Raw genomic sequence first — 51,296 nt, forward strand, 5'->3', positions numbered from 1 at the left:
GAAAGAATCTGAAATCATTGAAGGAGTCACCAGGGAGGTGGCTGAAGCTTTACAAATTCCTCAGGAAAATGTGAAGCTAGAATCTAAGCTTGGATTGGAATTAGGTGCAGAATCTATAGATTACCTTGATCTAACTTTTCGATTGGAAAAAGTCTTTGGTCTTGAAATCCCCGATGGTGAGTTATTTCAGAGTAGCTCGAGACATCCATCAACTATGTCAGTAAGAGAAGTGGTAGACTTTGTGGTAAGTCGCAAATCATGATTTCAAATTCCGCTGAGAAAAGAATTGTCATTACTGGTCTTGGAGCCGTCACCGGCTTTGGTCAGGGAGTGCAGGCGCTTCGAAAGGGTCTCGTGGAGGGCAAGTCTTGTATTCGCAAAATTGAGGATGAGGCTTTGTCTGACTTTAAATCTCAAGTGGCTGCTATGGTTCCTGCTGAGGAAACAGAAGGAGTGGCTACCGAGGATAAAGTTAATAGGATGGCGCATTTAGCTGCTTCTGAGGCCATAGCCAATGCTGAGATAGAAAAAGAAGAGATAAAGAGCTGTGCTTTGATCGGGGCTATTGGTTGGCGTTGGCCCAGTCAGCAAAGTGTTGAGTCGGGGCAAGTAGGGTCTATTTCTTACGGCGAAGGATTAAAAACATTAAAAGAGACACTTGGCCTAGGTGGCCGAGCTTCTAGCTGTCTGTCAGCTTGCGCGGCATCTACACAAGCTATCGGTCAAGCGTGTGATAGAATATTGAATGGTGAGTTAAATATGATCTTGGTGGGTGGAGCAGATGCTCGGGCTAATCCCTTGGGGATGGCAGGCTATGAAAAATTAGGAGCACTTGCTGCAGCCTGGAATGAGGAACCTTCTAAGGCCAGCCGGCCCTTTGATAAAAAGCGCAACGGCTTTGTCGTAGGTGAGGGAGCAGGATTTATTGTTTTAGAAAGTCTTAGTCAGGCGATAGCTAGGAATGTGAAGGTCTTGGGAGAAGTAGTAGGTTGGTCTTCAAATACAGACGCTTTTCGTCTTACGGATCCTCGACCGAATGGTGAACAGGCCAAGCATTGTATCAAGAAATGTTTGGAGATGAGTCAGCTACATCCACAAGAATTAAGTTGGATCAATGCTCACGGGACTTCTACTAAAGCGAATGATCGTATGGAGCTTAGAGCCTTGCATGGTGCTTTGGGGGTCGCGTTAGTAGATACTCCCATAGTGGCAATGAAATCTTTGTTTGGGCATTTGTCTATGGCTGCAGGCGTGGTCGAGACGATAGGAACAGTTCTTATGTTTGAGGAGAATGTAATCCCTAAGACTTTAAACTTTCATGAGGGTGACTCAGATCTAGACTTTTCCTTTCGTGTCAATTCTGTAACTGAGAGATTACAGGAAGTGCCTCAGGTTGTTCTAAAGAATTCCTTTGGATTTGGAGGACAGAATGCATGTTTGTTAATTAGAAGTGGTCTAGAAAATTGGAATGAGTGATATTAAACCTTCGAGTCAGAAAACAGAATTTCTTGAGGTTCTGAAGCAAAGGGATTTTTTTAGTTTGTGGGTAGGCCAGATCGTTGCCTCGATTGGTGATCGTTTCTACCAGTTTGCCATTCTCAATGTTGTGATCTTAATGAGCACGACAGTTGCCGCCGATTCCGTAACTACTGGAGTCGGCAAGGAGAGTTCTAGGATATTGTTTTTTGGAATGCTGCCTACCGTGCTTTTGTTCCCATGGCTTGGGCAAATAGTGGATCGTTTTTGTAGAAAGAGAGTCATGCTTATTACAGATTTAGTGCGGGCGGTCTGCGCTTTAACTATGCTGGTGCTTTGGGTGGGGTTAGACTTTAAGTCTCCACCATTGATGTTTTTTCTTATAGCGGTGGCGGGACTCATGAATGGGCTGTTTATACCTGCAAGACAAGCAGCGGTTCCCTTGTTGGTGGAGAGTAATCAGTTAGTTAGGGCGAATGCACTAGTGACCGTAGTAGGAATTGTGGCGAGTCTCTTTGGGGCTGCAGCAGGCTTCTTTGTGGCAGTTTTTGGAGAGCGCTCGAGTTTTATGATTACTACGGCTGGCTTTCTTTTCTCAGCATGGATGATCAGCCGGATAAAGACGTCTATGAAATTAAGGGAGAAGGTTTCCTTAAAAGCTCAATGGAGTCAGATTGGGGATATGATTAAAGCTGTGTTAGGGGATCCTATTGTCAGATTTTTATTTTTCTTTAGCGGCGGAACGCAATTCATTATTGGGTTGTTCTTTATTTTTGTTTTGGAGTATACGGTTGGGCAAATGGAGTTGCGTATACTAGAGCAATTTGCTGCTTGGTATGCAAATGTGGTGTTACAAATGGGGTTTAAGAAGCCCGAAATCAATCTGGATTTGTTAGCATTAGTCTTGCTGCTTTGTAGCACAGGCGTGGGGCTTATTTCCGGAGTAGTGATAGCAGGAAAATTTTATCATTTTTCCCATTTGGAAGGTTTGCCTATTTTGATGTTTGCGATCCTAGGGCTGGGTTTTGTAGGTTTTAGTTATGTCGAAACGCTGTCTTGGGCAATTTTTGCTAGCATGCTTATTGGTTGTACTTCTGCACTTTTGAATATTCCTATTGATTCGCGTTTGCAAGCACACGTCCAGGACCGTACACACGGCAGGGTGTTTGCCATGAAAACGGCATGGATGCATGTTTGTTTTTTGTTAGCTATGGTGCTTAATTTGAATGGCCAAATTCTAGAGTGGTTTGGTGCACAAAGAATGTTGCTGACTCTTGGATTGGTTTGCGTCGTTCTAGGCGGGATGATGGCAGTAATCTATCGTAAGCAGTTTAGTAGATTTTGGGATGCCTAAGGCAGTCATGCCCTCTGGGTACTTAAAATTTGGCGAAATCTCTTTCCATCACTATGAAAGCATGTAAATTTCGCCAGATATGGAAAAGACATTGATTTTATTGAAGCCGGACTGTGTGAGTAACAAGCATTGCGGCAAAGTGATTAGCCGCTTTGAGAAGGCTGGATTTAAAATTTTGGGTTGTAAGATGATGCAGCTAGATTCTGCCATTTTGAAGGATCATTATGCTCATGTAGCAGATAAGCCGTTTTTCCCGGAGATTGAAGCCTTTATGTCTTCATGTCCTGTGATAGCAGTAGCCTTAGAGGGTGAGAATGTGATCTCTAAGGTCAGAGAAATGGTAGGACCTACCGATTCCACCCAGGCCGAAGAAGGAACTATTCGAGGTGACCTTGGACAAGATAAAATGAAAAATATCGTTCATGCCTCTGATGGCCCGGATTCAGCCGCAGTAGAAATAAAACGTTTCTTTAAAGAGGGTGAGATATTTGCTTAGACCTAGTAGGGGCTATAAATACTAAAAGTAAGCCTTCTTACAGTAATAGAGTCAGCGTGTCCTTGATCTTCGTGAAGCTCTCGGATCATGTCCTCAGGAAAAGGTGGGAGTTGACCTCCCACTTCACGGATGGATTGAACGGCGTACTGAGCATTCATATAATGTTCATCTCCACTAATGACTTGTATGTTTGTGATTACCCCATCTGCTGTCACGTCGAAGCTTATGGCAACTGCACCTACTGAGTGTAAGCTGATATAGGGGTCTATTAGGGTTTTCCACCTGTATTCTATGGCTCGGAACATTTTGGTAATGTAAGCCCCTTTACTAGTGGCACTTATGGCGAATGAAGGCTTGCCGAAATCTTCCGCGGCACCTCTGAGTTTGCTAGCACGAATTTCTATAGATGCATCGGTAGCAGGTCTACTTGGCTGTTGACTTCTCTGGGGATTCACTGAGGTGACTTGACTTGGTGAGGCTTCTGAATTTTCGGTTGCATCTTTTAAGTCTGTCTTGTTAGGGGGACGGAATAATCCCTCATCTCTGAGAGGAAGGATCTCGGTCGTTTTAGGCCTGGGGCGTTGGAATCGTTTTTCTTTCTCAAGTTGCTGGTTTAGAGCAGTTGTTTCTTGCCTTTGTGCTTCAATCAGTTGTCTTTCTGCAGATTCAATTTTTCTAGATTTTTCTCGGTTAACAATGTGTTGTCCTGGGAGTTCTAAGCCCTCTGTAGAAGGCATGAATTTATTGCCGTCTTCTTTTTTTAAGCTAGCGGCCTTCGTATTCTCTGCTCCTTCGAAAAGGGTCTCTGGATCGGGGTCATCCGTTTTGGTTGATTCGTTGGAGTCAGCATAAAGTCTTTGCTGTTCTTCAAATAATTTTTTTAATTCAGGTGAAGGTTCAAGTAGCTTGAGGTTAATTTTTTCAGGCTCTGGTTCGGGCACCGCCTTAAGAAATTCCTGTACAAGATTTGAAAAAACAAATAGCATGATGATGAGGTGTATAAGCAAAGAAATGCCTAGGAATATGCTGACCTTTTTCATGCTTAATAAATAACTTTACACAATTTGCCTAAGATTTCTAGAGGCTGTTTAAAAAGTTTTAAGGCGGAGTGCTAGAACTAGCATTTTAGAATTGTGGGCAATTCTGGAAGCTATCAACCCTTGCCTAAAAGATGCAGTTAGTAATCATTATAGATGTTTATGCTAATGGAGATTGATAAGAATATTGACTAGACAGGTGACTAATGGACTATTATTTGGTACTTATAATAAATGAGTGAGTTGCAGATTGATCCACCCATGCTTATAAAGCGTCTTCGACCTAAGACATATTCTATAGCTATTTATATAGTAGCTTTATTTATTCTCTTAGAAGTTTTGGCTTTAGGTTTTGTTTTTTATTTTCGCAAGCAGGCGGTAGAAATCGAAAATGTCGAGGCCGCTTTGGCTGAAGAAATAGCAATTCCTTCGAGTTCTCCAGTAGAGCTTGTAGCCTCCGGCGATTCTGTCGTGGCACCTAGTGACGCAAAGTCTCGTTTGTCCATAGCTGAAGCCGAGCCCACGGAAGAAAAAATCATGAAGCTTAATGAGGAAGCTAGGCTCTTTCGTAATGATGGAGATTTTACCTTAGCAGAAGCCGCACTAAAGAATGCTCTAGCCTTGGATCCGGAGTATCCTGCTACATTGGCGAATTTAGCTATGTTGGAAGAAGCTAGAAAGGACAATGAAAAGGCCCGAAGTTACTGGATGAAAATTATCGATATGAAGGACAATGAAAAAGCAGTGGGTGTATTAGCTTTAGCCAAAGAGCGAGCCGCTTTAATTGAGGAGAGAAATCGCCTAGAAAGTGAGACGCTTGCGCGAGAAAAACAGTTATTTGAAACAACGAATGTCTTAGCCATTAAGGCTGTCAGAACTATACCAGATCCTTTGCCCGAGGAGCCTTCGTATATTGCGCGAGAGTTTGATCTAGCTTTTGTAGGAAAAGAATTGGATCCAGCTAAGGTAAAAGTTCAAGTGCTCTACTATGAAAAGGACCAAGCAGGTGAATTAGTAACTGGCCAAATTAGTGCTTCTTTTGTCAGTAAGTATCCTGATTGGAAAGGCAAAGGTGTTGAAACTTTAACCACCAAATGGTCCTCATCGAGTGGGAAAAGCTATTATGGCTACGTGATGCGTCTTTATTACGACGGTAAAGTGCAGGATGAAAGAGCTGAACCCCGATCATTACTAGAGAAAGCAAAATAAGATTGCTAGATGGTAGTGGGTAATTACCCTCAGGCTTTAAGCTAGTTTTGAAAGACGGGTTGAAATGCTCTTGCTAAACGACATTAGTCTCAAAGTCTCTCCCCAGGAAGACGCTCCCTACCTTTTAAGAGAAGTTACTCTTAACTATCCGAGAGGGCATTTTGGGGCAATTGTAGGACCTTCTGGTTGTGGCAAGAGCACGTTGCTTAAAACGATTGTGGGTCTCTTTGAACCTCAAGAGGGCAAAGTGTTTTGGGAGGGGGTTGATTTGGAGGAGCAGGATTTACATCCCACAGAACTAGGCTATGTCCCGCAATTTAGTATCTTCTATGAAAATCTAACGGTAGAGGAGTGTGTTTCCAATGCCCTTAAACTGCGCCTACATCTTCATGACAGGATAGGCTCTACTAAAGAGGCTGTAGCCAAGGTGTTGTCTGATGTCGGTCTTGAGCAGATAGCTGACCGGCGAGCTAAGGTGTTGTCTGGTGGCCAGCGTAGGCGTTTGGGATTGGCACTAGAATTAGTAAGTCGTCCGGATTTGCTTCTCTGTGACGAGGTAACCAGTGGACTAGATCCCAAATCAGAGGATGAAATTGTTCGCTTGATGAGGTATTTGGCTGATCAGGAGCGACGAATCGTTTTGAGTGTGACACACAGCATACGCCACCTTGATTTATATGATAGTATAACTGTTTTGTATGCGGGTTTTGTTGCGTATCAAGGACATCCAAATTCATTGCTGAGTTATTTTGATGTGCCAAGCGCTGAAGATATTTACCCTGCTCTATACAAGGCGGAGCCGGACTTGTGGAAACAGCATTGGCTGGAAAATGGTGACAGTTTTCGAATGGAGACATCAGGATTTTCAGAAAGAGAGTCCTCGAAAGAAAAGGATTCTCAAGAGTCTATAGCTAAGCCTGTTCGTTCCAAAAGACGCCTGCCTGGATTATTGAGTCAATGCTTGGTGCTTTTTATTCGTCGCTGGAAGTTGTTCTTCAGGGACATGAGTCAAGTGACTTTACAGGCTGCCTTGGTGATTATTTTTCCAGTGCTTGTCGTGATTTTCGCTCTTGATGGATTGCCGGATATTAAGAACATGAGCATGGATATTGGGACGGATATGTTGTCACGTCTCAAGGAGCAGATAGCCTTTACACTACAATCATTTAAAGTTGGGTCACTCGTTTCGAACTTAGCATTTTTGCAAGTGGTCCTGTTGACCCTGATGGGTTCAAATAACTCAGCACGTGAGATTGCGAGTGAACGGGCTATTTGGGAGAAGGAAAAATTAGCTGGTGTAAGAGCGATAAGTTATCTCACTTCAAAGACGATTTACCTTCTCTTTTTAGTCCTTATACAAGCAGGCTGGATGGCTTTATTTGTTAAACACGTTTGTGATTTACCGGGTGACTTTGCTCATCAAGCATTCTTACTTTTTTTAGCGACAACTGCTATGACAACCACTTGTTTGGCTATCTCAGCTTGGGCTAAAACAGCCGAACAAGGCTCTCTGATTGCGATTTATTTGGTGGGGTTCCAGGTGCCACTGTCAGGTGCTATTCTAGATATGCCTGATTACCTTGAACTAATTTCTAGGCCTTTTATTACAGCCTACTGGGCGTGGTCTGGTTATATACAGACTATGCAAGAGACCCGCTTTTATGACCTGGTTATTCAAATTGCGCCAACGAATGTTCTTAGTCTTGAAGCAGCGCAATGGGTCTTGATTAGCCAAATTTTGTTAAGCTTGTTGATTGCGTTCATAGGTTGTGCCCGCGGGCAGTGGAGTGATTAAGATCTTCTCCTTAAGCCAATCTTGGGACAAGCGATTTAAATCTATCACAACCCAGAACGATGTTATATTTGGCGTAGTTAGAGGGAACTCAATTATCTTTCACAAATGACTCTACAAAAAGTGGGTCCTTCATAAATAAATCCTGTGTAAGCTTGTAATAGAGAGGCCCCTGCGTCGAGCTTTTCTCTAGCATCGCTTTGATTGAAGATGCCTCCTACACCAATGATTGGTAGCTTTCCCTGAGTTTCTCTTGATATGAAGCGAATGACTTGAGTGCTTTTTACTCGAGCGGGCGATCCACTAAGACCTCCTTTTTCATTGATGGACTCTCTTACTTTTGAGTGGTCGATCGTTGTGTTTGTCGCGATGATGCCATCACAGTCAGCATCTTGAATACAATCAAGAACTTCCATAATCTGTTGCTTTTCAAGGTCTGGGGCAATTTTGACAAGTATGGGAACTTCTTTGGTGTCTTGCAGGGAATCCTTCTTATTCTCTTTTTGTAATATTTTAAGGATTTTAAGCAGCTGATCTTTTTCTTGAAGGCTTCGCAATCCCGGTGTGTTAGGAGAGCTTACGTTAATGGCAATATAGTCAGCATAAGGTCTTAGCTTTTGGAAGGATTCTAGATAATCCTCAGCAGCTTCTTCGATTTCCGTAACTTTAGATTTACCGATATTGATTCCGACTGGAATAGAGGGCCAAGTTTTATTTTGTTTATAGCGTTGAAGTTTAGTGGCGATAGCGTTTGCGCCATTATTAGGGAAGCCCATCCGGTTGATGAGTCCTTGGTGTGAAGCAATCCGAAAAATGCGAGGTTTGGGATTCCCCGGTTGTGCCTGGCAGGTAACTGTCCCAAGTTCGACGTGGCCAAATCCTAACTTGGGCCAAGCAGGTAGCGCTTCAGCATTCTTATCAAATCCAGCGGCTAGGCCTATGCGATTTGGGAAAGTGATACCCCAAAGCTTTATAGGATCTGATTCTAATAAGCTTGTCCAAGGCGAAATAAAGCGAGCGATAGGTGTTTTGGAAAGAGCGGCGAGTGAGATATGGTGGACCCGTTCGGGGTCTAATAGGAAGAAAAGAGGTCTCAATAGATTTTGATATAGATTTATCATAGTGGTAACCCACGATAATGGCCGCTAGTGAATCAAATGAGAAGTAGAATAGAATGTTAATGAGGCTTTATTTGCCTATACAGAAGGAAGCAAAGAGTTTATCTAAGATATCTTCATTGGTGCGCTTGCCTATGATTTCTCCCCAAGCATCCATCGCGAGCCTTAGGTCCGAGCTGACAAGCTCTGGTGGAGCATTTTGCTGACTTGCTTCTAAAGCGCGTTCTAACGATTCTTTAGCAGCAAGAAGTTGTGTTTCGTGGCGGTTATTGATTGCCACCATATCTGAGTCACTTCTCTCTTCATGCAGTCCTAATTTTTTGGTGACCTCCTTTTTTAGTAATTCAAGACTAGCGAGGTCATGTGTTGATATTTCTAGACCTTGGTGGTTGCTTCTGCGGGGCAGGTCGGTCTTAGTTAGGCAAATGATTATCGGTGTGGATTTTTCAAATGATTGGACTTCTAGTGGATTCTGGGCTTCAGGGTCGGATGAATCAATGAGACTGAGAATTAAATCAGCTTGTTCCAAAGCCTTGAGGCTTCGAGATATCCCAAGTTGCTCAATTTCGTCTGCTTGTTCATTAGAGCGGATTCCTGCGGTATCAATAAGGCGGATGTATATGCCATGCAGTATGAGTCCTTCCTCAATAGTATCGCGAGTAGTTCCTGGTGTGCTTGACACAATCGCGCGGTCTTTTTGAATCAGTGCATTGAGGAGGCTTGACTTGCCTGCATTTGGCGCTCCTGCAATGGTCACCTTGACACCTTCACGTAGCCTTCTGCCTTCTTTTGCGTAGGAGAGAAGCCGCTTGTCAGCGTCGATTAGTTCACGGATTTTTTCGATGAAGCCTTCTCCAATTTCTGGTTCTATGTCTTCCTCAGGAAAGTCAATGTAAGCTTCAAGGTGAGCAAGAAGGTGTAGGAGCTTTTCTTGAAGCTCGGTAATTTGTTGGCCAAGCTGTCCTGCTTGTAGCTGCTGGGCTGCTTTTAATGAGCGCTCACTTTTGGAATGGACTAGATCCATGACTGCTTCAGCTTGAGTGAGATCTATTTTTCCGTTGAGGAATGCGCGTTCCGTGAATTCACCAGGCCTTGCAGCCCGGAGATTGGGATAGCCCTGTTGAATAAGAGTTTTTATAATTGAGTCAGCAATCAACATATTTCCATGGCAGGAAATTTCGATGAGATCTTCTCCAGTGTAGGACTGTGGATTATTCCATGTCGTGATAACAACATCATCTAGGCGTTCCCGTTTAGAATCATATATGACTCGGTAACAAATCGAAGCCTCATTAATAGACTTCGATAGAAGACTATTAATAGTTTCAATAGCCTTAGGTCCGCTAAGACGAATAATTGCCAGGGCGGATGGGCCAGGAGGTGTGGCTAGGGCGATGATTGTGTCCTGGTTGTGCATGGTTGATGATGGTAAGGATTGTTTTAAGCCGAATGATGCTATGGAAACTTAAAGATCTGCGCAAGCTCTTGGCCCGAAGCAGCATAGGGTCTTCTAGAGGTATCAGCTTGGGATACATCTTTATCGACTCTCTTTTCCCTTTGACTCAAGCTTTTGCGCATCTCGTTCAACTTCTATTGCATCATCCAAGTTTAATTTTTAGACATAGAAATAGGGCGCAGGGGGGGCTGCGCCCTATTATGGGGTGGGTGAGGGTCTTTGCGACCCTCATGAGGAAATTCTATGGGGAAGGGGAATCAGTTTCTGGCAGCAGCAGTTAACTTAGCTTGCACGTGCACTTTGCGGTTTTTTTTGTCAAATGACACCTCGCCGTCTGCTAGCGCAAATAGGGTGTGATCTCTTCCGAGACCAACATTTTCTCCTGGGTGGTATTTGGTGCCGCGTTGGCGCATGATAATGTTACCTGCGATGACTTGCTCGCCACCAAATTTCTTAACTCCAAGACGCTTGCTTTTGCTATCGCGTCCGTTGTTTGTGCTTCCTTTACCTTTTTTATGTGCCATAGCGGGTGACTCCTAGTAAAATTAACTTAGCCTTTAATTTTGTCGACCTTAACACGCACATAGCGCTGGCGGTGGCCTACGGTGCGGTGGTAGCCTTCTCTGCGGCGATATTTGAAAGCAACTACTTTGTCTCCTTTGACTTCACCAATGACTTCAGCACTAACCGAAGCCCCTGAGATGGTAGGCTTCCCAACGGTAACCTGGTCGCCATTGGACACCAGAAGAACTTCTGAAAATTCAGCTTTTTTGCCATTTTCTAAGTCATCTAGCAGCTCGACGTCTAAAACATCGCCTTCTTTGATTCTGTATTGTTTTCCGCCTGTTTTGATTACTGCAAACATAGTTTCTATCCTGGTTAAGGGATTTGAGATAGTGCCTGTTTTTTGAGGTGTTGCAAGTATTTTTTACGAGAGCGCGTGGTTAACTTAAACTCGAACGAAAGATAAATCTTTGTTGGCTCTATTTTCTCTGAAGATCAAGTTTTTACTTATCTTGATGATGTCCTAGTGCCCATGACACAGAGTAAGCTCTGCGCGAGAAATTTGATTTTGTGTTGGTGTTTCTGATGAGTTTCGGCACAAAGAACTTATGTTGATTCTGGCAGAGACCTATTGGCACTTTGAGCCGAAGCCGATCTTGTTTGAACTCTGGGGTGGTTTTTCTATCCGCTACTACAGCTTGGCCTATTTGCTCGGTTTTTTCGCTCTCTATTGGGGATTGATTAAGTTTCACGCCTGGAAATGGTCCTCTTTAAATAAGGACCAAGTGGCTGATTTTGTTGCGTGGATGGTAGCTGGAGTCCTCATTGGTGGACGCCTTGGGTATTGTTTGCTGTACGATCTAGAAACTACGCTAGCTAACCCTATCTCTGTAATAGATTTCTGGAGCCACGGAGGCATTCAGGGAATGGCCAGTCATGGAGGCTTCTTGGGCGTGGTAGGAGCTATTTTTTTATATGCCAAGAGGCATGGGCATTCCTTTTGGCAGTTGCTAGATAATTTAGTGGTCATTGCACCGATTGGGTTGTTTTTGGGCAGAATAGCTAATTTTATCAATGGGGAGCTATGGGGACGTCCAACAGACCTTCCTTGGGCAGTTGTTTTTCTAAATGACCCTCTAAGGGAGCCTAGGCATGCTTCTCAGTTGTACCAGGCCTTAGGTGAAGGCTTCCTCCTTTTCTTCGTTATTTTCTGGCTTCGTAGGAAGAGCCTTAAACCGGGTGTGACCTCCCTTAGCTTTTTGGCTATTTATTCTAGTGTTCGCTTTTTTGTAGAATTTTTCAGAGAAAAAGATTCTCAGTTCAATGCACCTAATGCGCCCGCTTTCTACGAATACATAAGCCAGGGTCAAATACTATCGGTTATTGGATTCATATCAGCTTTGGTTTTGGGGTTCCTTGTAATTCATAAAAACAAGTGATAAGCAGTAGATAGACGATAAAGCAGTTCTAAAGCCCCCTTAGATAAGGCCGATATGTCTTAGGAAGGTCTATCTATTTATGAGTTTACCTGATATTGTTGAAGTAGAGCAACAAGAGAATCTACCAGAGCCATTGGCAAAAGATTCGGTAGAAAGAGCCACACAACTTCTAAGTGAAGTGGAGGATATCCCATCGGCACCACCGGTTGCCTTTAAGCTTCTATCCATGCTTAAAAAGCGCAATCAGAATAATGATGAAGTGGTAGAAATCATTAAATACGATGCCAATCTTACCGCTTCGGTTTTGAAGGCATGTAACGCGGGCGTATATAAAGGAATTAGTGAAGTCAGCTCTATTGAGGATGCTGTTCTTAGAATTGGCTACCAGCGACTCAATGAGGTAGTTGTCGCGTTGAGTGTCGGTAAGGTTATTAATAAGACAAAGAGAGAGACCTATATAAGTCCATATGATTTATGGAGAGAAACCTTAAGAAGTAGCTTTGCGGCGAAGGAGTTAGTTGGGGAGTGTAAAGCTCTAACAATTGACCCCAATTTAGCATTTACTGTAGGTCTTTTAAGCCATATGGGGCGCTTTGCACTTATGAACTGGCCCTCGGAGGAAACGCTCAAGATACCTGAATTAATGCAGAAAGATAGGGTGCCGTATCATGAAGCAGAGTATAGCGTATTGGGGACGACATCATCAGTTATTGGTTATATTTTGTTAGAGCAATGGAACTTGCCTAAAGAAATGGCTGAGGCCACCTATTTTAAAGACTTTCCTGAGTATAGCAGCGATGCTGAGAAATTATCCTATCTCTCGTACATGGCAGGGGTTTGCGCCGATCTTGTTGATGAAGAAGATCCCGTTGCTGTTTTTGATGAGAGAGTTCCTGAGGATGTCATGAAGACCATTGGGCTCACTCGTGAGGGTATGGGTCAGGTTATGGACCAGATGGAAGCAAAAGCTACCGAGATCCAGGGCTACATGATGGTAGCGGGATAGTGTGCTTTCGAAAGGGTATGAGATATCTATAATCCCTAAGAAGTTTGTATCATTGGTATGCATAAAATATTAGGCTGCTGTGGAAGAAAAAATACGAGAGGGGTTACCTGGTTGCTTGTCTGAAGAATCCGTAGCGGAAGCTAAGGCAATTTTGTCACAGATAATTAATATTCCATCAGCTCCCCCGGTTGCCTTTAAACTCCTTTCCAAGCTTAAAAACGCAAGTCAAAATAATGACGAGGTCGTAGAGATCATTAAATATGATGCCAATTTAACTGCATCTGTCTTGAAAGTTTGCAATTCGGGTATTTTCCAAGCAAAGACAGAAGTCCGGTCTATAGAAGATGCTATTATACGGATAGGCTATCATAAACTTAATGATATGGTCGTTACCATCAGCTTAGGGAAAGTCTACACGAAGCCCAAAAAAGGCAATTACATTAGTCCTGAATATCTATGGCAGGAGACTCTAAGGGGCAGCTTTGCTGCCAAAATTTTAGCAACGGAGTGTCCAGTGCTAGCGATAGACCCGGATTTAGCCTTTACAGTAGGCCTATTGAGCAATATGGGGCGTTTTGCTCTTATGAATCTGCCTTCAGCGATACCATTAAAAATTCCCGACGTCATCAGGCAAAATAATTTGAGGGAGTATGAAGCGGAATATCAAGTCTTAGGCACGACTACGGCGGTAATCGGCTCGATTTTACTTCAGTCCTGGAAATTACCAACTGCGATTGTTGAAGCCACGTATTTTCGTGACCTGCCTCAGTATTGTCCGGGGGCGACCCAATTAGCTTATATCTGTAACATGGCTGGCGTTTTTGCTCTTGTCGTGGGTAACGAAGCGCCGTCAGAGTATTTTAAAAGTGTTGTCCCACAAGAAATTCGTCGTGTGATGGGCCTGGAGGACGGGATGATAGAGAGAGTTTTAGAGCAGGTAGAAGCAAAGGCCTCGGAAATCCAAAGCTATATGGGGGCAGTATCCTGATAGTGTCCTATGATTGTTCCCAAAGGCTAATCGTACCGCTTGGCTTGGAGGAGATATCGCTCCGACCGTTGTAAGTGATGACCTCTCCTTGAGGAGAAATAATCACAAGCTTGGGAATTCTTTGTACTTCGAATTGCTTTTGAAGTCAAAGGATAGCCATTACATTTTTGCCTTATTTATGTAGGCCCTTTGATCTTTCTCGGATCTATTACTTCTGACAAATACGATTTCGAAATCAGTTTGATTTTTATTCCTAAAATGAACCAGTTTGGGGTAAATTCACCGCAGGGTCTATACCAGGATGCTGAGAAATAAACGCCTACATACTTTCCATTTAAAATTCCACTAGCAATTTCTTTGTCCGTAGAATCAACTAGGTCTGAATGGAATAGTTCCTTCCAGTGAGGCTTAGGTTAGAGCTTGTTTTGAAGTCTATATACTGCTGATATTTTTTCGCCAAATCCGCTAGCAAGACAGTAATTCTCTTCTTGTCGTATTATCGCTGTAATATGACTTTGTCGCCATGAACAAATACAAGTGATGCCTTGATGGTTGCCATCCTTTTTAGTTCATGTGTGGGCGGGTGATATGTTACATGCCATCAGGAAAATTGAAATTGTCAGGATCTAACGACTTACAATACCCACAATATCATAGTTTATCTTAGCGATGGAGATCCACAAACCTATCGAAGGCCTGTGCTAATGCCCATGATTGTATGATACAGGTTCACGTGAATTGAGCTAGAAATTTCAATTCCTGTTGCGATAAAGTGGCTTTTTTTGCGAGCTTTAGTTGAGGCTTTTTCTTTGTGGATATCTCAAAGAAAATATTTTTTATGAGCTCTTTATCACCAATTTTAATGACAGCTTTTGAGGATAGAATTTGTTTGTCTAAGCATTTGAGTTTTTTTTGAAGTTTTTCGGTATATTCACAAGTGGGCGAAACTGACGATCTGTTTGTTGCAGTGTTAGTTGCTATTGGTTTGGAGATAATCTGTGGGGACTTTGGATCTTGGCTAGCGGCATTCTTTAGCTCTAGAAGGTATTTGTCGTGGTTTGCATAAGAACGCTGGATTTGGCTTATTTCGTTCCAAGTCTCTTTATCGGGTAGAGGCTTTGGAAATATGAGAGTGTATTCACTCTTATCGGGGTGATAACCCGGTTTGCCAAAATAGCTGTTTGAAGTTTTTCTAGTGCGAGTGTTACTGGCTGAGGTACAAACTCTAGCAAAAATGGTTAGGACTCTTTTTTCTCTGATGGCATCCCGCAAGTCATTCCCAATGACTTGAAGAGATGGGGTGCCGCAGAGTTTGATGACGGTTTTAATTGATGTAGGCATAAGGTATTATTGATTCTACAGATCCGTGGGGCGCTTCCAGATGTCTAAAATATGTTCTGAAAGTATTTTAGTTCTGTCGCGTATGTGGTTGATTTTCCATTTTTTACAAGAGGAGAAATACTTATTGAGGTAAAGGCCACTTTCCTTGAGTAATATTTTTTTCTCAGGGAATTTTCTATTTGATAGTGTAGCTCTGTATGGGACAAGAGTGATATTTCCAATATGGTTTAGATATGGTTGATGTAATGTAGAATATTTTTCGCCGATTTCCTTTTTCCACCAATTGGTAAGTGAGTAAGGCATGATGTGTTCTAGGCTTTGAGCTTTTTGGGGAGGCTGAGCGTTGTTGGAGAGCATGGCCTCTATTCGTTGAAATATGTATCGGAGCTTTTGAGCTTGTATTCCTGTGCTGTTGAAATCTCTTGTCTCAAGAGCTTCTTTAACTGTTTGGTTGTCTGGGATATAATCTTGTGTGAACGACTTTATCAGAGACTCAAAGAAGGGAGCGTGTTCCGAAAGCTTTATAGCATCTTGAATGATTTTGTGAAGTGTAAGAGCCAATTTGGAGGTACTTAATTGGCAGATAAATCTCCTGACTAGTAAGCTTTCTAGTAGTTGCAGGATCTTGTTGAATTCTGTTTCCTTCAGCTTTTGTTGCTTAGGTAAGGGAGACTTGGTTCGAAAGTGAAAGAAAAGGGTAAGAAGAGTAGGGGTCAATGCAGGGCAATCAAATTTTTTGAGCCAAAGTAATTGCTTGCTTATGTTTTCAGAGAGCTCATTACTAGGGTCGTATATTGTCTGGTAATGGATAGAAAATTCTGAGAGTTGAATAAGAAAGGACTCTATCTGGAAATCGGTTTCGCCCACTTTCTCTTCAAGCTCATGATAGATATTTCTTTCTCTTAGAACTGGGTTTTCAATAGAGAGAACGTCTTTTAAGAAGGTATCTATCTTACTTTCCTGCGAGTCTTGCTCTACAGACAAAAGTCTCTCTTCAATTGGGCTCCAGTAGTATCCATGCATTCTTTTTTGAAGTGCTGGGCTAGAGAGTTTCATAAAAATATAACTTCGACAGAGGTCCGACTGGGCAAGGTCAAGACCCTTGCTGTTGAGGCTCTGAAAGATGAGAGCTGGATTATCAGCTTTCTCAAGTTGGATTTCTACTGCTATCAAATTGTTTGAAACCAGCTTGAGGAGTGTCTCAAGAGCATTTGCCTGCTGATCAATTTGAGTCGTATAGATATAACGTTGTATATAGGATTGAAAGGCTATCAGGCTATTGTGAATAGGGTGTGTAGTGATACTCGCAGGCAGCGGATTGCCATTGATAATGGTAGAAAGCGTTTCGTGATCTCTGTTTGTTTGAGAGGCAACCAGCCGGAGCTTTCTTTGTCCTGCCTCGTTTGGGTTTAAAAGAAAATGTTGGTTGAGATGGTCAACTAGTTGAGAGTGTTCTAGATGCCTGGCATAGTCTCTGATAACACTCAGCAAAGTAAGTAATGTGATAATACGTTGTTGGCCGTCAATAATAATGAATCGTGGTATCGTTTCGCTGCCTTTGCTAATAATTTTTTGCGTGACGATGGATCCGAGGAAGTGATTCTTGCCCTTTAAGCATCTTTCACAGATATCTGTCCAAAGTTCTAAAACTTGCCCTCCAGCATCCTTCTCTAGTGAGAGCCACTGGTAGTGCCTCTGAAAAACAGGTATTTGAAAGACCTTTGGCCCTTTAAGAAGCTGCTCAATAGTAATACTCCTAGCTAACATAGACTTTGAACCTGAATGATGTAACAGAGACTGAAAGACTTGTGCTAGACCTTGGCTTCAAGAAACATAGAGTTTCCCAGAAGAATGCCCTTTTACGCTCCTCGTCCGACTTTTAATCTATCATTCTGGTCAAAGCCTATATTTAGCTATGGTAAAAAGCAATAAAGGTCCTGGATAGTTATGTTTTTAAAATTTAGTGCGGATAGTTAAGCACTGGTTGACTAGTTTTGAACAGGAATTGTCGCTTCCGAAATAGGCTGAAGTTGGGCTACTTTCTGTGGTGCTGCCTTTTGAAGTGGAACATCTAAGCCTGATAGATTGTGGCGTTCCATGATCATTTTGATACGAGAGAGATAGTTGTCATCTGGGCAATAACCTCCGTCTAGAACTGCCCTGACAAAATTTACTCCATCACTGTGGTCGAAGGCAGCTTTGTATCGATCGCTTGCTGCTAAAAAGGAGCCATACCCCTCTACCCCGGATCTGAAGTCATCATAAATTCGGAAAGGTTGCATTCTTCTAACTCCTGAATCAGTTGTCGGCATTTGAGCCACTCCCCCTGTCCATGCCTTATCAAAAGCTTTAATGCCAAAATAGTTGTGATGTTCGAGAGCTAAGTCACTCTCTCCATATCTGCTTTCATAGATAGCCATGGAAATGGTGGCTGAGGCAGGAATGGAATGCGTAATTTGCAGCCTGAGAGCTTCAGGTATGATGTTGCTCATGAATTCACGTCTTTTGCCAGTCAGCGGGCTTACTATTTTTTGAATGTGGCTGGCGATGTCTAAAGTTTGTTGTGTTGAGTAATAATTGACACTGTGAAGTCGAGCGATGTCTGATTGCAAGGCTTGGACGAGTTGAACATATTGCTGATGTTCAAGGCGTTGTTCGATGATGCGATTAATGGCCACGCCGATGATGAATGCGCTTAAAAGAATAACCCCTACGAGTGATGCAGTAATCCATCCAATGGTTTGCTTCAGTTGTCTGCTTCCCCAGCGTCTGTTGGGTAACTTACTGATTTTACCGTACGGTGCTAGTGCAAGTGAGGGGCCTATATCTTTCGGTGCGTTCATTTTATGAAACCTTCCTTTGTTGACATAAATCCACTGAGCATAGACTATGCCATCTAGTAGAAATTTTACTTACCATATTCACTATAATTGCTTAATCATTAAAATCAAGCTATTAGTTTCTATTTACCGCATTTAATTTTATTTGATCTCTAAGTCATTCACCTTGAAGCCCTTGTATTAATCTCGACCGTTTTATCGGATTCTTTGGCAAATTGTTCAAAATGAGGCACAATTTTTGCGGGCACTGATGCTACTACGGTAGTGATAGCGTCTCTGTATTCAATATGCAGTACATTAGCCTCCCGGTATAATCTGGCAATGAGGTCTGCTCTTGCGTGGGGTATCTCAAGATGCAAGTTTAAAGATTCTTCTTCGACGAGCTGACAGAGTAAGTGCTCTAACTCAAAGAGTCCTTGCCCACTTTTTAGAGATATGAATATGGCGTCTGGAAAGTGAAGTTTTAGAGAGGCAATAATACTTGGGTCACTCAACTTATCTACTTTGTTGAAGACTGTGATGGTCTTTTTTCCCCGCGCACCTAATTCTTCGAGAACATCAAGGGTTGTGCGGTGAAATTGGTAGACCTGGGGTTGACTTGCATCCAGTAGATGAATGAGAAAATTAGCGATAGTGGCCTCTTCTAGTGTGGACTTAAAAGCTTCGATAAGTTGATGCGGTAGACGGCGTACAAAACCTACTGTATCAGTAAGTAGAAGCGGCTGTTGATTAGGCAGGGCTATTTTCCGAGTAGTGGTGTCTAGTGTGGCAAAAAGTTTGTTCTCAACTAAGATATCTGCCTTGGTTAACGCTGTGAGCAGGGAGGATTTACCTGCGTTAGTGTATCCTACAATGGCAGCATTTGGAACAGGGACGCGTTGTCGTTCCTTTCTTTGTGTGGCACGTCTCAGTCTAACCGCGGCGAGTTCCTTCTGAACTTGGGTAATGCGGCTGCGAATCATTCGCTTATCTAGCTCTAGCTGTGTTTCACCTTCCCCTTTAGTCCCAATACCTCCACCTTGTTGCCCCAAGTGGCTCCATGCCCTAGTAAGTCTCGGTAAATTATACTGTAATCGTGCTAGCTCTACTTGAAGGCGAGCTTCTTTTGTTTGGGCCCGGTTTGAGAAAATATCTAGAATCACCTCCTGTCTATCGATGACACAAACAGAATGCAGAGCTTCCCAATTTCTTTGTTGCGCAGGTGTTAGAACATTGTCGAAAATAATGACATCAAGGTTGAGATCTCTCACAATATCGATCATTTCCTCTGCCTTGCCTTTACCCATTAAGTACCGCGCTTGAGGCTGACGAATCTGAACGAGTTCTTTGGCAAAAACGGGGACGCCCATAGTATCGACCAGTTCTTCGAGCTCAGATAAAAGGTCTTGAGCCAAGTCAGGGTCCTCGCCTTTCTGATAAATCCCTATGAGTAGGGCGCGCTCTACCATTTTGGGTTTTTCGTGAATATCAAACATAGAATTATTCTTATCTTATTATAGCAGGCTAGCTAGTGCTTGTCTCGGATAGATCTTAAAATCAATTCGACATCCCGGATATCCTAGTGATTTAGGTAGTCTCCATTTTCAATGATTTTAAGGGATGTGGTAGGACGATTGTAGAGATAAACCCAAGCATCTAAAGATGTGTTGTTATTCATATGGATGGTAGCAAGCGTGCGCACAAATATAGAGGAATCCTTATCCAGCTCGGGGTAATAAGCTTCATATTCATCGAGTTTGGGTAGGATAAGTTCGGGCTGCTTCAGCTTAAATACTTCGCCGATTACTAAATCATCTTTAGAATAGGAGGGAATCACTCCGGGGTAGTCTTCTACATGAAAGAGCTTGCCCTGATAAGATCCTGAACCCACAAGAATGCTGTGGTTTTGAAGGAATTCAGACATGGGATGATCGAAGGAAGGTCGCAAGGTTCCATATACAAATAAGCAATCCATAAGGGACTGTCATACACACTTTTCCTGGAAGAAAAAGCTCTAGTGTCTTTATGTCTTATGGTATGCGGCGAACAATTCTGCTAAAGATAGGCTGTGTCGGGCGGTTGTTAGGTGGAATAATTGCGCGGAATTTTTCTATTTGTGAAACGGAAGCCTCTATCGGTTCGCTAATCAGATACCATTGAACGCCTTCAGTGCATGGTGGTGTGGTAATAGACCCCTCATATGAATAGTAATTCAAGTCTTTAGGTAGCAGTTTGGCGATATCGAACTCTAGGCTTTGAACGGTCTCTTGAGTATCTGGATCGATTGGAACATGCTTCCACAAAGCCTTAATCATATCATTGGGACGGCCTTCTTTTACAAAAACACCAACGATTGCTAAACTTCCATTACCATCCCTGTGAACAAACTGAATCTCCATGGCATAATGTTTAGAGTTAACAGTGTGCTCGCTTGGTGAATGGAAACGAAATTTTTCTAGCTTGTAATCTGTTTGGTTTGCGTGAAGTTGGCAGTCTGATTTCACATGGAACTGGATAGTATGGCCATTATTGGATAGGTGCGTCATAGAAGGTGAGTAAGAAAAGGCTAATGGTTTTAGAGTCACACTAAAGAGGGAGTCTGTTATGTCTATGGGTGATTGGCTTTTGCCAGTTTTAGCCAAGATGAAGTCGGGCGATAAGTTTGCCCAGAATTCAGGGCCAGTCTCGCCATCATAAGACCAGTTATCACCTTCTTCAGAATTGCCTTCGTAACCCTCGCTATGTGGCGTATAAGATGGACTTGCCGTTTCCAAAACAGGAGCACGGAGGTCCTCTTCTTGGTCAGGAGTGTTTTTCGTATGTTCTAGTTCTAAGTGGTGGTGTTTTAGATCTTGATGCTCAGCTTTTTCTTTGTGAGTAGATGTTAGTTCGTTCTCTTTAGTAGGTAGTAGAGGGTCTACTTCTTGTTTTTGATCAGAAGTTTGGCTTCTAGGATCGGTATGTTGTTCTTCTTCTAGTTCATGTTTATATTCCGATGCGTGATCTTTGTCTGGATGCTCTCGATTGTTTGAAGCTTCTTGTTTCTGAGTTTCTGCATGCTTCTCTGGATCGGAAACCTTCTTGGTAGGTACTTCTTCAGTCTCAACAGGTTCAGCAGCTTCGGTAGGAGGCTTCGGAGCGGTTTTTTGAGATATCTTTTGAATATTAGAAGCTTGTTTCTTGATAGGCTTGGTCGATGGTGTTTGATGCTCATCTGGATCTGGATCGTGTATCCTCATAGGAGCAGTCGGTCGTTTGGCTGTTTGAGAGTTCTCGGTAGCTTGCTCTTGATTAGGTGCTTTTTTTTGACGTTCGTCGCTAGATAGAAGTGTAGAAATGTTAAAGAAGAGCGTTAAACCTAGAGCGGCTGCAATAAGGGCGTGTTTCATGGTGAAAAATTAAGTGGTTCCTATTTCATCTATGATCGACCCTTGGGCACCAGGATTTTAGATTAAAATAACTTGCAGGACCCTAAAAAGTGCTTGGCCAGATAAACATCCTGAAGATCTAAAACATTTTGGGATTCATATTAAACATCCATTTTAGGCATACCCAGCTTCAACCAGGGTATGCAGGAGATTGAAATATTCATAGGTTTTACCGTAGGATAGATCTCCTGATATCAAGACGGATCCAAGTACTAAGGGGCGAAACAGATCTCTAGAGCCTTTTATCCGTGAAACCATAGAATGTCATACTAGATGAGATACTGTTGCCATTCATTAGAAAATGCATGAGCTCTCAGAGTTCTTGGTATCCAAGCTCTTGCTATTCTTGGCATAGATGAGCTTCTCCTTCTATTAGGATGGGTCCTCTACCTTTCTTTTATGCGAAGCTCTTGAGATATGCTCATGCGACGAGTTTGTTGGTTTCTGTATCGAAGGGAATTTACTTGATATGCAGAAACTTTGGGATTTCGGTGAGATTCTTGATGCCATTGCTTTTTACGACTACTAGATCTTCAATTCTGACGCCCCCTAGATGAGGGTAGTAAAGGCCAGGTTCCACAGTTAATACCTGGTTTGTTTTGAATTTTCCATGAGCGAAACGAGGTGGTTCATGAACTTCTAGGCCTAGGCTATGACCCGTTCCATGAAAGAACCCGACCCACCGTCCATTTCGTTGTTCTGTAGGATAACCTTTGTTTTTAAAGTATGAGAGAATCTCTTGATGTAGCTCAGCTCCGTTAATTCCAGCTTTCATCTTATCGAGTGCGAGTTTTTGTCCTTTTAGAACCGTATGATATAATTCGCTGATTTTAGGCTCTAATTTGCCTTTAACAAAAGTCCTGGTTAGGTCTCCAAAATAGCCAGTTTTCTGATCGCGTGGGAAGATATCTATGATAATGGTCTTATTGGCCTTTAGAGGGCCGGAGCCCTTCTCGTGTGGGTCGCATGCTTGTCTGCCACAAGCAACTATAGTGTGTGCGGGAAGGCCTCCTCTCTTGATAATTGTCGCGTCGATTTCACCCCGTAGAATTTCTGAAGTAAGCCGTTGATTTTGCCAATTTAGGTATTTGTGTGGATCTATTTGAGACGCCTTGAGTATCTCGATAGCTTTATTCATACCTGCTTCTGCATGACGTTGTGCCTGGGTAATCCACCTAATTTCCGAAGCGCTTTTAATTTCTCGTTCGGGGAAAAAAGAGTCCGACTCTATTTTGATTTTGATTCCAGAATCTGTAAAGGCTTGGGCATACCCTATGGGAAAATAACTGGGAACGGTGACAGAGCGTATTTTTTGTTTTTTGAGGGCAAAAATAATACAAGCTAGGTAGGAAGGTTTTTGTTTTGAATGGGAAAGACTGGCTGTCTCTTCTTCAAGTTCAGATAAACTAAGGATATGATCAATCTTAGCGGTGCGCTTGGCTCGGTCTATTTCAAGTGGGCTTAATATGGCAAAGGTTTTATCGCCCTTCGTAAACCACGCCATTTCATCTGGCACAAAAAAACGTGTGGCATACAGGAGGTCAGCAGTGGTTTCGCTAGGTCCAATAATGAGCCTGCTGGAAGAAGGTCTTTTTTGCATTTGAGTCTATTAATGAGTAAGATAATGTCATATGTCAATTGTTACAAAGACAGGAGATGATGGGACAACTTCTTTACTATTTGGAAGAAGAGTTAAAAAAACACATCCAAGAGTGATGGCCTGTGGAAGTGTGGATGAACTCAATGCCGTTCTTGGTTTGTCTCGTGCAAATGTGAAAGCAAACTGGATAAAAGAGGAATTATTAGGTATTCAAAAAAACTTAGTAGCTATCATGGGAGAGTTGGCCGTTGCAGAAGAGGATCTAGATAAATACCAGGACTCAAAGGTCATTAAATTTCAAGACAGCATGCAAAAACACCTCGAATCACTGGTTGTAAAATTAGAGGCCATGAATATTTCTTTTGAAGGCTGGGTCATGCCTGGAAATAATCAGGGATCAGCCGCTTTAGATCTTGCTAGAACCAGCACGAGAAGAGCAGAGCGGGATTTATTGTTGCTTAAAGAAGCCGGCTTCCCGGTAGAAGACAAATTCCTCTCCTACTTCAATCGTCTATCAGACGTTCTTTGGCTTATGGCTAGAGTTGAGGATAACTGATTCAGGCTGTATTTTATGAATGAATTAACAAGGGTTGCCTGCATAAGGGATCTTATGTTATATTATCAAATGGTTTTAACTAGGATGTTGCAAATAGAAGTGAAACAAGACCTATCACAGATCACTAAGTCTCTATGGCATCATTTGGGTTTAAATCAGAAGGCCTAATCACTGGTAATGGGAAACAGCTCAATATTTTCATTTAAAGAAATGCTACAGCACTACTCGCAAAGTGGTAAAACTGGCTGCTTTGAGATCCTTTCAAAAGCCGAGCAAGGTAGGATATTCATTGTAACAGGATCAGTGATTCATGCTCAATTGGGTAACTTAGATCCAGAAGATGCAGCAATTCAAATGCTAACCTGGGAAGATGCTACTTATAAGTGGCATGAAGGAATGGCTCCAAATGACACCACTATGGCAGTGCCCGTTCAGGATTTATTATTAAGAGCCATTATAGTGCAAGGTGAGAAGACCTCTAAGGAAAGTACAAATGATCGGCTAATCGTTTCTCAAGAGCGCCCCATAGATTTAGATAAGCAGAAAACCCGTAATATACTAGATCCAGGTTCCGTGCGAGTAATGGCACTGGAAATTTCTAGTAATGAATTAAAGCCTTTCCGTTTTGTCTTAAAAAAGAAACAGACCACGGTTGGTCGTGGAGAGGAAAATGATTTATGTCTTTCGGATACCTCATGCTCCCGGAAGCATGCACTGATTATCCATTCAAATGATAATCTCATTGTAAGGGATTTAGGTTCCATGAATGGGACTTATATAGATGACCAGATCATTACGGAGGGCATTGCTAAGAAGGACCAAGTGATTGTTTTTGGTGAGGTGAGTTGTCGTTTAAGTCCCAGCGTCGTTCGAAAAGTGCCTGCAATGAGTGCTATCCCTCATCAGTAGATCTTTCAGCTAGTACTTTCGTGAAAAATCTTTGCATAGCCGCAAGCCTATAGATGTGGTATCTATAAATTTAGATGTCTATTGATGAGAAAAGAAATAAATTAGTAAATAGTTTGAAGTTAATTGCCGATCCAATGGAGCGGTTGGCCTATGTCATAGGGAAAGGTAAAAAAGCGGAAGCGCTGGAAGAGCAATTAAAAATAGATCAGTTTAAAATTGAAGGCTGTGTTTCAAACTTATGGATTGTTCCTGAATTCAAAGATACGAAGTGCTTTTACAAATGTGATGCAGATGCTGCTATTACAAAAGGTGTAGCTACCTTGCTATGTGATTTTTATAGTGGTTTCAGCCCAGAAGATATTCTAACAGTTGAGCCTTCATTTTTAGCAGAGGCCGGAGTTTCCCAGCATTTGAGTCCAAACCGTAGTAATGGTTTAGCGAATGCCGGAAATTTTATGATGCAATTTGCTGAATCTTGTCAGGCTGCGAAAGAATGAATCTGTGAGGTGGCTGGCGATAGCATCAATTCGCCTATATCAATCGATCGTGTCTTCCGTTTTATTTTTATATTGAGACAGGTATGTCGATATCAAACCTACTCGCAGTCAATATACTAGAGATTCTCTCTGGACAGAGAAGAATCTAACTAATTGAAGAAATTTGTATAATTCGATGTTGAATCACATGAGATCGCCGGCAATCTCAAGAAATATGGCAAGATTGCTAGTATCCTTGTCTTTGTGGCTAATGGTTGAAGCTGCCGTGCATGCTTATTGGCTTACACCAACAAGAGCTGAAATTATTAAGAGCCGTGCAGAGTTCTATATTGAAGAGGATTCAGTTCGCCTTAACCTTTTCGCAGCAAAGGAGGATCTTGATAAGTTTGCTAAGCTCTTGTCTGGTAAAGATAGTCAAGTAGAAGAGTTTTTTCAAAACAGTCTTCACCTCAGCACAGATTTTCAAGATAAGATAATGGGAAGAGTTGTAAAAACAGGTGATTGGAAAACGCTATTTCCCGAGTTAGCTGCTAGCCAAGCACAAACTAGCAGACGTCGTATCGAGTACGCTAAATACATAGAAGTGCGCTTCTCATTTAATAAAACACCTACCCGTGTAGATATTTCACCTCTTACTTATAACAAGGAGGTGCATAAGCTAGGGATGATTTGCTTTCATTTATCTTTACCCGTCATTGAAGTGCAACCCTTGGTGCAAAAAGAACGGGTGATTTTGGATTGGCGAGATCCTTGGAAATCACGTTTTACAAATAAGAAGTGGGTCAAATATCCTGAGACCCCTGCTATTTCTTTTTTGTATATTGAGAATAAGGAAGTAAGGCATGAAATTATAGTCCGTCCAATCGATTTAAAGCCTTGGTTAGAAGTTGATTGGATAGATAAGCCTCTTTGGGGCCTTAATCTGAGGCAGCAAATTAAGGACGATGTCAGTCGTTTTTTAATGAAGCACAGCGAAATTGCTATCGATGGAGTAAAGACTCCATTTGACATAAGCCAAGTCGACTTTATGCAGCTTACTAGTAGAGGCGCTAACCCAGTTGATGAACTAGAATTGCTGCGCCCTAAAGGAGTGCTCCTCGGTGTTATTCTAACATCTCAAAGAAGGAACTGGCCTCAGGAAGTAAAGCTCGATTGGAAACTCTTTGGAGAAACCATTCACGAGGTTGCCGCAAAAGTAGCTGATGACGTACAAGAGGTTTCCAGAACTCTCAAAAAGGGCAATAATCAGTTGCAGTGGGTGGCAGCAACAAACAAGAAAATGGACAACTTCAGTGGGGGAGTTTCATCGAAATCATCTTTAGCTGAGTCACTTATTAGGTTTTCTGGCTTTGGCGGAATGAGAGAGGATAAGCTAAAGGGTGTTTTACAGGCGTTATTGAGACGGATCTATGGTGCATTTGACTACAGAAATGAAAATGATATTTATGACTCCTTAGCAGAATGTGTTGAAGGCGACTTGTTACAAAGGATCTATCTTGAAATTAAAGAGGCTCTCACAGTGCAAAACAAAGAAGGCCTGCGAGTGAGGGTAAATGCCGTAGAGATATTAGCTGCGCAGACCGTTGATTCATTTAGCGGTGGCTATATAGTAGAAACTAAATGGAATGTATCCGGTAGCGTGGGGCACTGGGGCCATGTTCACCGAAGAACAAATCAATATCGAGCTAAGTTAAAAATTCAGGCAGCAGATTCTGTATGGAAGCTGTTAGAACTAGAGTTAATCGATGAGGAGCGACTGTAAGATATAAATAGTCATACTGTCTTTATCATTATGCTTTATGATAAAATTGACTGAAGTCGAATTTTCTTACAAGAGCGGAGATTTTCTTCTCGAAATACCAAATCTAGAAATAAAGGATGGCCAGCGATTGGCTGTTATTGGTGCGAGCGGCTCTGGCAAGACGTCTTTATTGAATCTAATAGCGGGCATTGAAGTGCCACAACTAGGCCAGGTAACAGTTGCCAATGAGTCAATATCCTCCATGAATTCGAATCAGAGGAGAGTTTTTAGGCTCAATGAGTTAGGTCTTATTTTCCAAGAATTCGAATTACTTGATTACCTCTCATGCCGTGAAAATATTCTTTTGCCTTATCGAATTGGCACAGAAATGGATATCAATAAGGAGGTGTTGGAATGGGTCGATTTTTTGTCGAATAAGGCCGGGCTAACTCACTTGCAGCAAAAACATCCTAAACACATTTCACATGGTGAAAAACAACGGGTAGCGATTTGCCGCGCGTTAGTAGGGCATCCGAAAATTGTCCTAGCGGATGAGCCTACAGGGAACTTAGACCCTGAAACTAAGGGGCAAATTATGGAGCTAATTTTTGATTGTGTAGATGAAGTAGAAGCGACTTTTGTGATGGTTACCCATGATCACACTTTGCTAACTAGATTTGATCAACAAATTGATTTTTCTAAACTCACAGGCGACAAGGAATGATCGGTGCGCTTTATCTGGCTTGGTCCTACATAAGATATTATCGATTCAGAAGCGCTCTTCTATTGAGTGCTATCTTTGTTATTTTTTTAGTGCCTTTAGGGTTGCGCACTTTTGTAACTCAGGGAGCTGAGCTCCTTTTAGAGCGAAGTCAACAAACACCTCTAATCATTGGTTCGAAGGCAAGTGGACTGGAGCTTGTGCTGGATAGCCTTTACTTCCGGAGGGATGTCGTAGAGGCAATTCCCTATAGAGAATTGGATGAAGCCACAAGACAGAATTTAGGGAATGTGGTTCCATTACATACCAGATTCTTTGCCAGCAAGAACCCGATTGTGGGAACCAACTTGGACTATTTTGCAATTAGGGAACTTGAGCTCAAAAAAGGGAGAGATTTCGCCCTGCTTGGTGAGTGTGTGATTGGCGCAAAAGTTGCTGAGGTTAGAGGTGTTGGCGTTGGTGATGAAGTTATTTCTAGTCCAGAAGAAGTTTTTGATTTAGCTGGGGTTTATCCCTTAAAAATGAAGGTGGTAGGAGTTCTAGAAGAGACCGATTCTGCAGACGACCAAGCCGTTTTTGTAGATCTCAAAACAACCTGGATTATAGAAGGGCTGGCTCATGGTCACGATGATATTAGTGACAACGTTGATAACGCCAGTGTGTTAAGCAGCACCGATAGCCATACCATAGCTAATGCTTCAGTGAAAGAATATCGCGAGATAGATTCTGGCAATATAGCTTCTTTCCACTTTCATGGAGATGCCGATGAATTTCCTATTCACGCGCTCCTCGTCTTCCCTGAAAATCAAAAAAATAAGGTGCTCTTCCTTGGGCGTTATTTAGATAGAAAAAAGTTTTTAAGTATCTATCAGCCGGAGCAAGTGATTGAAGGTCTTCTGCAAACAGTTTTTGCTTTAGAAAAAGTGATATTGTCGGGTTTACTCATTTTGTCGGTATCCATGTTTATCATTGTCATACTGGTGTTTTTTCTCTCCTTCAAATTAAGATCTAGAGAATTCGAGACCATTAAGCGAATAGGTGGGTCAGATCAATTTGTTCTGAAGATGCTTCTCTTTGAAGGAAGCACTATCATCCTGTTAGCTCTGCTACTGGCCGTCTCTTTAGTATATTTGGTCGAAGCATATGTGGATGATGTCTTGTATTGGGCGTTACTTTTCTTTTAGCCCGGCTTAATTTCGCAACTTGTTCTCAGAAAAAGAGTTTTATAATATATGTTTACATCGGGTAGCAGAGCCATGCTTTTTTTGCTGCTATTGGGTCTGACAAGCTTTGCTGCAAATCAGCCTAAGGTAGAGATTAGCGTGCAGCCTCCTTACCGTATGGTTAGGTCCAATGGCATAGCAGACCATCAAACAGGGCAATTCCCCAATCGAAGAAATCCACATCAGATCAGTGCGCAAGCATATCATTTTCGTATGCCACTAACTCCCCAGGAAACTAATCATAAGACACCGACGAAAGGTAAAAGGAAAAAGTATATTTTCGGTGTGGCACTTAACGGTGTGGTTTTTGACCCTTCCACCGCAGAATACTGGAAAAGGAATCCACGTAGTGGATGGAATTATGAGGCACTAACTGGCAGGATGGACCTTGGCTTGGATAGCAGTCAAGCCCATGTCCAACCTAATGGAGCATATCATTATCACGGAATTCCAAGGTCACTCGTAGAGAAACTCAAAAAAAGTGAAAGCATGGTGCTGATTGGCTACGCTGCTGATGGTTTTCCCATCTATTCAGAATATGGTCATCGTGATCCAAGGGACCCAAGCAGTCCATTGATTAAGATGCGCTCGAGTTACCAAGTGAAGAAAGGCAGTAGACCCTCTGGCCCTAATGATCCGGGTGGAAGCTATGATGGGTCATTCACAAAGGATTGGGAATATGTTGGGAACCTTGGGGATCTGGATGAATGTAATGGTAGGTTTGGCATGACGCCTGAATATCCTCAGGGAACTTACCATTACTATATAACAGATACTTTTCCTTATGTTCCCCGCTATTTTAAGGGTGCTCCAGACAATAGCTTTCTTAAACAACGGGGTAATCATGGAGGCAGGTCCGGTCCAGGAGGTATACCTTCTTTCCCACCACCTCACCACCATCAAAGATAACGGACCCGCACTCTCTTATGTTGGGAATCACATGAGCTAGAAAATTCCAAAACATCATGCTTTGCAAATGGAGGAAGAATAATTGAGGCGGATATCAATATTTGTGTTACTATCATTTCATTGTGTGCCTTGTTCAACTTTCGTTACATGATGTGCGTTAGATTCATTCAATAATTAGAAAGAAATTGAGCAACCATAAAGGAGACTATGCCCATTTACACTTACGAGACTATTCCCAAGAAAGCATCTGAAAAACCGATCCGTTATGAAATCAAACAAAGTATGACGGAAGATGCTCTTTCTAAGCATCCGGAGACGGGTCAACGCATTCGTAGGGTTATTACTGGAGGCTTTTTTACTTCATCCAGTAAAAGTGGCTCGAGTAGTCATGGTAAATGTTGTTCCAATAATTCATGTTGCGGTTAGGCTCTTAGGTTCTATACGTTGGGGGATAGAGGAGTTTGTTGTGTTGATGCTAGTATTTATGAGCCAATTCCGACAGACTCGTTTTTTTAGCAATCAGTCCTATGAGCTCAATCCCAATTATTGCTCTCTGTGGTTTCCTCGGCTCGGGTAAGACAACACTGCTCCGACGTTGGCGACGCGACCAAGCCTTGCGTGACGCAGCAGTGATCGTTCATGATCTCAGCGAGCTTGGCGTTGATGCCGAGCTGCTTTCTGAAGAAGGCTCGACACCTGCCCTTGGTTGCCTTGCAGGTCGCGTGGCGGCGCTGCATGGTAGTCATGCGCGCGATCAGCTTTATGCTTCTGTGGGGACAGCTCTCAATGAGATTTCTGCTCTTGATCCTGTTGCACCTCTCGTCCTATGTGAAAGTACAGGAGCTGCTCGCCCGTGGCCATTAATCAAATCACTCACGCAGGACGAGCGATTCTCCTTAAGACACTTCATTGTTACTGTCGACGCTTTGAATCTGCATCGCGATTTCGCAGACGGTCGCATGTTAATTGACGAATCCTTTGGTACGCAAGATGTTGCGCTTCGCCGGGCTGCAGAAGTTCTCGCTGAGCAGATAGCCTTTGCTAATGTGATTATCCTCACCAAGATCGACACCTTACCTAGGCATGTAATTGATGCCCAGATCCCAATCCTTCAGAAGCTCCAGCCACGGGCAGCTATCGGGCTCTCGGCCCAAGCCGGACTGCTGCTTCCCCAGCTTGAAGAGACCCCTGCTCCGAAGGTCTCTGTATTAAAAGGGCTTGCTAAGGACCTGGACCTCTCCCAGCAGTCCTCCACCGCCGACAACATAGAATCTCTGGTCTTCCGTGATCAGCGGCCGTTCCATCCGGAGCGCTTGCACGAAGCCTGCTGCAACCAACTGAGCACTGGACTTTACCGAACGAAGGGTTTCTTATGGCTTGCCTCGCGCCCTGCTCATGTGCTCCTCTGGCAGCAATCCGGGAGTCAGATTGCTCTTGAAATCACTGGTTTCTGGCGCGCTGAAGTCGTCCACAATCGGGATGGGAAGCTGTTGCCCGAAGAAGTCGAGCAATTGAAGGAGGATCTCGAAACTCAGCACCCTATTTTTGGCGACCGTCACAACGAGCTCACTCTCATTGGTCTCAAAACGGCCTCAGAATCATTTGCCTCCGTGCTTGAGAACGCTTTATGCACTGATGAGGAAATCAGTGCATGGCAAAACGGAGAGAGCTTTGTCGACCCTTGGCCCAAATCCATTCGTCGCATTGATTGATCTTAAATCCACTGAACTTAAAAATTTTGCTCAGCATAAAGAATGGTAAGATCAGTCCCACTCTGGAAAAGGGTCGATGAAATGGTTTCTCCATTCTCGTCTTTCCATGGCCATTTCCTCTTCTGTTAGAAGGGCGCTATCCAACATGGCGGTCAGAGCTTCGCGGTCCATGTTCATCCCAATGAGCACGATTTCTTGGCGACAATCTCCATAAGGGCCTTGGCTGATACGTTCGATTTGAGCAAGTTGATCAGGATCTTTGGGCCAATGCTCGCGAGGAATGGCTGCCCAGAAAAATCCTAAGCATTCATGTTTACTCATGGCACCTGCTTGTGACCAAACGCCTACATTTCGTGATCGAGTCGCGAGCCAAAAGAGTCCCTTCGAACGAATTACGCCAGGCCATTCGGTATGGAAAATTTTGAAAAGTCGCTCGGGGTGAAACGGGATTCGACGCTCGTAGAGGAAATTCGAGATGCCGTATTCTTCGGTTTCAGGCGTTTGTTCCACTAGCGAATGGAGCCATCCGCTAGTTTCCTCAGCTTCAGCGAGATCGAAGAGCCCAGTTCCCATGACGCGATCAAGAGCAATTTCAGAATGGGTTGTTTCATAAACCTTTGCCTTGGGATTGAGCGCCACTATCATGCCACATATACGCTTGCGGTCTTCTGGCGAGATTAAGTCGATCTTATTAATCAAAATAACGTTAGCGAACTCGACCTGGTCAACGAGCAAGTCGACTATAGTTCGTTCATCTTCCTCCGCTACGGCGGTGCCACGAGCCTGGAGGTTGTCGACGCTTTCGTAGTCTCGCATAAAATTCAAGGCATCAACTACTGTGACCATCGTGTCTATTCCGGCAATGTCTCCAAGTGAGTGGCCATGTTCATCCCTGAAGGTGAAAGTCTCTGCTACTGGCATAGGCTCACTAACGCCAGTTGATTCGATAACAAGGTGGTCGAAGCGACCTTCTCGAGCTAGTTTCCCAATCTCAACAAGCAAATCTTCGCGAAGTGTGCAGCAGATACACCCGTTCGACATTTCGACCATTTTTTCTTCTGCATGGGAGAGTGAGGCATCGTTGGAACGAACGAGAGCGGCATCGATATTGACCTCACTCATGTCGTTGACAATCACCGCAACCTTCTTGCCTTCACGATTGCGAAGAATATGATTGAGTAACGTCGTTTTTCCAGCACCAAGAAACCCGGAGAGGACAGTAACAGGGAGTTTTTGGTTACTATTTTGCATATCAATGGAGTGGGTTTAGGGGTGATAAAATCAGTAGAGCGCCAAACCAGGCAATGCATAGAGAAAAGAGTGCGGCATAACATACTTGTCGTCCGACCATCTTGAGAGCGAAGCTGGGGCGCATTTCTTTTGCCACCGCTAGCAAGGTGACAAGGCAAGGTAACAAGACACCTGCAAGGTAGACAGCTGTTAGTACTTGAATAGGGGTATCTAAAGGAACTTTAAGTAAATTCCGCTCGGCATTTAAAAGGCCAATGGCTATGCCATCTTTGCGCACGGAGCCGAGCACAATAGCAAGTGCGGCTTCCGGCGGCAGGTTGAAGACAGCCATCACTGGCGCCAATAAATGCGTGAATCCATGGAGTACCCCCGACCATTGTAATAAACCGGCAATGATACAAATTCCAACGAATATCGGTAATGCCATGAGTGCAAAGTCTCGAAGACTTTGTATAGCCTCTCGAAAGACTGCTCTCCAGTCAGGCGAGCGCAGGTGACTCAAAGTCGGTAGTAATATCTTGCTTTGGGCCTGGAGCAGCGCCGATGGCTTTGTCAGGCGTAAATAAAGCAGAGTTGTTAAAGCTAAAATCGCAAGATAGACCGGACCTAACCACATAAAACCCGCCGCTGCAAAAACAGCCAAAGTAGATGGGAGTTGGTAGGAACAAGCGGAGCCAAAAGAGATAGCAGATACGCAGGTTCCTCGCGAGCAAGTGGGGCAAGATCGGGTTGCGGCGACAGCAGGAACATTACAGCCAAAGCCCATTACCACTCGCACGAGGTCTCGCCCTCCTAAGCCGAAAGGCTTAAGCCATTTGTGAAGACTGTAGGAGAGGTGGTCAATCAATCCCGTGCTTTTGTAAATTCCAATCAACACGGTGAAGATGAGGATTGTCGGTAGAGCATACAAGACAAGGAAGGGGAACATGGCAACGATCCCATAGTCGCCTCCAAGTATGGCGGCTAGGGGCGCAGGAAGTTCATTGAGCCAGCTAAGTAAAGGAGCTAGCAATTTCCCAACCGAATCATAGAATCGGTCGGCAAGCGCATTTGCTTGAATGACAGCGAAGCATGCTGGTCCGAAAAGCATGATTAAACTTAATGGCACAAATCTCATTGCTCGTTCTAATCCTACCTTCCACGACTTTCTCTGAGCTTTGGGAAAGGTGGGTAATTTATCAGGGCGAATCGGTTGCAAGCGACTCGACTGTTTTACTGCTATGCGCAGGTGGGATAGTTCCGTGGCATCCGGTGAACGGCTATCTAATAGCATAACGGGCACTCCCAGTTTTTCCTTCCAGCTCGCCAATAAGTGTTGTTCTTTCTCTTGATCTAGCGAGGCAAGTGAATCGCGGAAAGTAAGGATGACTGCTACCTTGCGTGATCCAAGTGTGGGTAGTATAGCGGCCAGTTCTTCACGTGCTCGGTAAGCTCGTAAAACAACTAAAACGGATTCGGCAGACTCTAAAGCATCAAGTGCGTCTCGCACGGTCGCCGCATCCGAGCCGGTTACTAGACCGGGTGTGTCGACCCAATCCCAAGACTCATCGGGATAATGTTGGCAGTGCAAGGTCGAACCGATCAAGGCAGATGAATCAGCAAAGCGACCGGACAAAGCGGATAAGAGACTACTCTTGCCGACACTTTCCAAACCGAGTACTGCCACGGATGGGCGCTTCGTCTCTGATCTGCGAGGAAATTTCTTTGCAGTAAACTCCGAGTTCATGAACGACTCTCGACAGCCTCAGCTTCCGGTTCGATAGCACATTCACAGTTTGTGCAACACTCTAGATCGTCAATCAAAAACCCTCGGCGGCGGTCGTCTTCCAGATCGGGCTCTGGATAGTTCAAATGCCGAGCAATGGATCGGGCAATCACGCCAAAGCGCGCTCGGAATTTGTAGATAAAGCAAAATTTAGAATTCTTTTGAACTAGCGATGGTCCTGAGTAATAGAGGCCGGGAAGCAGAGTGGACTCGTCGTCTTCTGTGAATTGGGGTATGGAGCCTTTCCACTCGAAGAGTTCTTTAATTGGTGTGAGTGCTGATTGAAAGCCAGTTGCAGCGATAGGGCGGTGCTTTGTGTCGAAGACTCCTCCCTCCTTCGTTTCTACAACATAGCGGTCAGAGAGGCGGTTTACCTGCACCACCGTCGAGTTTCCAAACAGAGAGAGGCGATCTGGATGATTTTTCATCATGCTAAGCAAGCGCTCTCGAGTGTAGGGGCTGAGCACTTCGCTAGGGTCTGGGTGGTCAATGTTCCATGGCTCTCCACTGGATACTACCACGACTCGCTTGCCGAGTGCCGTCAGATGAGAGGCCGCATCTATACCACTTTCGTAGCCTCCAATGACCAAGGCTTCTTCTCCCCGGAAGTCGCTCCAAGTGCGAAAGATGCTGGAATGTGCACAATATTCACTTCCCGGAAAAGAACCAGATTTGGGAAGGGAGAATTCGCCCCCTGCCCATATAACAGCCTTTGCATGATACGTTGAGTTCTCCGCATGCACTGTGTAACCATTGGGTTCCGGTATAATCTCTGAAACTCTCTCGTTTTCTCGAAAATCCAATTTGAATTGAATAGCAATTGCTTGAAGATAATCCGCATATCTCTTGCCGCTGAGGTGTTCTTTCTGAAGAAAATCCGCTGGGCTCGTGTCCGGTGTGACCGCATTCAAGTCTGTTTGAAAGAAGGGGTTGGCATGAAAAGAAGGTGTGATCAAGCGCATCTCTTCCGGCCAGCGTCGGAACGAAGCGCCAACCTTATCTGTGTCCAGTAAAATTACTTTTTCGATCCCCGCCCGCCGCAACGCTAGAGCACAGCCGATTCCGGCTGGTCCTGCACCGACGATAACGACATCGAAATCCATATCCAATTAATAAAAGTGACTTTCACTAAGTCAATACAAAAAAGGTTCCCTTCTAACTTCGGGAGCTTCATATAATTGTATTAGAAGGAAATCCTAATCTGTTTTCTTATTGACATTAAAAATGCAAGTCACTTTCATTTACTATGAGCTTTTTGATGTGGAATCCAGATGTTGCGGACAAGTCCACGACTCAAACCCCGGTGACAGTGATTAGTGGTTTTCTCGGTGCTGGCAAAACAACACTACTCAACAGGATTCTTGCGTCTACATCTCAGAAAATTGCGGTCATTGTAAACGACCTCGGAGAGATTAACATTGATGCCTCCTTAATCAAAAATGCCGTCAATGAGCAGGATGGAGTGATTACCAAAATGCTTGAGCTACAGGGTGGCTGCATCTGTTGCAGCATTGAGACGGATTTGTTGGATGCTCTTCTCGAGTTGAGGCAGCGCTTTCAACCTGGACATATCATCATTGAGGCCACGGGAGTGGCAGACCCCGGCGGGATCTTGCAAACCATGAACACAAAAAACGCTTACGGTCGAAGCGTTACGGATTTTCTAAAAATTGCCAACATGGTAACAGTGGTTGACGGAGGTAATCTGAGTCATTATCTGGAATCTCCTGAAAACACAGGGGGAGACAAAAGAAAGCACCTTCACTCAGATGGTACATGTCAGGTCTTACCTTTACAAGAGCTGCTTATGGAGCAGATCGAATGTGCGGATATTTTGCTAATCAACAAGGTGCATGTTTTAGAAGAAAAGGACCGCCATAGGTTTCGTGACTACCTCAAAAGTCTGAACCGATCTGCGGAAATATGGGAGAGCAGTTATGGAGAAGTCGATATCGAAAAACTCATGAACCAGCATCGTTTCAGCGAAGAAACGCTAAGGGGAGCTGCCTGGCGACATGCTATCCTTGATAATCAGAAGGGGCGTAGGACTGCTTGGCAAGCCGTTGAAAAAACCGATAAGCAGAAAAAACGCACGGTCAGCGATTTTCTTTCATCTGGAAATCATTCCTCTGATGGCTTCTCAATGAATTCTACTAGTGATCTCTTCTCCGTTAACCATAATCCCGAGCCAGTGGCACACCGTCACCATAGAGATTACGGACTCGAGACATTTGTTTTTAACGCAAGAATCCAGTTTCAAGAGGCTAGGTTTCTCAAAGCGATGCGAACTGGACTACCAGGTGTTCTTCGGGCCAAGGGCTTTTATTGGACCGACCGTGTGCCCACTCGAGTCGGGCTCCTTTCCATAGCCGGGAAGATGCTTCGAGCTGATTATTTGGCCGAATGGTGGCATACAATGATTGAGCATGGGAAGGTGGATCTTGATGAAGCACCGGAAATTGTCATGAAGTCGTGGCTACCGGTTTTTGGTGACCGAAGACAAGAGCTTGTGTTCATAGGAATTGGTTTGGATCAGCAGCTTATTGAAAATACGTTGAAAGAATGTTTTGTGAGTGAAAAAATTAAGGACATCGGGGTAGGACTTAAAGCCTAGGATATTCTGTTCATTACTTAATTATTCTTTATTATTAACTATCATGCTTAAGCCACAAGAAGTTATCGACAAGTACTATCTTGAAACCCGCTGTATGCTATTGGAGAGTGCAGCCATGCTGGATCGTTATCAGGCTTCAGTGAAGCGCGAAGGGTCCACTGCCTCTGATGAAAGTAAGTTGGAGGTGCTTCGAGAAGCATTTTCCATATTAGCTAGAGACGATCGATCGGATGATCGTACCAAGCAGCTCTTAGAGCTTTTTGCCCGAGTCTAATACCATGCAGATTATTCAACCTCATTATCATGCAATAGCGAGAACTGCTCAAGACTATGAGCGTATGGCAATGTCAGGAGTTGTCTGTGTTGTTGAGCCCGCATTTTGGGCGGGCTTTGATCGGGACTATCCCGAAACTTTCCTGGACTATTTTAAGCAAATCAGTGAGTTTGAACCTACTCGTGCTGCTGAATATGGGATACGGCATTTCTGCTGGGTAGCCGTTAATCCCAAAGAAGCTGAAAATCCTGAACTCACCCAGTCCGTGCTTGAGAAAATTCCTGAGTTCTTGCAAATGCCCACATGCTTAGGTGTTGGTGAAACGGGTCTTCATAAATCTACCCGGAATGAGATTGATTCGCTCCAAGCGCATGTTGAAATGGCCATGAAACAGGATCAGCTTGTTCTTATTCATACCCCGCATCTTTCAGACAAGGCGCACGGTACCAAAACGGTTTTAGAAGTGCTTTCAGGTATGGATGTAAATCCAGAACGTATATGGATTGATCACGCAGAAGAACAAACTGTGGAATCAATACTCGACGCGGGTTACTGGGCAGGTATGACTATTTATCCCATTACCAAGTGCTCTCCCAAACGCGCTGTTGATATTTTAGAGAAGTATGGAAAGGAACGCTTGCTAGTGAACTCATCTGCCGATTGGGGTCCAAGTGATCCGTTCACCCTCCAAGAGAGCATTGTTGAATTTCGTAAGAGAGGTCATTCGCTTCAGGAAGCAATTGATATTTTTCATAACAACCCTTGCGAATTCCTGGGGCAAAATGCGAAGTTTGATCTTAAGCCCATAAAGGTGTTAGAACAATAGTGTTTGAGTTACTGCTCCATGGGATTCAATTCTTGATTGGCGTAAAAGTATCACAATGGGGTTTGATTAATTTGCTAAGACCTCGCCATACATAGGCTAGGAGTAAAAAAAGGACGCTACTCAGGACGATGGTAGGTCCAGTGGGGAGGTCGTGCTGCACTGAAGTCCAAACACCACTCCATGGTGCGACAATCCCACAGACTAGGGCCACAAGAAGAAGGCCACGAAAACTTTTAGCGACGACCTTACCTGCCGCAGCCGGCACAACAATCATGGCGCTAAGCAGCAGGGCTCCCAGCATTTTCATGGAAATAACAACTGTGGCAGCCAAAAGTAGTGTGAACGTGTAGTGCAACCAGGCGTTCGGAATGCCTTGCACATGGGCTAACTCTGGATTCAGGGTCATGATTGTGAGACGTCGCATGTTGACTGTAAGGAAACACACAACTGTCAAAGCTAATAGAGATTGGTAGATGATACTAGTTACGTCATTAGCATAGATGCTACCGAAAAGAATTCCGTTAAGCATTCTGTATTTGCCCAATCCAGCGATAATGAGGACTCCGAGTGCAACACTTCCGGAAAAGGAAAAGGCGATAATGGTATCCGGCCGCAATACGCCGCTACGGCTGAGCCTGGCCATTAATAAACCGAGTAAGGTGGCAAATAGAAAGACCACGACCATTGGGTTCAGATTCCAGCCAAGCTGCTCTTCGAGAAGGAAGCCAAGGGCAACTCCTGTCACTGCGGAATGAGCCAGTGCATCACTGAAAAAGGCCATTCCTCGTAAGGTAACAAACACGCCAAGGAGTGCACAGGTCGGTCCTAAAATCGAGGCTGAAATTAAGGCGTGACGCATGAACTCGTAAGACCATATTTCAGGCCAGCTCATGCTTTCATCCTGGTATTATCTTCGAATGGATGAAAGAAACGAATGCCCTCACCATAAGCCTTGCCAAGTACATGAGAACTGAGAATTTCCTGTGGTTCCCCCAGTCCACAGATAGAACTGTTAAGGCAAGCGACTTGTTTTGCTAGACCAGCTACGAAGTGTAAGTCATGCGAGACAAATACCAGCGTCAGATTGTCAGATTCATGGAGTTGGGAGAGCATGGTCCTCAATTCATCAGAGCCCCGGTTATCGATGCTTGCTGATGGTTCATCCATAACAAGGATCTGAGGACGTTGAAGCAGGGCAGCGGCAATGAGCACTCGTTGTAGTTGGCCGCCGGAAAGTGTTCCTAACAGCTGGTTTTTCACGTCTTGAGTCCCTGTTATTAGAAGGGCTTCGGATATGCTTTTACTAACGCGAGGGGGAACGCCTCCAAGCCAAATGCCAGTCTTAGGATGATTTACAGCGAGAAACTCCAAAACGGTCAGAGGAAAGTGTTTGTCAAATCCTAGTCGTTGCGGGACATAGCCAATCCGTGGACGCTGCCCTGGCCAAAAGATGCGACCTTCACTAGGCAATTCGAGACCAATCAAAAGACGCAGAAGGGTTGTTTTACCTGCTCCGTTTGGCCCGATCACAGCAAGGCGATCGCCATGGCAAATGCTTAAGTCTATCTTATGTAACGCTTGATGCTCTCCATAGCATACACTCGCTCCCTCAATACGCAGAAGTGGCGTAGGGGGAGCACCCTGAATAGCTGCTATATCTTCTCCTTTGCAGACCATTAAGACTCCACGGTGAAGGCCGCTCTCAATGCGACCAGATTAGCGCGCATTAGGCTAATGTAGGCAGTGGCATTACCTTGGCCAACCTCCAGAGTGTTGAGAGTTGAAACCTTAGCTCCAGTTTGTCCTGCGATTTTCTTCAAGAGCTCGGGAGCGTAGGCTTCCTCGCAGAATAGAACACCAATTCGAAGTTCCTTGATCTTGTCGACTAGGGCAGCCAATTGCTTCGGAGAAGGGTCCTTTTCAGGAAATTTCGAGATCGCTCCCACATAATTAAGCTCGTAACGCTCTGCCAGATAGGGGAAAGCTTCATGAAAGGTAACGAGATTCTTATTGGGCAGCGGAGCGAGTGCAGAGGCAAAATCGGCATCAAGCTTCTTAAGCTCGGCAATGTAGGCCTTCGTGTTCGCTTGGTAAATGCTAGCATTAGAGGAATCTGCCTTTTGCAAAGCCTTGGAGATGATTTCGGCTTGTTTGAGAGCAATCACAGGGTCCAGCCACGTGTGTGGATTTTTTCCATCAGCGTGCGAATGGTCATGCCCGTGGTCATGATGTTTGTGATCATGGGCACGGTGGTCACCTGCATCTGTCAGGATTTCTTCTGGGTTATCGAGCAATCGAATACCTTTTGAAGTGTCAACTATGACTAGGTTCTTATTACCCGCTTTCTTTATCAGTTCATCAAGCCAATCTTCTATTCCGGCTCCGTTGATAATAAAGAGGTCTGCTTCCGCTAATTTACGAACAGAACTCGGTGTCAGTTGAAAATCATGTGGACCGGCTTCTTTGTCTAGAAGCTGTTCAACTTGGGCCATGTCGCCGGCGATAGCAGTTGTGTGGGACTGTATGGGTAAAAAGCTTGTGACAACTCGTAGCTTTTTTGACTGAGGCTCCTCAGCGTTAAGCATAGAGCTGGGGAGAGCTGGTAAGATGCAGAGCATAACAGTCAGCAAGGTTGGTAAAATGGCTAGGATTTTTATAGGTTTAGTCTTATTCATAATGCTTGATCATAGTATTCATTGATGTGTCTCATTTGTCGTTTCTTACGATGGTGCGGATGGAGACAATTCCCTCAGTAGTTCCGATGCTCAGGTAGGTGGAATCCGGCGAAAATTTAATATCAGTTATTGATGATTGCAAGAGTATTAACTGAGCAGGAGAGGTTTGATTTTTTGGAAGCCAGAGAAGTAGAACTCCTTCATCGTCGCCGGATGCCAAAATAGTTTGGCCGGGTGCAAAGTGCAATGCGCATACCTTTCCCTCATGCCCCAATAATTCGATAGGGGTGGCCCCATCGGGACCTTTGTTTCCTGTGCAAGGCCAGACAGTAACCGAGTTTCCACCTGCAGTTGCAAGCCATTCGCTTCTATCTTCCCATGTTAGGGCGCGGACCTTACCTTGATACCCCTGAATGTGGAGCGGTATTTGCTTGGGAACGTCGTAGATGTGCACGCTCGGAAGTTGGTCACCTGTCACAACCCAACGGCCGTCGGGACTCCAAAGCACTTTCAAGCTAGCTCCACCCCATTCAAATTTTCCAAACGGTTTTTTTTCTCCAATCCGCCACATATTGGCCCCGCCATCGCACACAGTGGCAATTTCATCGCGACGAATGGGGTTCCAGGCTAGGTCGCAAATGGTGCTTCTGTGCGAATTGAAGCTCTGAGTAATCTCTCCTGATTGTGGGTCAAAAATCAGTAGTGTCCGGTCCACTCCCACAGCTAGCAAGCTGCCATCGCAGTTCCATGCGAGAGTTTCAATCCAGCCTTTTCCGGCTAGAAATTCTATGATTGGCTTCGTGAATGGTAATGTTTCCCCGTAAATTCGAATCATACCATCCTGTCCGCAGGTGGCGAGTAAGTTACGCTTGGGATGCCACGCGAGAGAGGCGTTGTCAGAGCCGTGACCCTTCAGACTACATTTTGAGCCTTCTGCGACATCCAGCACAATAATCGATCCTTCAGAGGGCATAGCGGCAAGCAGGTTTCCGGTTGGACTCCAGCGAATGGCCAATGTGTGTTCTTCGAGTTCGATTCTTGCAAACTCAATAAGTCGATTAGCTGACTTATCGGAAGAATGGCTCTGCGTCATTTCAGGCATTTGGAGAATTCACTGTTGAGTTCTTCTCGATCTAGGTTGCGCCCTATAAAAACAAGGATGTTCTGGCGCTTGCGATCACCCCAGGGCCCGCCATCTTGAGCGTCCAGAATCATGTGCACCCCTTGGAAAATAACGCGATGGGGGTCGCCGCTAACGGCAAAGACACCTTTCATGCGAAAGATATCGGTTCCCCGTTCACTTAGGAGACGACTTAGCCATTTTTGAAGCAGGGCTTCGTCACATTCCCCCTCAATTTCGATACCAACACTGCTAACCGTTTCATCATGTTCGTGATCAGGCTTGTAGGCCTTGGCAGTTTCGGGAGAAACTGGCGTCCCTTCTACCATGATATGCATGTCAAGCTCCTCTGGGTAATGTTCAGTAAAAAAGGCATAGTAGCCCGCACCTTGTAGATCCAGAGGCCAGTGCATCTCTCCATCGTTCAGGACCAATTCATGCAGGGTAGAAGAGGAAAGCTTTACTCCAGATTTACAATCTATGACGTCCTGACTAGAAAAAAGCCTAACGGCGGTTTCCCTGGCTTGAGCCATTTCTTCTTCTGATGCCGTTTCAACTGGAACAATGGCTAGCTTCATGGATGGATCAGGATTCTGTTTTGCCACTATTTCCAACGGCTTCTTAGGAAGGGATAGAATTCCACCCCATTCAAAAGGGTACTCAGGCTCCAGAAAGCGGGGGTCAACACCAATGGCATGATCCAAATTAAAGCCTCCTACGTTAAGGATTTTATCCATTTCAACCTTTGAGTTTGTGGTCCGGTAAATCTTCGCCATGCCATTCATGGCCTTGATACGCGCTTCTAATCGATCCAGGTCCGCTGGCATTACAAGGTCCGATTTATTTAGGATGATAACATCAGCAAAAGCGATTTGCTCTTTTGCTTCGTCGGAGGAATCGAGATGTAGATCGATGTGATGGGCATCTACTAGCGTGATAACAGCATTGATTTCTAGTTGCTCGTTTATCTCGTCATCTACAAAAAAAGTTTGCACCACTGGACCAGGGTCAGCCAAGCCCGTGGTCTCAATCAGAATATGATCGAATTTGTCCTGACGCTTCATCAACCTTGCCAGAATTCTTATAAGATCGCCTCTTACGGTGCAACAAATACATCCATTATTCATTTCGAAGATTTCCTCTTCGGAGTTGATGACTAGTTCATGGTCGATTCCCACCTCGCCAAATTCATTTTCTATCACTGCGATTCTCATACCATGTTGTTCGGTCAGTACCCGGTTTAAGAGTGTCGTCTTGCCTGCCCCGAGGAAGCCGGTGAGTACTGTGACAGGGAGTTTTCTTAATGTGTTTTTCATAGCTTATTACTCAGGAATTTTACTCGAGACCTATAGTCTAGCATAGCGCAGGGGTTGGAATGGATTGCTTAATCGGTGTTACGATAATCGCGGTAGCTTTTACTCTGCAGGTCATGTGAGATGCGGTTCTATATTGATAATTAGTTATCGATGGTGAAGATAAAGTCAATTTAAATGAAAGTCGTTCTCACTAATCAACGGCACTGGTTTTCTTGCATACGATAGGTTTTATGGACTTTGCGCGGACCAAACTTATAGCCGAATGCTTCATTTGGGAACGTGGCATGATGTGACAACAGCGATAGCGTCATGCGTGTGGATGCTCTCTTCATTACGCACCTCAATCCGGAATTCAGAAATCCGAGAATCTTCCCGTAACAAGAGGACTGTGCGACGCGCTACATCCTCCACAAAGGCGGGCTGCTCATAGGCTTCCATAGTGACATGGCGTTCATCAGGTCGTTTGAGTAGGGGATAAATGGCTGCGCTGCCAGCATGCTGGAGCTTTTCAAAGATCTCTTCGGGTGGAACAATGTGGTTGTTGTGTTGCCATTTGATCATCACTGTGATCCATCCGCGTTGGCTGTGAGCCCCGTAGTCACTGATTTCACGGCTGCATGGGCAGAGTGTGGTGACAGGAACACATAGGGTATAGCCGCTGTTACTGCTATGCTCATTTTGAGATGCATGCCAAGTGGTTTGGATTCCCAGCCATGCTGGATGCTGGGTCTTAGGTGCAGGGCGGTTGACAAACCAAGTGAAGGCACAGCTCATGGAGGCGCTGGTAGCTTTCTGTTGGTAACGCATATCCTCTAGAAAGCTCTGTAAGGAGGCTGGGCTTAGGGGTTCTTCCCATTGATGTAGAGATTGAATGAGGCGACTCATGTGGACACCTCGATTCTGAGCAGCAAGAGAAACAGTGAGGTCAAAGAGACCCTCTACCTCCCGCTGCCTGCCGGTGTTGGTCTCCCATCCATCAATCATAATAGGGTAGCGCACCCGGCTAATTCCCACTTCTTGCAGTGGGATGCCGCGGCTGTCTTCGCCTGACTGTGGATCTGTCTGAGCGCTTGTCTCATTGAACGGGGTTGACAATGTCACTTCGGTCATGTCTTCAACTTTCTCGATTAACTTAGCGCATGGCGCTAGGCAAAGATAAATTTTGGTATTTCAAGTTCACTATTTTAATCCTGCAGTTCTTTTGGTTAAGGGCAAGACTAATGAAAGTAACTTTCAATAAAATAATGAAGCCATGAGTAGTGATCTCTTGGCAGTAACTAAAGCGACGAGACAGGCTTATCCGAAAGTGATCTGGTATACTTTTGGGGATTGGATGTGCCAGCACGCAAGGCTTTTGCCGTTTCAACCATATTGATGAGTGATGGCTTTACCTCTGTCCATTGTCGAGTCTTCAGCCCACAATCTGGATTTACCCAGAGGTTCTGACGCGGGAGTAATGACTCTGCTTTAGATATGAGATGAGTCATTTCCTCGGCCGGTGGTACCCGTGGGGAGTGGATGTCATAAACACCGGGTCCTATCTCGTTGGGATATTTGAAGTCTACGAAGGCATCGAGTAGTTCCATGTTGGAGCGCGAGGTTTCAATAGTGATGACGTCTGCATCCATAGCAGCTATGGATTTAATAATGTCATTGAACTCTGAGTAGCACATGTGTGTGTGGATCTGAGTGTCATCCTTGACTCCGCACGCGCTTAGACGAAATGCCTTCACTGCCCATTCGAGGTAGTCATCCCACTCACAGCGACGTAAAGGTAAACCTTCACGGAATGCAGGCTCGTCAATTTGGATTGCAGCAATCCCGGCAGCTTCGAGATCCATTACTTCATCTCGTATCGCAAGGGCAATCTGATGTGTGGTGACGGAGCGTGGCTGGTCATCCCGCACGAAACTCCATTGAAGGAGGGTCACTGGACCTGTGAGCATGCCTTTCATAGGGCGCTTCGTTAGTGACTGAGCATACTCGGACCAGTAAACGGTCATGGGTTCAGGGCGGCTGACATCACCGAAGATGATAGGTGGTTTGACATAGCGACTTCCGTAGCTCTGCACCCAACCGTTACTTGTGAATGCAAAGCCTTCAAGGTTTTCGCCAAAGTATTCCACCATATCATTGCGTTCGAATTCACCATGAACAGGCATATCGATCCCGATTTTGTCTTGAAAGGCGATACACTTGGCAGTTTCTTTCTTTAGGAATTTGTCATATTCCGTATGACTGATGGATGCCTTTTTCCAATGAGCTCGTGCCTGGCGTACTGCTTTGGTTTGTGGGAATGATCCAATAGTTGTGGTGGGGAACTCGGGCAATTGGAGCTTTTCTCGCTGCTTGGGTTGGCGTTCGGAGAATGGGGAGGCGCGATGGAAGTCGCTAGGCCTAATAGCTGCGAGACGAGTTTTTACAGCATCATTGTGGATACGCTTGTTAGATTTTCGATCTTCGGATGCAGCGCGGTTCGTTATCAAATACCCCAGACTACAAGTTCCATCTAAAAGCTGCCGGAGTTCTACCACTTCGGTTAGTTTCTCATCGGCAAAGGCTAGCCAACTTTTTAATTTCTCATCGAGTTTAGGCTCATTCTTTAAAGTAACGGGTGAATGTAACAACGAGCAACTTGGAGCAACCCAAAGCCGATCTTGACCAACCTTAGCCTTGGCCCTCTCTAGAACCTTGAGTGAGACGTCGTAATCGTTTTTCCAAATGTTACGGCCTTCGACGACTCCAGCGGAGAGAATTTTGTCTTCCGGGAAATTAGCGAGGACAGTATCAATGTCCTCTATGCCTCTAACAAAATCAAAATGCAAGGCATCAACCGGCAGGGAGAGATAGGTGTTCAGATTGTCTCGGACTCCGCCGAAATACGTGCTAACGAGCAGCTTGGCAGAGTCTTTAAAAGTCGAAAGGCTTTCATAAGCCACCTTAAACGCATTCACCTGTGGATCACTAAGGTCAGTTGAAAAAATCGGTTCGTCGAGCTGTATCCATTCCGCCCCTTTATCCAAGAGTTTGGTGATAATCTCTCTATAAACGGCAACAAGGTTATCTAGCAATGTATACGGATCAAAATCTGGGTTTCTAGAGTCTTGAACTTTACCTAAGGAGAGGTAAGTTACCGGGCCAACCAGCACTGGCTTTGGATGAATGCCCAGAACCCTTGCTTCTGAGAATTCATCAAAGATCTTAGTGCTACTCAGAGAGAACCTTGTGTCTTTATTGAATTCGGGCACTATGAAGTGATAATTCGTGTCGAACCATTTTGTCATCTCGCTGGCAAAGGTTGAAACTTTACCTGTCTGACAGTCTTTTTCTTCCTCTAACGAAGCCGCTCCTCTCTGTGTGCCACGGGCTATGGTGAAGGTTGTATCAATGTTGCTTTGATCGCCTTTCGCTTGGAAGCGTGGAGGTATATTACCGAGTAGACAACTCATATCTAACATCTGATCATAGAAGGAAAAATCGTTCACTGGAATAAGATCAATCCCTGCTGCCTGCTGCTTCTTCCAGTTGGTTTCGCGTATTTTTTTGCCCGTAGCAAGTAGTTCGGATAGAGGTAGGGTACCTTTCCAGTAGGCTTCCGTAGCTTTTTTTAATTCCCGTTTCTCACCAATGCGAGGATATCCCAATGAGTGTGTTTTAATTTGCTGATGCTTGATTAATGTCATAGATCTAACAATAATGAATCTTATCAATGAATAAAAATGGTATTAATTCATGAAACAATGAGTTTGGTTCATTGAATGTAAAATGACTCACCTAGAACGTATTCACCTCGAAATCATTCTTGCGGTTGATCAGCACGGCAGTATGACCGCAGCTGCAGATGCATTACATCTGACTCAGTCAGCGCTTAGTCATAGTATGCGAAAATTGGAGAATCAACTGGAGGTGAAGCTTTGGCATCGAGAGGGGCGCCAACTCAAGCCTACACAAGCGGGAGCCCATCTCTTGGCTACTGCGAATCGACTAGTTCCTCAGCTTATACATGCTGAGAATCGTCTCAGACAGTTCTCCCGTGGTGAACGGGGAACATTGAGAATCGGTATGGAATGTCACCCTTGTTACCAGTGGCTGCAAAAAATCACTACAACTTATTTGTTAGACTGGCCATTGATCGATCTTGACGTAAAACAGGCGTTTCAATTTGGCGGTGTTGGAGCACTCTTCGCTCATGAGATCGATCTGCTCGTTACACCAGATCCCTACCATAAAAAAAGACTCTCCTTTGAGCCAGTCTTCGATTACGAGCAGGTTTTGGTCATCGGGACTGACCATCGACTCAAAGGCTCTGACTATGTCATACCGCGACAACTCGCTGACGAGGTGCTCTTCACTTACCCTGTTTCGCCAGAGCGACTGGATATTTACACCCAATTTCTAGCGCCGTCTGGAATGACCGTAAGGCGACAAAAAGTTGTAGAAACAACTGAAATAATGCTTCAATTAGTTGCTTGTGGTCGAGGTGTTGCCGCACTGCCCCGCTGGCTGGTTGAAGATTATTCAGCAAAATACCCTATTTTCCCGGTGCGACTTGGCAAAAAAGGGGTGGCTAAGCAAATCTTTTTAGGGATCCGTCAGGAAGATAGTAACGTCGACTACATCAAATCATTTCTAGAGCGTGCCAGGACTTTTAATGCCTCACATCAGTAATTCTTTTGATTCCAAATTTCAATAACACTCCTACTCGCGAAAATCAACCACGCGACGTAGTTGTTGGCAATCGTTGAAGTTTGTTCATTAGGGCCTGTATACGGTTACTGAACGGAGGGTTAAGTGTTTTGCAAGCAACTCCCCACACTACTTCAATACCGTAGCTGCTAAGAAGCTCAATAGCCTGTCTTGCATGAGATGGATTGGGATAAAAACCTTCCGGAACAATTTTGCCTGATTCTCCTAGGTAGCACATACTCAACGTACTACACTGGATGTGCTAGCCTGGGCATCCCCCTCCCCAGGGACTATTCCATTTGTTGTCGCCATCTTCGGTACAAGAGCTCGTGTTCATAGGAATCGGTTTGGATCAGCAGCTTATTGAAAAAAGGTTGAAACGGTGTTTTGTGCACGAGAAAGAGATGAGCACCACGGTTCAGTGCCTCTTCCCATTCTCATGGACAAAGGCCCGAGATACCGCCAAACCGACAATAGTTGCCGCAGTTGCTTCGTTCTTAGAACACCTGCAATCCGAAACCTATAGGTGCCTGGATCTCAAAGCTGAGTTGGATTGGGTGCATCCCCATAAACCGCTTGAGGATCAAAAGCCTTATCGGATTCAATGAATTGGAGTTGAACCGGTGATTTTGTTTCACCAATTGGGACTTCACGATAAAAGCATGAGCGGTATCCCACATGGCATGAAGCTTCTTTACCTCCTGCATCTGGGGCGGTCAGGCTTACTTCTATGACCACACAGTCCTGATCATCATCAATGAGCATGCGTTGGACCTTCTGAAACATTCCAGAGGTTTCTCCTTTTTTCCAGAGTTTCTGCCGAGAGCGTGACCAATAGTGAGCCAAACCGGTTTCAATGGTAAGGGCTAGGGCCTCCGAGTTCATAAAAGCAAACATCAAGACCTCTCGACTTCCGGCATGAAGCGTTACGCAAGGGATGACTCCTTGTTGATCAAATTTGGGTGCGAGTTCCTTGCCTTCTTCAACCTGTTCGACACTCTCTCGTTTAGCAAAAATCAGATGGGATGTTTCCATACTTTAATCTTGAAAGATGCTGGTTGAAACGCAAGCATAATGAAAGGGACTTTCATATGAGCCGCGATAAAGGATTTCTTCAATGCATTCTCCAGTCTATTGAGCAAAGTTCATTGCGCATGACCAGAAAACGAGAGCGGTTGTTGGGTGTACTGCTTGCTATGGATCGTCCTGTTTCCGCCGCAGCCTTGCGAGATCGCGCGGGCCTTCCCGAAAGTGACCTTGTGACAGTGTACCGAACTTTAGAGGCTTTCGAGGGCATTGGCATTATCCAGAGAATACCTCTAGAAGAAAGCGGTTGCCTCTTTGAACTGGCTGACCCCGACGACCATCACCATCATTTTGTCTGCAGGGAATGCCATAAAACGGAACGTCTGGATCTCTCTTTGGCCAAGGAGTTGGAAGAACGTGCGCAGAAGTTAGGATTTAGTGAGGTTACCCACCTGATGGAAGTTTACGGGCTCTGCGAAGAGTGCCGCCCGGTGCCTGCGTCCAGTGATTGACTCCCCCATGACTAGACGGTACGACTTGAGACAAGCTCGAGTAACCTGGGCGATCAGGTGACCATCACCTCCGCATACGATTTTCAAGAACGTCAGACCAGGTAGGTGCGGTAGGGACGGGATCGAAGCCATGTCCTCCCCAAGGATGGCAGCGCAAAATCCGTTTTGTCGATAGCCATAGACCTCGAATAACTCCATGCTGGCGAACAGCCTCCATGGCGTAGGCTGAGCAACTCGGGTAGAAACGGCAGCCGCACCCAGGCCCTCCTAGGGTATGGATGATTGGGGAAAGCAAAAGTTGGTATAATCGGATAAATCCTACTAAGATTCGCTGCGGTAGGCTCATTCGCATTGCTAAACCAGAAAAGCCTTGAGTTTGCAGCCCTTCACTTTGTTTCACCGCCGTATGCTTCTTTAGATCTGGATTCACGCTCACCTGGATGTCTCCGGTCTTGCCATTTTCTTTTCTAGGATTTTCCGCCATCTTACCCGACCATTCACATAACATTTTATACGATGACGAACGTTTTTTAGCAGTCTTTTTTTACAGGCGAGCAAAGTGTTTCAGCGATTTGAACGGCATTCCAAGCCGCGCCTTTGAGTAGCTGGTCTCCACTCACAAATAGAGCCAGGCCATTTGTGGTAGTAGGGTCTTTGCGAACCCTGCCCACTAAAACATCGAGCTTCCCGGTGGCTTCTAGCGGCATGGGGAAGTGATTGGCTGCTGCATCATCTATGACTTCAACGCCTGGGGCATCCTCAAGTAGTTTAGCGGCCTCCTCTGGAGAAAGAGGGTTTTCCAGAGTGAGATTGATTGACTCAGAATGCGCGCGTAAAACAGGAACTCGTATACAAGTCGCAGAGATGGGCATATCAGGTGCATGGAAAATTTTCTGAACCTCAGCCACGATTTTATTTTCCTCTCCGTTATACCCATTTTCTTCAATTGTGGAGTTGTGAGAAAAGACGTTAAAAGCAATTTGATGCGGGAATGCTTCTTTCTTAAGAGATTCTCCCTTCGCAAAATCACGGCATTGTTCTTCAAGCTCTTGCATGGCCTGCGCCCCTGCTCCACTAGCAGACTGATAGGTAGAAACGATCATACTTTTGACCTTAGCAGCCCGATGAATAGGCGCGATGGCTACACCCAGGATGGCTGCGCAACAATTTGGATTGGCAATAATACCCTTATGCTTCTCCAGATCCTCAGGGTTTACTTCAGGGATGACTAAGGGGATGGATGGATCCATTCGATAGGCGGATGAATTATCGATTACTACCGCGCCAGCGCTTACTGCGGCCGGGACAAATTCGCGAGATCGAGTAGCCCCTGCACTAAAAAAAGCGTAGTCAATATCGCGGAAACTTTCACCACTAACCGCCTCGACCTTGTGAGCACGGCCCTGAAAATCGAGTTCCTTGCCTGCGGAACGCTCCGAGGCGAGTAGCTTTATTTTCTCCACCGGGAAGTTTCTACGTTCCAGGACGCGCAGTATCTCCTGTCCCACTGCACCCGTCGCTCCGATTACTGCTACACGAAAACATTTATCACTCATCGAACGAAGTAAGATATCCAGAGACCTTAGAAACTCAAGCGTAAGTATTTTTCAAAAAAATGCATAAAAATGACCCACCCCCTATAGATGTCTGAGGGGGGAGGTTAAGCTGTGGGTATGAGTCAAAGAAAAAGGGGGCAGCGAGATGATTCCAGGTGGAGTAAATGATAAAGATGACCCTTCTTTGTAACATACGCAGGGGGCTTTATTTTGTAGGTTCCTGCGCTAAAGAATGAGGAAAAAGGTTGGGTTACCCAAAAAAAAGAAGATCGATAACCTTGGCCTCCATATACATGTAAGTGCCTGAGGAGGAATCACTAAGCATGGGCGACAAATAAGTGGTA

49 protein-coding genes (1 of these 49 only partly in view) are annotated in these 51,296 nt (G+C 44.6%); 23 read left to right on the plus strand and 26 right to left on the minus strand.

Features of this window, described 5'->3' with window-relative positions; translation table 11 throughout:
* The 4 genes from AAGA18_04900 to ndk all read left to right on the plus strand — a co-directional run.
* On the plus strand, positions 1-262 hold the 3' portion of the coding sequence (locus tag AAGA18_04900) for a phosphopantetheine-binding protein (protein ID MEM9444673.1). The gene continues 2 nt to the left of window position 1, outside the view; the window shows 262 of its 264 coding nt (coding positions 3-264); only part of the start codon is in view: it crosses the left edge, with 1 base visible at position 1; its stop codon occupies positions 260-262.
* Positions 259-1,476 (plus strand): beta-ketoacyl-[acyl-carrier-protein] synthase family protein, encoded by a 1,218-nt coding sequence (locus AAGA18_04905; protein ID MEM9444674.1) that lies wholly within the window; start codon positions 259-261, stop codon positions 1,474-1,476. Before AAGA18_04900 ends, AAGA18_04905 begins: the two co-directional genes overlap by 4 nt.
* Positions 1,469-2,830 (plus strand): MFS transporter, encoded by a 1,362-nt coding sequence (locus AAGA18_04910; GenBank protein ID MEM9444675.1) that lies wholly within the window; start codon positions 1,469-1,471, stop codon positions 2,828-2,830. Before AAGA18_04905 ends, AAGA18_04910 begins: the two co-directional genes overlap by 8 nt.
* Before the next feature lie 79 nt (positions 2,831-2,909).
* The gene (gene ndk / locus AAGA18_04915) at positions 2,910-3,326 is read left to right on the plus strand and encodes a nucleoside-diphosphate kinase (protein ID MEM9444676.1); all 417 of its coding nucleotides are present in this window, start codon (positions 2,910-2,912) and stop codon (positions 3,324-3,326) included.
* Between the two features lie 2 nt (positions 3,327-3,328).
* Here the strand turns inward: ndk and AAGA18_04920 are convergent, their stop codons facing one another.
* Entirely contained in the window at positions 3,329-4,366 is a 1,038-nt protein-coding gene (locus tag AAGA18_04920; protein MEM9444677.1) for a hypothetical protein, read from the minus strand.
* 231 nt (positions 4,367-4,597) lie between these two features.
* Between AAGA18_04920 and AAGA18_04925 the strand changes: the two genes are divergently transcribed.
* Together AAGA18_04925 and AAGA18_04930 are read left to right on the plus strand one after the other, a co-directional pair.
* Positions 4,598-5,572, plus strand: a complete 975-nt coding sequence (locus AAGA18_04925) for a hypothetical protein (protein MEM9444678.1) — start codon at positions 4,598-4,600, stop codon at positions 5,570-5,572.
* A 64-nt stretch (positions 5,573-5,636) separates the two neighbouring features.
* Positions 5,637-7,367, plus strand: coding sequence for an ATP-binding cassette domain-containing protein (locus tag AAGA18_04930; protein ID MEM9444679.1), 1,731 nt, complete (start codon positions 5,637-5,639; stop codon positions 7,365-7,367).
* 92 nt (positions 7,368-7,459) lie between these two features.
* Here the strand turns inward: AAGA18_04930 and AAGA18_04935 are convergent, their stop codons facing one another.
* From AAGA18_04935 to rplU, 4 genes are all read right to left on the minus strand, one after another.
* Positions 7,460-8,485: a quinone-dependent dihydroorotate dehydrogenase gene (locus AAGA18_04935; protein MEM9444680.1), complete on the minus strand. Its 1,026-nt coding sequence runs from the start codon at positions 8,483-8,485 to the stop codon at positions 7,460-7,462.
* A gap of 67 nt (positions 8,486-8,552) precedes the next feature.
* On the minus strand, positions 8,553-9,899 hold the full coding sequence (gene mnmE / locus AAGA18_04940; GenBank protein MEM9444681.1) for a tRNA uridine-5-carboxymethylaminomethyl(34) synthesis GTPase MnmE: 1,347 nt from the start codon (positions 9,897-9,899) through the stop codon (positions 8,553-8,555).
* Positions 9,900-10,195: 296 nt separating this feature from the next.
* Positions 10,196-10,462 carry a 50S ribosomal protein L27 gene (rpmA, locus tag AAGA18_04945; protein MEM9444682.1) on the minus strand — a complete coding sequence of 89 codons (267 nt, stop codon included), beginning with the start codon at positions 10,460-10,462 and terminating at the stop codon, positions 10,196-10,198.
* A gap of 26 nt (positions 10,463-10,488) precedes the next feature.
* Positions 10,489-10,803, minus strand: coding sequence for a 50S ribosomal protein L21 (gene rplU, locus AAGA18_04950; protein MEM9444683.1), 315 nt, complete (start codon positions 10,801-10,803; stop codon positions 10,489-10,491).
* A gap of 247 nt (positions 10,804-11,050) precedes the next feature.
* Between rplU and lgt the strand changes: the two genes are divergently transcribed.
* The 3 genes from lgt (at position 11,051) to AAGA18_04965 (ending at position 13,875) form a co-directional block, all read left to right on the plus strand.
* Entirely contained in the window at positions 11,051-11,881 is an 831-nt protein-coding gene (gene lgt, locus AAGA18_04955; GenBank protein ID MEM9444684.1) for a prolipoprotein diacylglyceryl transferase, read from the plus strand.
* Positions 11,882-11,960: 79 nt separating this feature from the next.
* Positions 11,961-12,887: an HDOD domain-containing protein gene (locus tag AAGA18_04960; protein ID MEM9444685.1), complete on the plus strand. Its 927-nt coding sequence runs from the start codon at positions 11,961-11,963 to the stop codon at positions 12,885-12,887.
* Positions 12,888-12,966: 79 nt separating this feature from the next.
* Positions 12,967-13,875: an HDOD domain-containing protein gene (locus AAGA18_04965; protein MEM9444686.1), complete on the plus strand. Its 909-nt coding sequence runs from the start codon at positions 12,967-12,969 to the stop codon at positions 13,873-13,875.
* A 729-nt stretch (positions 13,876-14,604) separates the two neighbouring features.
* On the opposite strand, the gene AAGA18_04970 is transcribed toward AAGA18_04965, so the two are convergent.
* The 7 genes from AAGA18_04970 to AAGA18_05000 form a co-directional block, all read right to left on the minus strand.
* On the minus strand, positions 14,605-15,216 hold the full coding sequence (locus AAGA18_04970) for a hypothetical protein (GenBank protein ID MEM9444687.1): 612 nt from the start codon (positions 15,214-15,216) through the stop codon (positions 14,605-14,607).
* A 15-nt stretch (positions 15,217-15,231) separates the two neighbouring features.
* On the minus strand, positions 15,232-16,983 hold the full coding sequence (locus AAGA18_04975) for a DUF262 domain-containing protein (GenBank protein ID MEM9444688.1): 1,752 nt from the start codon (positions 16,981-16,983) through the stop codon (positions 15,232-15,234).
* Positions 16,984-17,204: 221 nt separating this feature from the next.
* The gene (locus AAGA18_04980) at positions 17,205-18,059 is read right to left on the minus strand and encodes a glucosaminidase domain-containing protein (protein ID MEM9444689.1); all 855 of its coding nucleotides are present in this window, start codon (positions 18,057-18,059) and stop codon (positions 17,205-17,207) included.
* 158 nt (positions 18,060-18,217) lie between these two features.
* The gene (hflX, locus tag AAGA18_04985) at positions 18,218-19,531 is read right to left on the minus strand and encodes a GTPase HflX (protein MEM9444690.1); all 1,314 of its coding nucleotides are present in this window, start codon (positions 19,529-19,531) and stop codon (positions 18,218-18,220) included.
* 83 nt (positions 19,532-19,614) lie between these two features.
* Positions 19,615-20,010: a gamma-glutamylcyclotransferase family protein gene (locus AAGA18_04990; GenBank protein MEM9444691.1), complete on the minus strand. Its 396-nt coding sequence runs from the start codon at positions 20,008-20,010 to the stop codon at positions 19,615-19,617.
* A gap of 55 nt (positions 20,011-20,065) precedes the next feature.
* The gene (locus AAGA18_04995; GenBank protein ID MEM9444692.1) at positions 20,066-21,424 is read right to left on the minus strand and encodes a carbonic anhydrase family protein; all 1,359 of its coding nucleotides are present in this window, start codon (positions 21,422-21,424) and stop codon (positions 20,066-20,068) included.
* 499 nt (positions 21,425-21,923) lie between these two features.
* Positions 21,924-23,063 (minus strand): Xaa-Pro peptidase family protein, encoded by a 1,140-nt coding sequence (locus tag AAGA18_05000; protein ID MEM9444693.1) that lies wholly within the window; start codon positions 23,061-23,063, stop codon positions 21,924-21,926.
* A 31-nt stretch (positions 23,064-23,094) separates the two neighbouring features.
* Here AAGA18_05000 and AAGA18_05005 point away from each other — a divergent pair, with 31 nt between their 5' ends.
* The 9 genes from AAGA18_05005 (at position 23,095) to AAGA18_05045 (ending at position 31,331) form a co-directional block, all read left to right on the plus strand.
* The gene (locus AAGA18_05005) at positions 23,095-23,619 is read left to right on the plus strand and encodes a cob(I)yrinic acid a,c-diamide adenosyltransferase (GenBank protein ID MEM9444694.1); all 525 of its coding nucleotides are present in this window, start codon (positions 23,095-23,097) and stop codon (positions 23,617-23,619) included.
* A 177-nt stretch (positions 23,620-23,796) separates the two neighbouring features.
* Entirely contained in the window at positions 23,797-24,528 is a 732-nt protein-coding gene (locus AAGA18_05010; GenBank protein MEM9444695.1) for an FHA domain-containing protein, read from the plus strand.
* Between the two features lie 74 nt (positions 24,529-24,602).
* On the plus strand, positions 24,603-25,025 hold the full coding sequence (locus AAGA18_05015) for a SufE family protein (protein ID MEM9444696.1): 423 nt from the start codon (positions 24,603-24,605) through the stop codon (positions 25,023-25,025).
* Between the two features lie 214 nt (positions 25,026-25,239).
* Positions 25,240-26,787, plus strand: a complete 1,548-nt coding sequence (locus AAGA18_05020) for a hypothetical protein (GenBank protein ID MEM9444697.1) — start codon at positions 25,240-25,242, stop codon at positions 26,785-26,787.
* A 37-nt stretch (positions 26,788-26,824) separates the two neighbouring features.
* Entirely contained in the window at positions 26,825-27,490 is a 666-nt protein-coding gene (locus tag AAGA18_05025) for an ATP-binding cassette domain-containing protein (protein MEM9444698.1), read from the plus strand.
* A 62-nt stretch (positions 27,491-27,552) separates the two neighbouring features.
* On the plus strand, positions 27,553-28,671 hold the full coding sequence (locus AAGA18_05030) for an ABC transporter permease (GenBank protein ID MEM9444699.1): 1,119 nt from the start codon (positions 27,553-27,555) through the stop codon (positions 28,669-28,671).
* Positions 28,672-28,719: 48 nt separating this feature from the next.
* Positions 28,720-29,619 (plus strand): YHYH protein, encoded by a 900-nt coding sequence (locus tag AAGA18_05035; GenBank protein ID MEM9444700.1) that lies wholly within the window; start codon positions 28,720-28,722, stop codon positions 29,617-29,619.
* Positions 29,620-29,826: 207 nt separating this feature from the next.
* Positions 29,827-30,045 carry a zinc ribbon domain-containing protein gene (locus AAGA18_05040; protein MEM9444701.1) on the plus strand — a complete coding sequence of 73 codons (219 nt, stop codon included), beginning with the start codon at positions 29,827-29,829 and terminating at the stop codon, positions 30,043-30,045.
* A 101-nt stretch (positions 30,046-30,146) separates the two neighbouring features.
* Positions 30,147-31,331 carry a GTP-binding protein gene (locus AAGA18_05045; protein ID MEM9444702.1) on the plus strand — a complete coding sequence of 395 codons (1,185 nt, stop codon included), beginning with the start codon at positions 30,147-30,149 and terminating at the stop codon, positions 31,329-31,331.
* 51 nt (positions 31,332-31,382) lie between these two features.
* On the opposite strand, the gene zigA is transcribed toward AAGA18_05045, so the two are convergent.
* The 3 genes from zigA to AAGA18_05060 are packed head-to-tail and all read right to left on the minus strand — an operon-like array spanning position 31,383 to position 35,450.
* Positions 31,383-32,582, minus strand: a complete 1,200-nt coding sequence (gene zigA / locus AAGA18_05050; protein MEM9444703.1) for a zinc metallochaperone GTPase ZigA — start codon at positions 32,580-32,582, stop codon at positions 31,383-31,385.
* 1 nt (position 32,583) lies between these two features.
* On the minus strand, positions 32,584-34,308 hold the full coding sequence (locus AAGA18_05055; protein ID MEM9444704.1) for a nucleoside recognition domain-containing protein: 1,725 nt from the start codon (positions 34,306-34,308) through the stop codon (positions 32,584-32,586).
* Positions 34,305-35,450: an NAD(P)/FAD-dependent oxidoreductase gene (locus tag AAGA18_05060; GenBank protein MEM9444705.1), complete on the minus strand. Its 1,146-nt coding sequence runs from the start codon at positions 35,448-35,450 to the stop codon at positions 34,305-34,307. The genes AAGA18_05055 and AAGA18_05060 overlap by 4 nt, the downstream gene beginning before the upstream one ends.
* Before the next feature lie 143 nt (positions 35,451-35,593).
* On the opposite strand from AAGA18_05060, the gene AAGA18_05065 reads away from it, so the two are divergent.
* From AAGA18_05065 to AAGA18_05075, 3 genes are read left to right on the plus strand one after another with little or no spacing between them, the layout of a single operon-like run.
* On the plus strand, positions 35,594-36,961 hold the full coding sequence (locus tag AAGA18_05065) for a GTP-binding protein (protein ID MEM9444706.1): 1,368 nt from the start codon (positions 35,594-35,596) through the stop codon (positions 36,959-36,961).
* A gap of 43 nt (positions 36,962-37,004) precedes the next feature.
* Complete coding sequence (locus AAGA18_05070; protein ID MEM9444707.1) at positions 37,005-37,235, plus strand: hypothetical protein; 231 nt, start codon at positions 37,005-37,007, stop codon at positions 37,233-37,235.
* Positions 37,236-37,239: 4 nt separating this feature from the next.
* Positions 37,240-38,061: a TatD family hydrolase gene (locus AAGA18_05075; protein ID MEM9444708.1), complete on the plus strand. Its 822-nt coding sequence runs from the start codon at positions 37,240-37,242 to the stop codon at positions 38,059-38,061.
* A 25-nt stretch (positions 38,062-38,086) separates the two neighbouring features.
* On the opposite strand, the gene AAGA18_05080 is transcribed toward AAGA18_05075, so the two are convergent.
* The 7 genes from AAGA18_05080 to metE all read right to left on the minus strand — a co-directional run bounded on the left by AAGA18_05080 (position 38,087) and on the right by metE (position 46,855).
* The gene (locus tag AAGA18_05080; GenBank protein ID MEM9444709.1) at positions 38,087-38,953 is read right to left on the minus strand and encodes a metal ABC transporter permease; all 867 of its coding nucleotides are present in this window, start codon (positions 38,951-38,953) and stop codon (positions 38,087-38,089) included.
* The gene (locus AAGA18_05085; protein ID MEM9444710.1) at positions 38,950-39,738 is read right to left on the minus strand and encodes a metal ABC transporter ATP-binding protein; all 789 of its coding nucleotides are present in this window, start codon (positions 39,736-39,738) and stop codon (positions 38,950-38,952) included. The genes AAGA18_05080 and AAGA18_05085 overlap by 4 nt, the downstream gene beginning before the upstream one ends.
* Positions 39,738-40,736, minus strand: coding sequence for a zinc ABC transporter substrate-binding protein (locus tag AAGA18_05090; protein ID MEM9444711.1), 999 nt, complete (start codon positions 40,734-40,736; stop codon positions 39,738-39,740). Before AAGA18_05090 ends, AAGA18_05085 begins: the two co-directional genes overlap by 1 nt.
* A 31-nt stretch (positions 40,737-40,767) precedes the next feature.
* Positions 40,768-41,838: a hypothetical protein gene (locus AAGA18_05095; GenBank protein ID MEM9444712.1), complete on the minus strand. Its 1,071-nt coding sequence runs from the start codon at positions 41,836-41,838 to the stop codon at positions 40,768-40,770.
* Positions 41,826-43,172, minus strand: a complete 1,347-nt coding sequence (locus tag AAGA18_05100; GenBank protein ID MEM9444713.1) for a GTP-binding protein — start codon at positions 43,170-43,172, stop codon at positions 41,826-41,828. Before AAGA18_05100 ends, AAGA18_05095 begins: the two co-directional genes overlap by 13 nt.
* Before the next feature lie 267 nt (positions 43,173-43,439).
* Positions 43,440-44,282, minus strand: a complete 843-nt coding sequence (gene folE2 / locus AAGA18_05105) for a GTP cyclohydrolase FolE2 (protein MEM9444714.1) — start codon at positions 44,280-44,282, stop codon at positions 43,440-43,442.
* Positions 44,283-44,449: 167 nt separating this feature from the next.
* Positions 44,450-46,855 carry a 5-methyltetrahydropteroyltriglutamate--homocysteine S-methyltransferase gene (gene metE / locus AAGA18_05110; GenBank protein ID MEM9444715.1) on the minus strand — a complete coding sequence of 802 codons (2,406 nt, stop codon included), beginning with the start codon at positions 46,853-46,855 and terminating at the stop codon, positions 44,450-44,452.
* Positions 46,856-46,937: 82 nt separating this feature from the next.
* On the opposite strand from metE, the gene AAGA18_05115 reads away from it, so the two are divergent.
* Complete coding sequence (locus AAGA18_05115) at positions 46,938-47,840, plus strand: LysR family transcriptional regulator (protein MEM9444716.1); 903 nt, start codon at positions 46,938-46,940, stop codon at positions 47,838-47,840.
* Positions 47,841-47,883: 43 nt separating this feature from the next.
* Here the strand turns inward: AAGA18_05115 and AAGA18_05120 are convergent, their stop codons facing one another.
* Positions 47,884-48,102: a hypothetical protein gene (locus AAGA18_05120; GenBank protein ID MEM9444717.1), complete on the minus strand. Its 219-nt coding sequence runs from the start codon at positions 48,100-48,102 to the stop codon at positions 47,884-47,886.
* A gap of 293 nt (positions 48,103-48,395) precedes the next feature.
* Positions 48,396-48,893, minus strand: a complete 498-nt coding sequence (hisI, locus tag AAGA18_05125; GenBank protein MEM9444718.1) for a phosphoribosyl-AMP cyclohydrolase — start codon at positions 48,891-48,893, stop codon at positions 48,396-48,398.
* A 56-nt stretch (positions 48,894-48,949) separates the two neighbouring features.
* Here hisI and AAGA18_05130 point away from each other — a divergent pair, with 56 nt between their 5' ends.
* Positions 48,950-49,396, plus strand: coding sequence for a Fur family transcriptional regulator (locus AAGA18_05130; protein ID MEM9444719.1), 447 nt, complete (start codon positions 48,950-48,952; stop codon positions 49,394-49,396).
* A gap of 64 nt (positions 49,397-49,460) precedes the next feature.
* On the opposite strand, the gene yidD is transcribed toward AAGA18_05130, so the two are convergent.
* Entirely contained in the window at positions 49,461-49,904 is a 444-nt protein-coding gene (yidD, locus tag AAGA18_05135) for a membrane protein insertion efficiency factor YidD (protein ID MEM9444720.1), read from the minus strand.
* Between the two features lie 22 nt (positions 49,905-49,926).
* Positions 49,927-50,952, minus strand: a complete 1,026-nt coding sequence (locus AAGA18_05140) for an aspartate-semialdehyde dehydrogenase (GenBank protein ID MEM9444721.1) — start codon at positions 50,950-50,952, stop codon at positions 49,927-49,929.
* Positions 50,953-51,296: the final 344 nt, after the last annotated feature.

Source organism: Verrucomicrobiota bacterium (genome assembly GCA_039192515.1).
GTDB lineage: Bacteria > Verrucomicrobiota > Verrucomicrobiia > Methylacidiphilales > JBCCWR01 > JBCCWR01.

Coding starts and splice junctions, on each gene's coding strand:
- AAGA18_04935 (MEM9444680.1), bottom strand. CDS start 8,485: ATGATAAATCTATATCAAAATCTATTGAGACCTCTTTTCTTCCTATTA.
- AAGA18_04910 (MEM9444675.1), top strand. CDS start 1,469: ATGAGTGATATTAAACCTTCGAGTCAGAAAACAGAATTTCTTGAGGTT.
- AAGA18_05140 (MEM9444721.1), bottom strand. CDS start 50,952: ATGAGTGATAAATGTTTTCGTGTAGCAGTAATCGGAGCGACGGGTGCA.
- AAGA18_05070 (MEM9444707.1), top strand. CDS start 37,005: ATGCTTAAGCCACAAGAAGTTATCGACAAGTACTATCTTGAAACCCGC.
- AAGA18_04980 (MEM9444689.1), bottom strand. CDS start 18,059: ATGAACGCACCGAAAGATATAGGCCCCTCACTTGCACTAGCACCGTAC.
- AAGA18_04925 (MEM9444678.1), top strand. CDS start 4,598: ATGAGTGAGTTGCAGATTGATCCACCCATGCTTATAAAGCGTCTTCGA.
- AAGA18_04920 (MEM9444677.1), bottom strand. CDS start 4,366: ATGAAAAAGGTCAGCATATTCCTAGGCATTTCTTTGCTTATACACCTC.
- AAGA18_05040 (MEM9444701.1), top strand. CDS start 29,827: ATGCCCATTTACACTTACGAGACTATTCCCAAGAAAGCATCTGAAAAA.
- AAGA18_05055 (MEM9444704.1), bottom strand. CDS start 34,308: ATGAACTCGGAGTTTACTGCAAAGAAATTTCCTCGCAGATCAGAGACG.
- AAGA18_04905 (MEM9444674.1), top strand. CDS start 259: ATGATTTCAAATTCCGCTGAGAAAAGAATTGTCATTACTGGTCTTGGA.
- AAGA18_05005 (MEM9444694.1), top strand. CDS start 23,095: ATGTCAATTGTTACAAAGACAGGAGATGATGGGACAACTTCTTTACTA.
- AAGA18_04990 (MEM9444691.1), bottom strand. CDS start 20,010: ATGGATTGCTTATTTGTATATGGAACCTTGCGACCTTCCTTCGATCAT.
- AAGA18_05080 (MEM9444709.1), bottom strand. CDS start 38,953: ATGAGCTGGCCTGAAATATGGTCTTACGAGTTCATGCGTCACGCCTTA.
- AAGA18_05075 (MEM9444708.1), top strand. CDS start 37,240: ATGCAGATTATTCAACCTCATTATCATGCAATAGCGAGAACTGCTCAA.
- AAGA18_05065 (MEM9444706.1), top strand. CDS start 35,594: ATGAGCTTTTTGATGTGGAATCCAGATGTTGCGGACAAGTCCACGACT.
- AAGA18_04995 (MEM9444692.1), bottom strand. CDS start 21,424: ATGAAACACGCCCTTATTGCAGCCGCTCTAGGTTTAACGCTCTTCTTT.
- AAGA18_05130 (MEM9444719.1), top strand. CDS start 48,950: ATGAGCCGCGATAAAGGATTTCTTCAATGCATTCTCCAGTCTATTGAG.
- AAGA18_05045 (MEM9444702.1), top strand. CDS start 30,147: ATGAGCTCAATCCCAATTATTGCTCTCTGTGGTTTCCTCGGCTCGGGT.
- ndk (MEM9444676.1), top strand. CDS start 2,910: ATGGAAAAGACATTGATTTTATTGAAGCCGGACTGTGTGAGTAACAAG.
- mnmE (MEM9444681.1), bottom strand. CDS start 9,899: ATGCACAACCAGGACACAATCATCGCCCTAGCCACACCTCCTGGCCCA.
- AAGA18_05095 (MEM9444712.1), bottom strand. CDS start 41,838: ATGCCTGAAATGACGCAGAGCCATTCTTCCGATAAGTCAGCTAATCGA.
- rpmA (MEM9444682.1), bottom strand. CDS start 10,462: ATGGCACATAAAAAAGGTAAAGGAAGCACAAACAACGGACGCGATAGC.
- zigA (MEM9444703.1), bottom strand. CDS start 32,582: ATGCAAAATAGTAACCAAAAACTCCCTGTTACTGTCCTCTCCGGGTTT.
- AAGA18_05060 (MEM9444705.1), bottom strand. CDS start 35,450: ATGGATTTCGATGTCGTTATCGTCGGTGCAGGACCAGCCGGAATCGGC.
- AAGA18_05115 (MEM9444716.1), top strand. CDS start 46,938: ATGACTCACCTAGAACGTATTCACCTCGAAATCATTCTTGCGGTTGAT.
- AAGA18_04930 (MEM9444679.1), top strand. CDS start 5,637: ATGCTCTTGCTAAACGACATTAGTCTCAAAGTCTCTCCCCAGGAAGAC.
- AAGA18_04970 (MEM9444687.1), bottom strand. CDS start 15,216: ATGCCTACATCAATTAAAACCGTCATCAAACTCTGCGGCACCCCATCT.
- metE (MEM9444715.1), bottom strand. CDS start 46,855: ATGACATTAATCAAGCATCAGCAAATTAAAACACACTCATTGGGATAT.
- lgt (MEM9444684.1), top strand. CDS start 11,051: ATGTTGATTCTGGCAGAGACCTATTGGCACTTTGAGCCGAAGCCGATC.
- AAGA18_05000 (MEM9444693.1), bottom strand. CDS start 23,063: ATGCAAAAAAGACCTTCTTCCAGCAGGCTCATTATTGGACCTAGCGAA.
- folE2 (MEM9444714.1), bottom strand. CDS start 44,282: ATGACCGAAGTGACATTGTCAACCCCGTTCAATGAGACAAGCGCTCAG.
- yidD (MEM9444720.1), bottom strand. CDS start 49,904: ATGTTATGTGAATGGTCGGGTAAGATGGCGGAAAATCCTAGAAAAGAA.
- AAGA18_04975 (MEM9444688.1), bottom strand. CDS start 16,983: ATGTTAGCTAGGAGTATTACTATTGAGCAGCTTCTTAAAGGGCCAAAG.
- AAGA18_05035 (MEM9444700.1), top strand. CDS start 28,720: ATGTTTACATCGGGTAGCAGAGCCATGCTTTTTTTGCTGCTATTGGGT.
- hisI (MEM9444718.1), bottom strand. CDS start 48,893: ATGGAAACATCCCATCTGATTTTTGCTAAACGAGAGAGTGTCGAACAG.
- AAGA18_05010 (MEM9444695.1), top strand. CDS start 23,797: ATGGGAAACAGCTCAATATTTTCATTTAAAGAAATGCTACAGCACTAC.
- AAGA18_05025 (MEM9444698.1), top strand. CDS start 26,825: ATGATAAAATTGACTGAAGTCGAATTTTCTTACAAGAGCGGAGATTTT.
- hflX (MEM9444690.1), bottom strand. CDS start 19,531: ATGTTTGATATTCACGAAAAACCCAAAATGGTAGAGCGCGCCCTACTC.
- AAGA18_05015 (MEM9444696.1), top strand. CDS start 24,603: ATGTCTATTGATGAGAAAAGAAATAAATTAGTAAATAGTTTGAAGTTA.
- AAGA18_04960 (MEM9444685.1), top strand. CDS start 11,961: ATGAGTTTACCTGATATTGTTGAAGTAGAGCAACAAGAGAATCTACCA.
- AAGA18_05085 (MEM9444710.1), bottom strand. CDS start 39,738: ATGGTCTGCAAAGGAGAAGATATAGCAGCTATTCAGGGTGCTCCCCCT.
- AAGA18_05090 (MEM9444711.1), bottom strand. CDS start 40,736: ATGAATAAGACTAAACCTATAAAAATCCTAGCCATTTTACCAACCTTG.
- rplU (MEM9444683.1), bottom strand. CDS start 10,803: ATGTTTGCAGTAATCAAAACAGGCGGAAAACAATACAGAATCAAAGAA.
- AAGA18_05020 (MEM9444697.1), top strand. CDS start 25,240: ATGGCAAGATTGCTAGTATCCTTGTCTTTGTGGCTAATGGTTGAAGCT.
- AAGA18_05100 (MEM9444713.1), bottom strand. CDS start 43,172: ATGAAAAACACATTAAGAAAACTCCCTGTCACAGTACTCACCGGCTTC.